47 protein-coding genes (2 of these 47 cut by a window edge) are annotated in these 57,228 nt (G+C 62.9%); 24 read left to right on the top strand and 23 right to left on the bottom strand.

What is annotated here, in order from left to right:
- Both BUA36_RS19310 and BUA36_RS19315 read right to left on the bottom strand, forming a co-directional pair.
- Positions 1-71: the 5' end (the start) of a hypothetical protein gene (locus BUA36_RS19310; protein ID WP_072786950.1), read on the bottom strand. It extends 439 nt beyond the left edge of the window; 71 of the gene's 510 nt are visible here — the first part of the coding sequence; it begins with the start codon at positions 69-71; its stop codon lies beyond the left edge, outside the window.
- Positions 72-157: 86 nt separating this feature from the next.
- On the bottom strand, positions 158-691 hold the full coding sequence (locus BUA36_RS19315) for a CcdC protein domain-containing protein (protein ID WP_072786951.1): 534 nt from the start codon (positions 689-691) through the stop codon (positions 158-160).
- Positions 692-807: 116 nt separating this feature from the next.
- Between BUA36_RS19315 and BUA36_RS19320 the strand changes: the two genes are divergently transcribed.
- Positions 808-3,264, top strand: a complete 2,457-nt coding sequence (locus tag BUA36_RS19320; protein ID WP_072787079.1) for a S9 family peptidase — start codon at positions 808-810, stop codon at positions 3,262-3,264.
- Positions 3,265-3,299: 35 nt separating this feature from the next.
- Positions 3,300-3,431 (top strand): hypothetical protein, encoded by a 132-nt coding sequence (locus BUA36_RS31465; protein WP_255490691.1) that lies wholly within the window; start codon positions 3,300-3,302, stop codon positions 3,429-3,431.
- On the opposite strand, the gene BUA36_RS19325 is transcribed toward BUA36_RS31465, so the two are convergent.
- Both BUA36_RS19325 and BUA36_RS19330 read right to left on the bottom strand, forming a co-directional pair.
- Positions 3,410-7,876 carry a translocation/assembly module TamB domain-containing protein gene (locus tag BUA36_RS19325; protein ID WP_072786952.1) on the bottom strand — a complete coding sequence of 1,489 codons (4,467 nt, stop codon included), beginning with the start codon at positions 7,874-7,876 and terminating at the stop codon, positions 3,410-3,412. The genes BUA36_RS31465 and BUA36_RS19325 overlap by 22 nt on opposite strands.
- Positions 7,876-9,627, bottom strand: a complete 1,752-nt coding sequence (locus BUA36_RS19330; protein WP_229255763.1) for an autotransporter assembly complex protein TamA — start codon at positions 9,625-9,627, stop codon at positions 7,876-7,878. The genes BUA36_RS19325 and BUA36_RS19330 overlap by 1 nt, the downstream gene beginning before the upstream one ends.
- 189 nt (positions 9,628-9,816) lie before the next feature.
- On the opposite strand from BUA36_RS19330, the gene queC reads away from it, so the two are divergent.
- Both queC and BUA36_RS19340 read left to right on the top strand, forming a co-directional pair.
- Positions 9,817-10,524, top strand: a complete 708-nt coding sequence (gene queC / locus BUA36_RS19335; protein WP_072786954.1) for a 7-cyano-7-deazaguanine synthase QueC — start codon at positions 9,817-9,819, stop codon at positions 10,522-10,524.
- Positions 10,525-13,578 (top strand): sensor domain-containing diguanylate cyclase, encoded by a 3,054-nt coding sequence (locus tag BUA36_RS19340; RefSeq protein ID WP_072786955.1) that lies wholly within the window; start codon positions 10,525-10,527, stop codon positions 13,576-13,578.
- A gap of 4 nt (positions 13,579-13,582) precedes the next feature.
- Here BUA36_RS19340 and BUA36_RS19345 read toward each other — a convergent pair whose 3' ends face one another.
- The 4 genes from BUA36_RS19345 to BUA36_RS19360 all read right to left on the bottom strand — a co-directional run bounded on the left by BUA36_RS19345 (position 13,583) and on the right by BUA36_RS19360 (position 16,334).
- A complete protein-coding gene (locus BUA36_RS19345) occupies positions 13,583-13,975 on the bottom strand; it encodes a hypothetical protein (protein ID WP_072786956.1) in 393 nt (130 codons plus the stop codon).
- Between the two features lie 190 nt (positions 13,976-14,165).
- Positions 14,166-14,423 carry a hypothetical protein gene (locus BUA36_RS19350; RefSeq protein ID WP_072786957.1) on the bottom strand — a complete coding sequence of 86 codons (258 nt, stop codon included), beginning with the start codon at positions 14,421-14,423 and terminating at the stop codon, positions 14,166-14,168.
- 75 nt (positions 14,424-14,498) lie between these two features.
- Positions 14,499-15,128 carry an Npun_F0296 family exosortase-dependent surface protein gene (locus BUA36_RS19355; RefSeq protein WP_072786958.1) on the bottom strand — a complete coding sequence of 210 codons (630 nt, stop codon included), beginning with the start codon at positions 15,126-15,128 and terminating at the stop codon, positions 14,499-14,501.
- Between the two features lie 138 nt (positions 15,129-15,266).
- Positions 15,267-16,334 carry a porin gene (locus tag BUA36_RS19360; RefSeq protein WP_072786959.1) on the bottom strand — a complete coding sequence of 356 codons (1,068 nt, stop codon included), beginning with the start codon at positions 16,332-16,334 and terminating at the stop codon, positions 15,267-15,269.
- 80 nt (positions 16,335-16,414) lie between these two features.
- Between BUA36_RS19360 and BUA36_RS19365 the strand changes: the two genes are divergently transcribed.
- From BUA36_RS19365 to BUA36_RS19375, 3 genes are all read left to right on the top strand, one after another.
- Positions 16,415-16,903, top strand: a complete 489-nt coding sequence (locus tag BUA36_RS19365; RefSeq protein WP_072786960.1) for a hypothetical protein — start codon at positions 16,415-16,417, stop codon at positions 16,901-16,903.
- Positions 16,904-17,082: 179 nt separating this feature from the next.
- The gene (locus tag BUA36_RS19370) at positions 17,083-17,628 is read left to right on the top strand and encodes an FxDxF family PEP-CTERM protein (RefSeq protein ID WP_072786961.1); all 546 of its coding nucleotides are present in this window, start codon (positions 17,083-17,085) and stop codon (positions 17,626-17,628) included.
- Positions 17,629-17,735: 107 nt separating this feature from the next.
- Entirely contained in the window at positions 17,736-19,679 is a 1,944-nt protein-coding gene (locus tag BUA36_RS19375; protein WP_072786962.1) for a GAF domain-containing sensor histidine kinase, read from the top strand.
- Here the strand turns inward: BUA36_RS19375 and BUA36_RS19380 are convergent, their stop codons facing one another.
- The 5 genes from BUA36_RS19380 to BUA36_RS19400 all read right to left on the bottom strand — a co-directional run bounded on the left by BUA36_RS19380 (position 19,680) and on the right by BUA36_RS19400 (position 26,985).
- Positions 19,680-20,603, bottom strand: a complete 924-nt coding sequence (locus tag BUA36_RS19380) for an SAM hydrolase/SAM-dependent halogenase family protein (RefSeq protein ID WP_072786963.1) — start codon at positions 20,601-20,603, stop codon at positions 19,680-19,682.
- 13 nt (positions 20,604-20,616) lie between these two features.
- Positions 20,617-23,085, bottom strand: coding sequence for a TonB-dependent receptor plug domain-containing protein (locus BUA36_RS19385; protein ID WP_072786964.1), 2,469 nt, complete (start codon positions 23,083-23,085; stop codon positions 20,617-20,619).
- A gap of 127 nt (positions 23,086-23,212) precedes the next feature.
- A complete protein-coding gene (locus BUA36_RS19390; protein ID WP_072786965.1) occupies positions 23,213-24,718 on the bottom strand; it encodes a response regulator in 1,506 nt (501 codons plus the stop codon).
- A gap of 300 nt (positions 24,719-25,018) precedes the next feature.
- Positions 25,019-25,900, bottom strand: a complete 882-nt coding sequence (locus tag BUA36_RS19395; protein WP_072786966.1) for an alpha/beta fold hydrolase — start codon at positions 25,898-25,900, stop codon at positions 25,019-25,021.
- Between the two features lie 29 nt (positions 25,901-25,929).
- Complete coding sequence (locus BUA36_RS19400; protein ID WP_072786967.1) at positions 25,930-26,985, bottom strand: sugar phosphate isomerase/epimerase family protein; 1,056 nt, start codon at positions 26,983-26,985, stop codon at positions 25,930-25,932.
- A gap of 113 nt (positions 26,986-27,098) precedes the next feature.
- Between BUA36_RS19400 and BUA36_RS19405 the strand changes: the two genes are divergently transcribed.
- From BUA36_RS19405 to BUA36_RS31545, 3 genes are all read left to right on the top strand, one after another.
- The gene (locus BUA36_RS19405; protein WP_072786968.1) at positions 27,099-27,695 is read left to right on the top strand and encodes a TetR/AcrR family transcriptional regulator; all 597 of its coding nucleotides are present in this window, start codon (positions 27,099-27,101) and stop codon (positions 27,693-27,695) included.
- A gap of 201 nt (positions 27,696-27,896) precedes the next feature.
- Positions 27,897-28,637 (top strand): hypothetical protein, encoded by a 741-nt coding sequence (locus tag BUA36_RS19410; protein ID WP_072786969.1) that lies wholly within the window; start codon positions 27,897-27,899, stop codon positions 28,635-28,637.
- Between the two features lie 9 nt (positions 28,638-28,646).
- Entirely contained in the window at positions 28,647-30,302 is a 1,656-nt protein-coding gene (locus BUA36_RS31545; protein ID WP_072786970.1) for a methyl-accepting chemotaxis protein, read from the top strand.
- On the opposite strand, the gene BUA36_RS19420 is transcribed toward BUA36_RS31545, so the two are convergent.
- Positions 30,242-31,162, bottom strand: a complete 921-nt coding sequence (locus tag BUA36_RS19420; RefSeq protein ID WP_072786971.1) for a LysR family transcriptional regulator — start codon at positions 31,160-31,162, stop codon at positions 30,242-30,244. The genes BUA36_RS31545 and BUA36_RS19420 overlap by 61 nt on opposite strands.
- 102 nt (positions 31,163-31,264) lie before the next feature.
- Between BUA36_RS19420 and BUA36_RS19425 the strand changes: the two genes are divergently transcribed.
- Entirely contained in the window at positions 31,265-32,470 is a 1,206-nt protein-coding gene (locus tag BUA36_RS19425; RefSeq protein WP_072786972.1) for an MFS transporter, read from the top strand.
- Here the strand turns inward: BUA36_RS19425 and BUA36_RS31270 are convergent.
- From BUA36_RS31270 to BUA36_RS19435, 3 genes are read right to left on the bottom strand one after another with little or no spacing between them, the layout of a single operon-like run.
- Positions 32,463-33,344: a hybrid sensor histidine kinase/response regulator gene (locus BUA36_RS31270; RefSeq protein WP_229255757.1), complete on the bottom strand. Its 882-nt coding sequence runs from the start codon at positions 33,342-33,344 to the stop codon at positions 32,463-32,465. The genes BUA36_RS19425 and BUA36_RS31270 overlap by 8 nt on opposite strands.
- Positions 33,314-34,225: a histidine kinase dimerization/phospho-acceptor domain-containing protein gene (locus tag BUA36_RS31275; RefSeq protein WP_229255758.1), complete on the bottom strand. Its 912-nt coding sequence runs from the start codon at positions 34,223-34,225 to the stop codon at positions 33,314-33,316. The genes BUA36_RS31270 and BUA36_RS31275 overlap by 31 nt, the downstream gene beginning before the upstream one ends.
- 6 nt (positions 34,226-34,231) lie before the next feature.
- A complete protein-coding gene (locus BUA36_RS19435) occupies positions 34,232-34,840 on the bottom strand; it encodes a response regulator (protein WP_072786973.1) in 609 nt (202 codons plus the stop codon).
- Between the two features lie 135 nt (positions 34,841-34,975).
- On the opposite strand from BUA36_RS19435, the gene BUA36_RS30020 reads away from it, so the two are divergent.
- A complete protein-coding gene (locus tag BUA36_RS30020) occupies positions 34,976-35,494 on the top strand; it encodes an FxDxF family PEP-CTERM protein (RefSeq protein WP_084560244.1) in 519 nt (172 codons plus the stop codon).
- Between the two features lie 79 nt (positions 35,495-35,573).
- Here the strand turns inward: BUA36_RS30020 and BUA36_RS19445 are convergent, their stop codons facing one another.
- Positions 35,574-37,496 (bottom strand): PhoX family protein, encoded by a 1,923-nt coding sequence (locus BUA36_RS19445; RefSeq protein WP_072786974.1) that lies wholly within the window; start codon positions 37,494-37,496, stop codon positions 35,574-35,576.
- Positions 37,497-37,741: 245 nt separating this feature from the next.
- Between BUA36_RS19445 and BUA36_RS19450 the strand changes: the two genes are divergently transcribed.
- The gene (locus BUA36_RS19450) at positions 37,742-38,233 is read left to right on the top strand and encodes a DUF3016 domain-containing protein (protein ID WP_072786975.1); all 492 of its coding nucleotides are present in this window, start codon (positions 37,742-37,744) and stop codon (positions 38,231-38,233) included.
- A 4-nt stretch (positions 38,234-38,237) separates the two neighbouring features.
- Here the strand turns inward: BUA36_RS19450 and BUA36_RS19455 are convergent, their stop codons facing one another.
- Entirely contained in the window at positions 38,238-38,681 is a 444-nt protein-coding gene (locus BUA36_RS19455; RefSeq protein ID WP_072786976.1) for a thioesterase family protein, read from the bottom strand.
- A gap of 117 nt (positions 38,682-38,798) precedes the next feature.
- Here BUA36_RS19455 and BUA36_RS19460 point away from each other — a divergent pair, with 117 nt between their 5' ends.
- Positions 38,799-39,287, top strand: a complete 489-nt coding sequence (locus BUA36_RS19460; RefSeq protein ID WP_072786977.1) for a hypothetical protein — start codon at positions 38,799-38,801, stop codon at positions 39,285-39,287.
- On the opposite strand, the gene BUA36_RS19465 is transcribed toward BUA36_RS19460, so the two are convergent.
- From BUA36_RS19465 to BUA36_RS19475, 3 genes are all read right to left on the bottom strand, one after another.
- Entirely contained in the window at positions 39,284-39,985 is a 702-nt protein-coding gene (locus BUA36_RS19465) for a dienelactone hydrolase family protein (RefSeq protein WP_072786978.1), read from the bottom strand. The genes BUA36_RS19460 and BUA36_RS19465 overlap by 4 nt on opposite strands.
- A gap of 68 nt (positions 39,986-40,053) precedes the next feature.
- Positions 40,054-43,191, bottom strand: a complete 3,138-nt coding sequence (locus BUA36_RS19470) for a DUF6701 domain-containing protein (RefSeq protein WP_072786979.1) — start codon at positions 43,189-43,191, stop codon at positions 40,054-40,056.
- 91 nt (positions 43,192-43,282) lie between these two features.
- Complete coding sequence (locus BUA36_RS19475) at positions 43,283-44,890, bottom strand: M28 family peptidase (RefSeq protein ID WP_072786980.1); 1,608 nt, start codon at positions 44,888-44,890, stop codon at positions 43,283-43,285.
- Positions 44,891-44,955: 65 nt separating this feature from the next.
- Between BUA36_RS19475 and BUA36_RS19480 the strand changes: the two genes are divergently transcribed.
- From BUA36_RS19480 to BUA36_RS19490, 4 genes are all read left to right on the top strand, one after another.
- Complete coding sequence (locus BUA36_RS19480) at positions 44,956-45,759, top strand: SDR family oxidoreductase (protein ID WP_072786981.1); 804 nt, start codon at positions 44,956-44,958, stop codon at positions 45,757-45,759.
- A gap of 42 nt (positions 45,760-45,801) precedes the next feature.
- Positions 45,802-45,966, top strand: a complete 165-nt coding sequence (locus tag BUA36_RS30785) for a hypothetical protein (RefSeq protein ID WP_167544315.1) — start codon at positions 45,802-45,804, stop codon at positions 45,964-45,966.
- 131 nt (positions 45,967-46,097) lie between these two features.
- A complete protein-coding gene (locus BUA36_RS19485; RefSeq protein ID WP_072786982.1) occupies positions 46,098-46,367 on the top strand; it encodes a hypothetical protein in 270 nt (89 codons plus the stop codon).
- A gap of 50 nt (positions 46,368-46,417) precedes the next feature.
- Positions 46,418-46,666, top strand: coding sequence for a hypothetical protein (locus BUA36_RS19490; RefSeq protein WP_072786983.1), 249 nt, complete (start codon positions 46,418-46,420; stop codon positions 46,664-46,666).
- A gap of 111 nt (positions 46,667-46,777) precedes the next feature.
- Here the strand turns inward: BUA36_RS19490 and BUA36_RS19495 are convergent, their stop codons facing one another.
- A complete protein-coding gene (locus BUA36_RS19495) occupies positions 46,778-47,761 on the bottom strand; it encodes an alpha/beta fold hydrolase (protein WP_072786984.1) in 984 nt (327 codons plus the stop codon).
- A gap of 166 nt (positions 47,762-47,927) precedes the next feature.
- Between BUA36_RS19495 and BUA36_RS19500 the strand changes: the two genes are divergently transcribed.
- The 6 genes from BUA36_RS19500 to BUA36_RS19525 all read left to right on the top strand — a co-directional run.
- Entirely contained in the window at positions 47,928-50,135 is a 2,208-nt protein-coding gene (locus BUA36_RS19500) for a DEAD/DEAH box helicase (RefSeq protein WP_072786985.1), read from the top strand.
- 370 nt (positions 50,136-50,505) lie between these two features.
- Positions 50,506-52,260 carry a TnsB C-terminal domain-containing protein gene (locus tag BUA36_RS19505; protein ID WP_084560245.1) on the top strand — a complete coding sequence of 585 codons (1,755 nt, stop codon included), beginning with the start codon at positions 50,506-50,508 and terminating at the stop codon, positions 52,258-52,260.
- Between the two features lie 249 nt (positions 52,261-52,509).
- Entirely contained in the window at positions 52,510-54,117 is a 1,608-nt protein-coding gene (locus BUA36_RS19510) for a flavin monoamine oxidase family protein (RefSeq protein ID WP_072786986.1), read from the top strand.
- Complete coding sequence (locus tag BUA36_RS19515) at positions 54,114-54,509, top strand: c-type cytochrome (protein WP_072786987.1); 396 nt, start codon at positions 54,114-54,116, stop codon at positions 54,507-54,509. The genes BUA36_RS19510 and BUA36_RS19515 overlap by 4 nt, the downstream gene beginning before the upstream one ends.
- Positions 54,510-54,523: 14 nt before the next feature.
- A complete protein-coding gene (locus BUA36_RS19520; protein ID WP_072787080.1) occupies positions 54,524-55,018 on the top strand; it encodes a RidA family protein in 495 nt (164 codons plus the stop codon).
- A 54-nt stretch (positions 55,019-55,072) separates the two neighbouring features.
- A protein-coding gene (locus BUA36_RS19525; protein WP_072786988.1) for a TonB-dependent receptor plug domain-containing protein crosses the window boundary here: on the top strand, positions 55,073-57,228 show its 5' portion. The gene runs 304 nt beyond the window's last position; only the first 2,156 of its 2,460 coding nucleotides appear in the window; it begins with the start codon at positions 55,073-55,075; the stop codon falls past the right edge of the window.

The following is a 57,228-nucleotide window of genomic DNA, read 5'->3' on the forward strand; positions in this document are numbered from 1 at the left end:
GCAAGCTGGTACTTGCGGGTGGCGATTTCTTCCCTGCCTTTGGTGGTCTTGTCGTAGATGGACGTCTTCATAGCAGTGCAATCTTGTTGCCTTGCGGATAGATTCAGCATACCACCAAATCCACCGCACACAGCAGCTTACAAGATAGCACTGTGGCTTATTTGATGTCGAAAATATCAACCGGGCGCGGCACCGGTTTTTGGCTGCGCCGCCACTGCACCAGCAGCCCGGCATACACGCCGTAGAAGCCGCCCAGCAGGCCAAACAGCCAGGACGAAATCGGGTTGCCGAGGAAGTCCGGGTCCAGCGGCAGGCCGTTATGCATATGCAGATACGCTTCGAACAAACGGTAGATCAGGCGGCTGATGAACAGCATGCAGACCAGCAGCGCGAGCTTGCGGTTCTGTGTGTAGAAGAAGCCTTCCGGCCGGTTTTCCAGGCGGCTCAGTTTCATATTGCGCTGGCCCAGCAGGCCACCCACCACGGCGCCGGCCAGCAGCGCCGCCAGCGCGGTCCAGTTACCCAGAACCTGTACCGTCACCGCCAGCAGCATCACCACCATTACCGCCAGCGTGGCGTAGTGGCGCCACAGTTCGGACCTGGTGCGGCCCAGTACGATCTTGAGACGCGAGTAAATACGCCATACCGCCAGCGGCACGAGCAGCAGCAGTACCAGTGTGGTCATTTCCATAATCTGTCCAGTGCGGAATCGTCAAAACCGTGATTGTACGGCACGGATTGACAATCAAGGCTAGCATGAGCAAACTGAACTGCAGCAGCCCCTGCTTCTGGACCGAAAGGACATCCATGAACAAACCATTATCTGTGCTGCCCCTGAATTTAGGCCTGATGGCCGCCTCGCCGCAAGCCGGCGCCCAGCAGGGCGGCTACCGCCTGCCGCCCGCGGCGCTGCAAGACATCGTCGATGCCGCGCGCGCACCGGCGCTGAGTCTGAGCCCGCAACGCAATCTCGTCGCCGTGATTCAAACCCCGCCGCTACCCGGCATCGCCGAAGTGGCGCAGCCGGAGCTGAAACTGGCCGGCTTGCGCATCAACCCGCGCACCTGTTCTTCTTCCCGCTTTTCGTTTGGTACGGACCTGGCCTTGCTGGATGTGGCCACGCGCAAGGAAAGCCGCATACGTGGCCTGCCGCGCAGCTTGCGCCTGTCGGACCTGAGCTGGTCGCCGGACCAGCGCTATCTGGCTTTTTCGCACGTGGCCTTGCAGGGCGAGCACGGCGCGGTCGAGCTGTGGGTGGTCGATATCGAAGAACGCAAGGCGCGCAAGCTGTCGCCGCAGCCTTTGTCTACCGTGCTCACGCGCGGCTTCAACTGGCTGCCGGACAGCAGCGCACTGCTGGTGCACTGGCGGCCCGCCGGGATCGGCAAGCCGCCCGCTTCGAGCGGCGTGCCGTTTGGTCCGATCGAGCAGGACAGCACTTCCGACGGCCATGTGCGCCAGCTGCGCACCTACCAGGATCTGTTGAAGAATGAAGACGACGCGCGTCTGTTCGAGTACTACATCACGGTGCAGATGGCGCTCGTCGATGTGCACGGAAAAACGCGGCTGGTGGGCGCACCGGGACCGTTCTCGCGCACCTCGATCGCGCCGAGCGGGGAATATATTCTGACGCAGAGCATGACCCGGCCGTATTCGTACATCGTGCCGGTATCGAGCTTTGGCGAGCGGCTGGAGGTGCGCGACATGCACGGCGAGGTTGTGCACACCGTCGCCAATCTGCCGCTGGAAGAAGGTCTGCCGCCGGGGAACGATGCCGTGTCCGAAGGCGTGCGCCACGTGGCCTGGCGCGCGGACGCGCCGGCCAGCCTGGCGTGGGCGGAGGCCCAGGATGGCGGCGATCCCGCGCGCGAGGTGATTGATGGCATCCGCGATCTGGTGATGCTGCATGCGGCGCCGTTCCGCGAACCGCCGCTGGTGCTGGCGCGCCTGACCATGCGCTACGCGGGCATTGCCTGGGGCCGTGATGATGTCGCGCTGATTAACGAACGGTGGCACAAGACGCGCGACTACAAGCAGTGGATGATCGCACCAGGCCATTTGTCACGGCCGCCGGAACTGATCCACGCCGGTTCTTACGAGGACCGCTATAACAGCCCCGGCTCGCCGGTGCTGCGCGCTGACCTGAATGGCTTCCCGCGTCTGCTGATCGGCCCAGGCACCACGGTGCTGCTGGATGGCGCGGGCGCCACGCCGGAGGGCGACCGTCCCTTCATCGACCGTCTGAGCCTGACCACCAGGCAGAAAGAGCGGCTGTTCCAGAGCGCCGCGCCGTATTTTGAAAACGTCGCGGCCATCCTCAGCGACGATGGTACGCTGCTGCTTACCACGCGCGAGTCGCCGACCGAGCGGCCCAACTACTATCTGCGCGATCTGAACAAGCCGGAAGGCGAGCAGCTCACGGCGCTGACGCACTATCCGCATCCGACGCCGCAGCTGCGTGATGTGTACAAGGAGCAGATCCGCTATCGGCGCGCGGACGGCGTGGAACTGACAGCGACGCTGATGCTGCCACCCGGTTACGACGCCGCCCGCGATGGTCCGCTGCCGATGCTGATGTGGGCCTATCCGCAGGAATTCAAATCCGTCGGCGCGGCCAGCCAGAACACCGGTTCACCTTACCGCTTCAATGCGGTCAGCTACTGGGGACCGGCGGCGTTCCTGGCGATGGGCTATGCGGTGCTGGACAATCCCTCCTTCCCGATTGTGGGCACTGGCGATGATGAGCCCAATGATACCTATTTGCCGCAGCTGGTGGCATCGGCGGAGGCGGCGGTGGAGGAGGTGGTGCGGCGCGGTGTCGCCGACCGCCACCGCATCGCGATAGGCGGCCATTCGTATGGTGCGTTCATGACCGGCAACCTGCTGGCGCATACGCGCCTGTTCCGCGCCGGGATCGCGCGCAGCGGCGCCTACAACCGCACGCTGACGCCATTTGGCTTCCAGTCCGAAGAGCGGCCGTACTGGCAGGCGCCGGCGGTGTACCAGGCCATGTCGCCGTTTAATAACGCCGACAAGATCAAGGACGCGATGCTGCTGATCCATGGCGCGGAAGACAGCAACTCCGGCACCTTTCCCTTGCAGAGCGAGCGCATGTTCCAGGCCATCAAGGGCCTGGGCGGCACGGCGCGGCTGGTGATGCTGCCGAATGAATCCCATGCCTACCGGGCGCGGGAATCCATCATGCACATGCTGTACGAAACCAATGCCTGGCTGGAGAAGTACGTGCGCCACGCATCGGCGTAAAATGGGGCGCAGTGCAGCCTACTGGAGTGACGACCATGAAATTATTTCACCGCGCCCCCGATCCCGTGCCGGCGGACGATCCCGTACCGCCGAACGTGCCGCATCCCGTACCGCAGGATGATCCGGTCCCCGACCACAACCCCAGTCAGTCAAACGCCCAGGTGTAGAGCACGTCGAGTGCGTTGTTGGTGCCGGTCTGGAACTGCAGCGTGATGCGCGGGTTGAGTTTGTACTTCAGCTTGACCAGACTGGTCGCCGTACTCGCACCCTGTTCAAAGCTCAGGTAAGCGCGCGCCGAAATGCGCTTGCCGACCGTGACCACCGTATTCTGCAAGCCCGTCGCCGCGCCTGCGGACGAGGTGCCCGCCGCCTGGCCTACGCCCAGTTCATCCACGCCCAGCGCATTGGCCAGCTTGCCCTGGCCGCCGCCGAACAGGGCGCCGGCTGCAGTGCTGAGCAAGGCCATATCGTTGCCCTGCGTGTTGTCGATGCCATGGCCCAGCACCAGCCACGCCAGCTTGTCGCTGTCCGACACGGTGGGCGTCGATACCAGCTTGGCTTGCGGCGCCAGCGCGGTGCCGCGGACTTCCACACCGGCTTCCACATTGGTCTCGCTGAGAGCTTCGCCTTCCGGGCGGCGGCGCACGGCCAGGATGTTGAGGCCGGGATTATCGTAGGCGCCGGTGAAGTTGATGACGCCACGGTCGATTGCGAGCTTCTGGCCATATGCCGCATATGTGCCGCTGACCACGCGGATGCTGCCGTTGACGCGCGGCGGACGGCGGTCGGCGACGCGGATGCGCAGCGTGCCGGCCAGCTGGGCATCCAGGCCCTTGCCTTTGAGCGCGAAGTCATTACCGAGATCGGCCTCGACATCGATATTCAGCGGCATGCCCTGCGGCGCTTTGGTGGCAGGTTTGGTTTTGCCGACGATGACCACGTCGTCGCTCAGCGTTGGCGTATCTGCACCCGCCAGTTCGATGTTGGCGCGGTCGGCGCGGAATTTGCCATCGAGCTGGAAGTGCCTGGCGTCGCGCGTCAGCGTGCTTTGGCCGCTCAGCACCAGGATGCGGTCCGGGCGCGACAGCACTTCCAGTTTGTCGGCGCTGAGCTTGAGCTGCATGGTGGCCTCGTTGCCGGCGTAGCGTATCCAGCCATCCGCCTGAGCGCTGCCTTGCGTCCCGTCGAAGGTCAGTTTTTGCAGTTGCAGCTGGTCGCCGGTGACGCGCGCCTGTAACTGGCCGTTACGCAGCTTGATGCCCTGGTCCAGCCAGTTGACGCTGAGTTTGTCGCCGCTGATGTCGCCGTTCAGCTGTGGTGCGGCGATGGTGCCGCTGCCGCTGATGGCGGCTTTCAGCGTGCCGTCGATTTCCAGGCCGGGTTGGCCGGCCAGTGGTGCGAGCCAGGCGAGCGAGCCCATATTGGCGCTGCCGCTGACGGTGAAGGTGCTGTCATCGGCGAGGCGGCCGTCGCGTAGCAGGGCGCTGCCATCGAGCTTGGCCTGGCCGGCGCGGCTGCCATCGACGTTGAGCTGGACGCGCAGCGTGCCGTCGGCGACATCGGCGCGTGCATCCAGGGTGCGCAGGCCGAGAGCTTGCGGCAGGTCGGCGCCGGTGATGGTGAGGTCGCCCTGTTCGCGGAAGACGTGGACGCCGCCCGCCAACGCGCGCGTGGTGGCCTGCAGGTTTAGGTTCCAGTCAGCGCCGATGGTCATGGAGCTGCGCACGTTGTCGCGCCAGGCGTCGGAAAGCTGGGCGAGGTAGTTGACCGGCACACCGGCCGCCTGGCCTTTGCTGCGCCAGGCGGTGCCGGTCTTTTCAAGGTAGTCGATACGCACCGAACCCGCTGGCAGGTTGATGGCGGTGCTGCCCAGCACAAGCTGCTCAGGCTTGAGCAGGCCGGCCACGCCGGTGTCTTCCGGTGCGACCAGTTTCAGCGGCGCTGGCGCGGCCAGCGTGAGGGCGAAGCGGCCGCGGTTTTGCAGCGTGTCGATGGCGCCGGTCCAGGTGTCGTTGGCCCAGCTGCCTTTTACGCGCAAGGCGGCATCGAAGTCCGGATTGCTGGCGCTCAGCTGGATGATGTGGGCCGAGCGCGTGCCGCTGGTCTGCAAGCGGGCCTTGTCGAGCGAGATCGCTGGCGAGACGTAGCGCGTGATCTCGATGTCGCTGACCAGCGGTACGTCAGCCGCAATCTCCGCTGCCGCCGCGTTATTGCGTGTTGCGGTCCGGCGCGCTGTGCTGGTGCTGGCGCTGACGTTGCCGCCGCTGGCCATCGCGATCGTATTGCCCAGCGTGGCGCTGCCGCGAATCGTGCCGATCTCCTGCTGGCCTGGCGTACGCAGATTGCTGCCGTTGAGTGTCAAGGCCAGCGCCGGACGCGCACTGGTGCCGGACAGCGTGCCGTTGGCGCGCAGCGTGCCGCCAAACTGCGGACCCAGCGCGCCCAGTTGCGGTGCGTCGAGCTTCCATTCCAGCTTATCCAGCGCGCTGCCAAAGCTGCCCTTGGCTTGCAGGCTGTTGCTGGCCAGGTGAAGGTCGACGTCCGCATTGCTGACACTGCCCTTGGCAGCGGTCAGCCTGGCGTAGCCGGACAAGGGCGCATTGGCAAATGTCGACGGCTGCAGCATCAGGTTGACGCCGGCCTGCCAGTCGCTGGCCAGTCGTGCGTCGCCAGTGAACGTGGCATTGATCGCGCCTGCCTGCGCCGCGCCGAAGCTGGCGGGGTTCAGGCGTTGGATGCTGCCCGCCACTTTCAGCTGCGGCGTGCCCTTGACCACGGCGACATCGCCGGCCGCGTGGATCACGCTGTCCGCAGCGCGCTTGGCCGAGGCGAAAGCCAGGCCTTTGGCGTCCGCCTCAAAACTGCTGCGCGGCGCGTCCATGCTGCCCGTGACCATGCCGCTGGCCGTGATGGCGCCCAGCAGGTCGCTGCTCACCGCCGACAACTGGCGGGCATCGACCTTCCAGCGCAGTTGCTCGCCGGGGGCGCCGAAATTGCCGCTGACATCGGCCGTATTCTGCGCCAGCGACAAATGGGCATCGACGCCGCTGATATGCCTGGCGTCGGCATTCAGCTTGCCATTGCCTGTCAGCGCCTGGCCCATCAACTTGCTGGCCTTGATCTGGAAGTCCGCCGCCACTTGCCATGCCGGCGTCAACACACCCTTGGCATTGATGTCGGCATTCAGGTCGGCGATGGGATAGGTAGGGCCCAGCGCCGATGGATCAAAGTGATCTGCACGTAGTTTGGCGCTGAATTCCTGTCTGTCTTTGAGGCTGGCCTGGCCGGTGGCGGAGATGCTGCCTTTCTTTGCCTGCAGGCGCACCTGGTGCAGTTGCAGCAGCGCGTCCGCCAGCGTGGCCTGCAGATCGAGGCGCAGGCCCTTGTCAACCAGCGTGGCCGTCAGCGCCTGCTGCTTCGGCGTGCTGGTGAGCGCAATGTCGCCCGCGACAGCGGTCTTGTCGATGCTGCTGTGGATGTTCTTCAGATCCAGGCGGTCGGTGTGCAGCTTGAAATTGGCGGCATCGATGCCGGCGTCCGGCGCGCTGCGCTGAACTTTGCCGCCGCCCGTGAATTTGCCGGCCTGGCCCAGGTCGAGCAGCACGTTATCCAGCACCGAGGCGGTCAGCGTGCCATCCAGGCGGCCGCTGAAGGTCTGCAGCGGCAGGCCGTTCTGGTCCAGTGGCGCTGACTTGCCCTGGTTGGTCAGCGTGAACTGGCCAGAGAGTTTCTGGTCCTTGGCAATGGCGGCGCTGAGTTTCAGGCTGAATTTTGCCTGCGGCCAGCTGGCGTCGAAGCCTGCCGGGTCAAGATCTCGGCCAGTCAGGTCGATGGCGCGCAGTATCACCGGATCGAAAGGCGCCAACGCCAGTGCCGCTTCGCCGCTGGCGCCGTTGGCCGCGCCTTGCACCTTGAGCTTCAGCGCCGCCAGGTCGCCGCTGGCCTGCACATTCACCTTTGCGTTTGCGGCGGGTGCGCTGCCGTATGCCAGCGCCGCTTTGCCTTGCAGCGCAAACGGCTTGCTCCCCGCAATGGTCAGCGCGGCCGTGATGTCGCCAAACGCCGTATGCGCGGAGGCTTCCTGCACCTCCCATCCCTGTTGGCCGCCATCCAGACGGACGTGCAGACGTTCGATGACATCGCTGCCAGCGTCGCTGGTCAGCACCAGTTTGTCGAGGCGGCCATCCGAGACGCTCAGCTTGAAAGGCAGCTTGAGCGACTCCGGCATGGTGGAAGGCTCCGACGGTCCCGTGCTTTGCACGACCACGCTGCGCGCATGCAGTTCGCTGATCGTCAGGCCCTCGGAAAAATACTGCAATGGCGACCAGTTGATGTCGATCTGCTCCGCCGTCACTACCGTGTCCTTGGCGCGGTACACCAGCTTGTCCACGTGCATACGGTGATACAGCGAACCGCTGACGCCCGTCACGCTAATCTGTCCACCGCTGGCATTGGAAATGCGCTGCACCAGCTGCTGCAAGGTTGACTCACGGCCCAGCAGCCAGAAGGCGGCACACACCAGCAGCAAGAGCACGGCCAGGATGATCGCCACGCGGCGCGGCCAGCGGCGGCGTGGCGCCGCGGTTTCCTGAGATTTATCTTGTTCAGTCATCAGAAGGTGAATCCCAGCGAGAAGTGCAAACGATATTTACGAACTGCGTGGCCATACGCGACGTCGACGTTGATCGGTCCGACGGGGCTCTTCCAGCGCGCGCCGACGCCATAGCCCGATTTCGGATGCAGGGCGCTGATCGTATCGCCAGCGTTACCCGCATCGTAGAATACGGCCGCGCCATACTGCGGCTTGAACCAGTACTGATACTCGGCGCTGGCCGTGGCCAGATAGCGGCCGCCGGTGATGGCGCCGTCCTGTGCCACCCCCAGCTCCTGATAGCCATAGCCGCGCACCGACTGGTCGCCGCCGGCGCGGAACAGGTACACCGCCGGCACGCCGTTCTTGTCACGTGACGTCAGCGCGCCCAGTTCGGCGCGGAAGATCGCATTGGTGCTTACACCCAGCGGCAGGTAGGTTACGCCACGTGCATAGCCGCGCACGAAGGCTTCATCGGTCAGGATCGGCAGCAGCGCGCCGCCTACCTGCGCATTCAGCGCATAGCCCTTGGTCGGGAACAGCAGGTTGTCCAGCTTGCGCCAGGTGACGCCATACGTCAGCGGCAAGCTCTTGCTCTGGCTGGACGGGATGCCGCCGATGGTCTTGGTCTCGGTCAGCAGCTCCAGCGTCAGGCTGCGTTCCAGCAGTGGCGTGCCCCAGGCGCGCTTGCCGGCGATGCTCGCCACGCTGGTGACTTCGCCCGAAATATCGCTGCGTTCAAACGATGCACCGACGCTGTCGTTGTAGCCTTCCGGCGTGACCGGGAAGTAGAAATTGCTGGTGGCGGTCTGCTTCTTGGTTTCCAGCGTCAGCGCGCTTTTCATGCGCAGGCCGAACACCGACAGATCGTCATAGGTCAGCGAGGCACGGTTACCCGTGTTGGTCGAATAACCCAGACCGGCGCTGACGTTCTTGCGTTTGTTCTCGACCACGCGCACCAGCAGCGGCAGGGGCGCCATGGGGGCGGCGGCATTCTGCTCCGGCGTCATCGCTGCCGCATCCAGCTGTTCGCTGAGGATGGCGCTCATGTCGGCGCTGACTTCCACGCTGGCGAAATAGCCGGTGTCCTGCAGGCGTGACTGGTAAGACTGCAGCGCCGCTTCGCTGTAATAGTCGCCCGCATGGATTTGATTCAGGTTGCGGACCACGGAAGCGGGGTAGCGTTTCAGGCCTTCGATGCGCAGTTCGCCGAAGCGCATTTCCGGGCCGCTGTCGATCACCACATGCAGGTTGGCCAGATGGGCCTCCGGGTCGACCGTGGCCTGGCTGTCGACCAGCTGCGCGCGTGGATAGCGCGTCTGCACCACGGAGCGCAGCGTGGCGCGCTTGGCGCCTTCCCACGCCTCCTGGCGGAATACCTCGCCCTTTTTGAGCGGCCATGCGGCTTTTAGCGCATTTACGTCGAACTGCTTGTCGGCAGGCAGTTCCGGATTGACGCTAAAGCCTTGCAGTTCAAGCGCGATTTCACCGACGCGGACCGGTTCGCCCGGCTCCACCTTGATGAGCACCTGCGGTGTGGCGGAGTCGCGGTCCACGCGCGCGCTGACCACTGGGGAGTAATAGCCATCCGTTGCCACCAGCGTGCGGATCTGCTCCGGCGCCACGCGCACCAGCCGTTGCAGCTGTTCGCGGTCGATGCGTTCATTGCCGCGAAAACGCAGCAGGTCCAGATTATGTTCCAGCAGTTCGCGCACCTCGCCGGGGGCGTCGATACGGACGTCATACTTCAAACCTTGTGCCTGCGCCGCCATGGCCAACAGGGCCGTAAGAAGTCCGCCGGATACTTTTGTCACAACTTGTGCCAAAATTCGTGATCCTGCCCGTTTTTTTGCTGGCGATGCCGGTAACATGAGACTCCATAAGGTGTACGCTAGTAAGCATGTTACCGGATTGCCCAGAAAGATGGCGTACTAATAATATTGCTTCATCTGGAAAGAATTATGCTGCCTACCGATACCGCCCTGGTCCTGTTTAGCGGAGGCCAGGACTCCACCACCTGCCTGGCCTGGGCGTTAAAACACTATGCACGCGTTGAAACCATCGGTTTCGATTACGGCCAGCGCCACGCTGTGGAACTGACCGTGCGTCCGCAACTGCTGCAAAGCCTGCGCGGCCAGTCGGCCGACTGGAACGCCCGGCTGGGCGAAGATCACATGATCGACCTGTCGCTGATCTCGGCCATCTCGCAAACCGCAATGACCCATGACATCGCGATTGAAACCCAGGCCAATGGCCTGCCGAATACCTTCGTCCCCGGCCGCAACCTGCTGTTCATGACGGTGGCGGCCACGGTCGCCTATCGCCGTGGGCTGACGGTGCTGGTGGGCGGCATGTGCGAGACCGATTTCTCCGGCTATCCGGACTGCCGCGACGACACCATGAAAGCGCTGCAGGTGGCGCTTAACCTTGGCATGGACACCCGCATCAAGCTGGAAACGCCGCTCATGTGGCGCGATAAAAAGCAGACCTGGGAGCTGGCGCAGGAACTCGGCGGCCAGCAGCTGGTGGACCTGATCCGCAGCGGCACCCATACCTGCTATCTGGGCGAGCGCGGCGCGCTGCACGACTGGGGCTATGGCTGCGGCACTTGCCCGGCCTGCGCGTTGCGCGCACGTGGCTACCACCAATTTGTGGGCGCCGAGGTGTAGATGCCTGCCCATACCCAGGCACGGCTGCGCCGTTTGCTGCAGGATCTGCTGTCGCCAGCGATCCTGTCGGCACTGGTGCTGACCTGCTGCCTGGGTGTGACCGCTGCGCTGTGGCATAGCGCCAGTTCCGATGCCGAACAGGACGCCCAGGCCGACTTTGACGGCCGTGTGCGGGAACTGGTGAACAATCTCGATCAGCGCATGCAGACCTATATCCAGGTGCTGTATGGCGTGCAGGGGCTGTTCGCCAGTTCGGAAAGCGTGGGACGGGATGAATTCCGTACCTATATCCTCGGCCAGGAACTGAACCGCCACTTCCCCGGCGTGCACGGCGTGGGCTTCATGAAGCTGATTGGTCCGCACCAGCGCGAAGAGCATGAAGCGATGGTGCGGCGCCAGGGCTTTCCTGCTTATCGCGTGTTCCCGCCGGGCGAACGCGCCTGGTATGCGCCTATCGTCTACCTGGAGCCATTCAGCGACAACAACCGTCTGGCGTTTGGCTTCGACCCCGCATCGGAAGCACGCCGCCGCATTACGCTGGAGCAGGCGCGCGATTCCGGCCAGCCGGCGATGAGCGGCAGCATCCGCCTGGTGCAGGAGAGCGATAAGCTGGTGCAGTCGGGTTTTCTGATCGTGCTGCCGCTGTATAACCACGGCCAGCCAGTTGCCACGCTGGCGCAGCGCCGCGCTGCGATCAACGGCTGGGTGTATGCGCCGTTCCGCGTGGGCGATCTGATGGCGGGTCTGGGTGGCCCGCGTGTCGCCGCGCTGGATGTTGAAATCTACGATGGTGACGCCATCGCACCGTCGGCGCTGATGTATGACAGCGCCGCCAATGCGCAGGGCAAGCAGCGCACCACGCGCCAGCAAATCAGCATTGCCAATCATCGCTGGACGTTGCGTATCTCGATGCTGCCCGGTCCTGCCTCGGCGCGCAGCGACAAGGCACAGCAGATTGGCCTGTTTGGCGTGTCGCTCAGCGTGCTGCTGGCGTGCCTGACCTGGCTGCTGGCCCGTGGCCGCGTGCGCGCGCGCGAAGGGCTGCAGCGTAGCAGCACGCTGACGGAGGAACTCAAGGAAGGCCAGTCGACGCTGATGGTGCTGGCCGATAGCGCCCAGCGCAGCCAGGCCATGTTGCGCAGCATCCTGGATTCGACCATCGACGGCATCCTGGTCGATAACCTCAAGGGCACCGTGCTCAATTCCAACCGCCGCTTCCGCGAGCTGTGGAATGTGCCGGAGCACCTGGACTGGCAGAGCGATGGCGCGGTGCTGATGTCGCACATGAGCGCACAGCTGCGTCATGCGGGCAGCGGCTTGCGGCTGGACGAACCGGCGCAGCTGACGCTGCCTGGCGTGCAACGCGGTACACCGTTCGAGGAAGAGCATGAAGTGCTGCATCTGAAGGACGGCCGCGTGATCGAGAAGCATACGCGCGGCCTGCAACTGGGCAGCGAGCCTGCGCGCATCTGGTCCTTCCGTGATATCACCGAACGCACGCAGATAGAGCAGCGCGAGCAGACGCGCCGCCATGTGCTGGAGCTGCTGGCGACAGGCGCGCCGTTGCAGACCATCCTGGAAAGCGTGGTGCTGGGCGTGGAAGCGGATAACGAGGATATGTTGTGCAGCATCCTGCTGCTCGACGAAAGCGGCGAGCATCTGCTGGTGGGCGCCGCGCCTAGCCTGCCAGCTTTCTACAACGCCGCCGTGCATGGGCTGACGATCGGCAAAGGCATGGGCGCCTGCGGGCAGGCGGTGGTGACGCGTAACCGCGTGATCGTGGAAGACATCCGCAGCGCGCCATCGTGGGCTGAATACCGCGACATCGCGCTGCAGGCGGGGCTGGTGTCGTGCTGGTCCGATCCTATTTTCAGCGCCAGCGGCACGGTGCTGGGCACGTTCGCGATCTACCACCGCGATGCCCGCTTGCCCAGCATGGCGAATATCGCCCTGATCGAGCAGGGCGCTCGCCTGGCCGGCATCGCGATTGAACAGGCGCAGGCGGCGGTGGCGCTGCGGGCCGGCGAGGCGCGCTTCCGCAGCCTGTACGACCATGCGCCGGTGGCGTTGTGGGAGCAGGACTGGTCCGCCGTGCGCGGCGCGCTGGCCGAACTGGAGCTGTCGGGCGTGGAGGACCTGGAGGGGTATTTGCAGGCCAATCCAAGCCAGTTGCGGCGGCTGGCTTCCCTGGTACGCATCATGGATGTCAACGCGGCAGCGCTGGAGCAGGTAGCGGCGCCGCCTGGCCGCAAAGACCTCGGCGCACTGACGCTGGCGCAGAACTTCGACGCCTCGGCGATGCCGAATTTTGCGCGCGCATTGACAGCACTCGCGCGCGGGCAGCACTTCTTTGCCTGCGAAGGCAGCTTTGAACGGCTGGATGGCGTGGCACGCCTCAACGAGCTGACGCTGCTGGTGATGCCGGGCCATACCCACAGCCTGGATTTTGTGATTGTCTCGACGCTGGACATCACCGAACGGCGCCGCATGAACGATGAGTTGCGGGTGCTGGCGACCACCGACTTCCTGACCGGCCTGTCGAACCGGCGTGAATTCATGGGACGCCTGCAGGAAGAGCAAGGACGCCTGCAGCGCGATATCGGCGCCTGTGCGGCCGTGCTGTTGCTGGACATCGATCACTTCAAGCGCATCAACGATGAATACGGCCATGCGGCGGGTGACGCGGTGCTGCGCCAGCTTGCTGACCTGATGCGCGACGGCCAGCGCAAGATCGATATGATGGGCCGCATCGGTGGCGAAGAGTTTGCGATACTGCTGCCGGGCACCGACCTGGATGCGGCGGCGGTGTTTGCCGAGCGTCTGCGTCAGCGCGTGGAGCAGACGCCCATGCAGCTCAACACTGGCGCCGCACTGGGCATCACGGTCAGCATCGGGATTGCTGCTATGGGAGGGAATTATCCGGCCGGGGATTCGGCACTGATCCGCGCCGACCAGGCGTTGTACTGCGCCAAGCGTGGTGGCCGTAATCGGGTGGAACTGATGGATGTGGAGGCGGATCGGCCGGGGCATCAGGTCCCGGCCGCTTCCGGTTGAATCGTTACACTGCCTGTTGCATGGTTGCTTGTGCGCGGTGCTTGCGTGGGCGGGACACGAAGATCCAGTACAGGCCAACCGGGATCAGCAGTGGCAGCAGCAGGGGCGACACCACCGCCACAGCCACCAGTGCTGCCAGGCCCACGCCAGCGACGGCGAGGATGCCGAGACTGGCGAACAGGATGCACAGGAAGACCGCCACACACACCATCACCAGGCCGGCAAACAGCATGCCCGCGCCGCCGAACACCACCGCCAGCACCGCACCCAGCGGGCCGTCGATTTCATCGCCATCGATATTGACGTACATGCCGTCGCCAAAGACCGCCTGCCATAAGGCAATGGCCAGCAGGAAGATCAGCGCGGCAAAGATGAGTTTTTTTGCTTTGGTGTTCATGGCGTACCCCGTTCGTTGATTTCGTTAATGCCGTTTGGCATGGTTGAACTGTACCGGCCACGCACTGCGGCAGCGAACGGATTGCGACAGACCGGCGGATTTGCAGGATGGAACGCATGCCAGCGGCGACGAGCTGGAATAGGCGGGATTAGACCTTGATTTAAAGTTATGGTGGTCTAAACTGATAATCTCACTTGCACATGGAGGGCTTGAACATGGCTTGGCTAGCAATGAGCGAGGGGCAACCGATTCCCTCGGTATGCAAACGAACGAGGCGCCAATGCAGCGCCCGGCGTCTCTCTGGCGGAGGACCGAAAGGCCCGCCATCGGCGCCGCCGACGATACCGCCCATCATCATCACGCCGTTTACATACCAGGTGCCGGAGCCGGCCATCGACCCGCGCATCACACCGCTGAAGCCGCCGATCACGGAGCGGCGGCCTTGCATGACCTGCTGAGGTCTCACAACAGGAAATAAAAAAAGCCCGCATGCGTTGCGGGCTTTTGCATTGGAACGGGAAGCTTATGGTTTGCGGCGGCGCGCGACGGCTGCCACCAGGCCCAGGCCGGCCAGCAGCATGGCATAGGTTTCCGGTTCAGGCACGGCAGCAATATAGGAATGGTTGTCCGACTCGAACGCATCCTGGGTGGACGAGAATGTCACCTTGGTGATGGCGGTGCTGCTGAAGATGTTCATGTAGAAGCCGACGCCCTGGTTGCCGTCCGGCGAGACGGTGGCTGCGGCCGCCATTTGCGCACCGGTGATGGTGGCCAGATGGGTGGCGCCGGCATACAGGTCGACCGAATTGTAATTGTCGGGTGAGCCCATGTAGAAACCAAAGTAGCTTACGCCATAGCCGCCGAACGTGACGCTGGAAGACGATGGCTGGCCATGCGTGGTGCCGACCGAGAAGAAGGCGGTCAGATCGCCTGGCGGCTCGGCAGCGTAGCCGGAGTTGCCGGGATAGGCAATGACTGCTGCAGGGTTGTCGTAGGTGGCAAAGCCGACCGGCAGGCCGCTGTCAAAAGTGACGGTGGCGGTCACGGGCTGGGCCGAAGTCATGCCACCCGTGGCGTTGTAACTCACGCTGGCGTGAGCGCCGAAAACTGCGCTGGCCAGGCTCATGCCCAGCAGGAATTTGCTCATGGTCATCGTGTTCCCCTGTTTATTAGCTACTGGAAATTGCTGATTGCAAATTAATAATACAAATGACTAAGAGGCAATACAAATTACGAATTAGAACGTTTCGTCGGTAAGTGTGTCTTTTAACGTGGATGTGTGACATCGGGTTCAGAAATTGTGCCGTAGGCCCAGCGCTACGCCCTTGAGCGTGGCGCCGGGCTGCACGCCCAGGCTGTTGATGGCGAAATCCACCACGCCGTTGCGCCGATTCGACAGATGGCTGTAATACACAAACAGCGCGCTGCGTCTGGACAGGGTGTAGTCGTAGCCTGCCGTGTAGTGGGTGGCGCCGGTCGCCGCTCCTTTGCGCACAAAGCCGACGGTGACGCCGTCCGCCGCGCTGCCGCTGCCATTGCCCGCATGGCCGATGCCGAGCTTGATGCCGTGGCGGCCCATCTGCTGCGTCAGGGCGGCGTAGACATCGTTGCGCGCCAGCGTGCCGCCTGCCGTTTCGTAGCGCAGCCGTTCGGCGATCATCGCCACCCGCGTTTCGCCATAGCGGTAGGCGGCAGCCAGCTTGGCGCCGCTGTCGTTCAGACCGGGACCCTGGTAGGCGTGATGGCGCTCATAGGCGGCGCTGGCATACCAGGCGCCTTGTTCGTAGATCAGCGCCGCCGAGCTCAGCGATGGGTGGGCGCCGCTGGCCGGGCGCTCTTCGCTGAGGCCGTGGGCGACGCGCAGCTGCACGCCATGCCAGAGTGGCGTCCAGTAATGTACGCTGTTTTGCTGGCGGCGGTCGAAGGACGCGGTGTCGCTGGTGTTGCTGACGGTGGCGCCGGCGCCGTTGCCCATGATGCTCATGTAGCCGGCGGTGGTCGGGTAGTACGGGTCGAGGCTGGCAGTGGCGCCGTTGTAGGGCGTGACCCAGTTACCGGCGAACAGCGTCCCGGCAGCGCCTTCGATGCCGAGCCGGGTGTCGCGCGCGGCCGGGCTGCCGGCGCCCGTATCGGGCGACAGCGTGCCTTCGATCTGGAACAGGATGCGGGTACCGCCGCCCAGATCTTCGCTGCCGCGAAAGCCCAGCACCGAGCGGTAATTGCTGAGCCGCGCCACGGGCGTACCATCGTTTTGCAGGCGTTCCAGGCCGACGTTGAGCCGGCCATACACCTGTACATCGTCCTGGGCGATAGCACTGGCGCTCAGGGTGGCGAGCAGGACGGAAAGAATCTTGTGCATGATTGCCGGGTTCCTATTGTTGTTACGGTGCGAGCCGCTTATTATTTCACCCCCACTTTTCTTTCGACACGACCATAAGTATGAGTATTGAGTACCCCGATGCAGATGACGGCGCCCTGGTGCAGGATGATCGCCTGTGGCAAGGCAATGGCTGGACCGCGCGCGTGATTAAAAACGAAGACGACGATGGCTGGGCCGTCGCCATGATCAAGGATGGTGAACCGGAACCGGCGCTGGTCGGGCCGTGGACCATGGGCCGTGACAAGAAAAATCCCAAACCGCTCGACGTCAACGCCTTCAATACCCTGGTCAAGACCGCCAACGAGGTGATCCGCCGCCACGAGCAGCAACTGCACGCGCAGCTGCACAAGAACGTCACAGTGGGAACGGACGATGGCCCGGTCAAGGTTTGCCTGGACATCACGCCCGACGAAGATGACCCTTACGCGACCCTGAGCGCCTTCGACCAGTACGGCGAAGAGCTTGCAAAAGTACGTGTCGCCCCCACCTTTAAACTCAGCGTAAGCAGCGCGTCCGCATGGATAGATAGCAGCTACAAGAAGCCTTAAAGAAACTATATGCTTGAAAGCTATTGTTATTGAATTACATAAAAATTTCGTTAAATAAACGTGTAAGTGAATGTAACACTCAATCGTGCGTGCCCTGATTTTTGACGCTCGACTGCTACATTGAAACCTCCTCGCGCGGTGTATTTTTTACACCGTTTTTTTTTACCCAAGGAGGTTTCATGAAAACAGCAAAACGCATCGTAAGTGCAGTGGTAATCGCCGGCGCGGCCATGGTGGCCAATGGCGCCATGGCGGCGGATGTCAGCAACCCGGATACCGCGCTGCCATTGGCCGTGGGTGGTGACTACTTCGGTCATACCTTCGCAAACAACAACGCCGGCAACAGCTTCGCCGAGCGTTACACCTTTAACGTTGGCGCCGGCAGCTCGATCTACGCCGATTTGTTCTCCAACGCCAAAGACGCCAACAGCGGCCTGGACATTCTGGGTCTGGCACTGTTCAACGCGGATGGCCTGGTACTCAAGGGTAGCCAGACCTCGACCGGCAAAACCGATGTGTGGGAGCTGACCTCGGGTCCGCTGGCCGCAGGCCACTACTTCCTGCTGGTGAGCGGTACCGTACTGTCGAACTCGGTGGCAAGCTACACCGGTTCCGCAGCGGTAACGGCCGTCCCTGAGCCTGCCACCTATGGCATGCTGCTGGGTGGCCTGGGTCTGGTGGGCGCCTTGGCACGCCGCAAGCAAAAAGCTTCGGATGCTGCATAAGTTGATGTAACCGCGTTTTTTGCGCGCCAGCCAGGTGGCTCGCGCCGCCTGGCTCTGCTAGTATTTCCTATGCGCATGTACCACATGGTCATAACATAGGAAAACCGATGGAAAGTCGTCTCTCCCGGCTCGAAGCCGTTCAAACCGTGCTGCTCGAAATCGGGCAGAAATCCAGCAGTTGCACCGATATCAGCGAATTCCTCCAGGCAGTACATGCGGCATTGGGTCGTATCATGTACGCGGCGAACTTTTTCGTCGCGCTGAGCGATCAGCAAGGCCCGGCCAACAAGGTCCGCTTTGTGTATTTCGTTGACGAGGTGGATGATCCGCCGCCGCGCGACGAGCTGTTTGAACTGGTGGCCGGCGAATCGCCGACCGCTGCCGTGATACTGAGCCGTGAACGCATTGTCATGACGGCGGCTGAGCATCGCTCCAAACGCGAGGACAACGCCGAGTTTGGCATCGGTACGGTTGCCGAGCACTGGATGGGCTGCCCCTTGTTCGACCACAATCACCAGGTGCTGGGCGCCGTGGTCATACAGAGCTACGACAGGGAGCACACCTTCAGCGACGAAGATCAGGCGCTGTTTGCATCGATTGCCAACCACGTCTCCAGCGCGCTGCAGGGCTTGCAGAGCATGGACCGTCTGGAGCGCGCCGTGCAGGAACGGACCGCCCAGCTGCAACACGAAGTGGCCGAGCGCCGCCGCGCCGAAAACATCCAGCGCGCGCTGTATGAGCTGGCCAACCTTTCGGCGACCGCTACCGGCGGCAGCCGCCTGAATATGCGTCTGCACCAGATCATCAGCGAACTGGTGCCCGCCAAGAACTTCCTCATGGCCTTGTATCACCCGGATACGCAGGAAGTCAGCATTCCCTATTTTGTCGACGAAAAGGATGACCACGCGCCGGTCAAACGCTTTGACTATGGCAAGGGCATGTCCTCGTACATTTTGCAGCGCAAGCAGGCCATGCTGCTGGACCGCGCCGGCTTCCAGGCGCTGGTGGACAGCGGCGAGATGGAACACCCGCTGGGTAACGTCGAAATCTCCAGCTGGATGGGCGCGCCGATGCTGCTGGGTGACCAGGCCTACGGCGTGATCATCGTGCAGAGCTATGACGACACGGTGCAATATACGCAGGCCGATCTCGATATCCTGGCCTTCATGGCCAGCCACGTCGCGGTGGCGATTGCGCGCATGCAGGCCGACCGCCAGATCCGCGTGGCCAAGGAAACGCTGGAACAGCAGAATGCCGCACTGGAAAATGCGCTGACCTCGCTTAAGGATGCGCAGGGCGAACTGGTCCGCCAGGAAAAGCTGGCCTCGCTGGGCCGCCTGGTGGCCGGCGTGGCGCACGAGATCAATACGCCGCTGGGGATTTGCGTCACCGCCACCAGTCATCTGGTGGAGGAGCTGAAACTGACGCGCCAGGACCTGGCCGGCGGCACGCTGGATGAAGATGGCCTGAACCAGTTCTTCGACATCATCGACCAGTCTTTGAAAATCATGACCACCAACACCCAGCGGGCTGCGGCGCTGGTGCGTAGCTTCAAACAGGTGGCGGTGGACCAGTCCTCGGACGATATCCGCAGCTTCAACCTGCGCAAATACCTGGACGAGGTGCTGCTGTCGCTGCAGCCCAAGCTCAAGGGCAAGCCGATCGATGTGGAAATCCACTGCGACGACCAGATCAACATGGCCAGCTTCCCGGGCGCCATTTCACAGATCGTCACCAATATGGTGGTCAACTCGCTGGTGCACGGGTTTGAGGAGGGGCAGTCCGGCAAGATCAAAATTACCGGCAAGGTCGATGGTGATGTCGTCGAGTTCGATTACAGCGATGATGGCGTAGGCATGGACAGCGCCACGCTGGCGCAGCTGTTCGATCCCTTCTTCACCACCAAGCGCGGTTCCGGCGGCAGCGGACTGGGCGCGCACATCCTGTACAACCTGGTGACGGGCGCGCTGGGCGGCACCGTCAAGGTGGTCAGCGCGCCGGGCATGGGGTTGCACTACAAGCTGCGCTTCCCCAAAATCAAACGCAAGTGATTACGGCTTCGCCTTGTTGATTTTGCTGATTTCGACTTCCCAGTCGACGCCGGAGTCGATCTTGTATTTGGCGGCGTAGTTGCCCTGGCTGATGGCCACGGCAACGTCAAGCAGGCTGTTCAGGTACACCAGCGGCTGGCCTTTGGCCACGCCGCCAAAGGTGTGCTCGAACGGCGCCACCACTTTGTTGACCTGTTTGCCTTTGTGCAGAATGCGGACCTGCACTTTGTCGTGCACGCCGATCTTCAGTTCTTCAAACAGCGGCTTGGGAATATTGGTCCAGACGTTGCCGTATTTGACGTCCAGCACCGGGATGATGCCGCGGATGGTGTCGCCATTGCGCACCGCTTTCTGATACGCGATCCTGACCACCGAGTCGGCCGGCAGCGCTGGCCCAACCTGTTCATAGCTGATGGCGCCCGAGGCCAGGCGCGCGCCCACATACGCATACACGTCGCGGCCGTGGAAGGTGTAGGACTCGCCGGAGCCGGCCAGGCGGTTGACCGATTCATCGATCTCGCGCAGCTCGGCCACGCCATCGCGTTCGGCGATCAGCGTGAACTGGCCATTGTCGGGGCCGACGAAGTAGCGGCCCGCCTTGGTCTTCAGCACCACCGATTTGCGCGTGGTGCCCACGCCCGGATCGATCACGGAAACAAACACGGTTCCCTGCGGCCAGTAATTCGCGGTCTGGAACAGGCGATAGCCGCCGACCCAGATGTCATAGTCGGGAATATTATGGGTCAGGTCGGCTACCGTCAGGCCCGGATCGACGCCGTAGGCCACGCCACGCATGGCGGAGACGGCGCCGTCGGAGGTGCCGAAGTCGGTTTGCAGCACCAGTGCGTTCTTGGCGGCGAAGGCGGGCGCGGCCAGCGCGGCAAGGGCGGCGCTGAGGCACAGGGCGGTGAAGAGTTTTTTCATGGTGTCCTTGAGGTCAGAAGGTGTAGCGCAGGCGGCCGTAGAAGTATGCGCCATTCACGCCGATCGGGTTGATGAAGTTGTAGGGCAGGGCGCCGCCGTAAGTGGCGTTGTTGGTTTCGCGTACGCGCTGTGGGTAGCGGTCGAGGAGGTTGTCGCCACCGGCCGACAGCGTCAGCTGTTTGCTGATCTTGTATTGCGCCTCCAGGTCCAGCGTCCACACGGCGCCGAAGCGCTGGGCGTGCACGCCGTCGATGACTTCCGCCGTATCGTCATACGAAAAATCCTTGAGCGGGCCAAAGCGCGTGGCGCGTGCCTGCAGACCCCATTGTGCGGATTGCCAGTCGGCGCTGAGCACCAGCTTGTTCCTGGGCGAGGCGTTACGGATGCGGAACAGGCTGGTGTCGGTAAGCACCGTCAGCGTGGGATCGATCCTGGCCAGCGCCGCCGAGCTTTGGTGCACCTGGTCGATGCGCGTGTGGTTCAGATTGAGCGCGGCGTTCAGATCCAGCTTGCCGCCAGCGAATGGCAGGTCGTGATTCAGCACCACATCCAGGCCGCTGGTGGTGGTGTCGAGCAGATTGGCGAGGTAGGCCACCGACTGGATATCGTTGCGGCCGATGCTGGCCAGGTAGGCGGTGGCGGCGTCGCTTTGCAGATCGCTGGTGCGCGTGATGCGGTCCTTGATCTTGATGCGGTAGCCGTCCAGCGTGAAGCTGGTGTTGCGCTGCGGACGCCAGGCCAGACCGAGCGAGATGTTGGTCGACTTCTCCGGCTTCAGCGCCTGTGCGCCAAACGCGCGCGCCAGTGGATCGCTGGCGGGCAGCAGTGACGCCGTTTGCAGGCCGCTGCCATCGCTGTTGAAGTTGAGCGTGGAGAAGCGGAATCCGGTCTGCACCAGTGCCGGTGCGCGGAAGCTGTTCGAGACCGAGCCACGCAGCAGGAACTGCTCGCTGAATTTGTAGCGTGCGGACAGCTTGCCGGTGCTGGCGCTGCCGAAATCGCTGTAGTCCGAATAACGCGCGGCGGCGCCCAGCAGCAGCTGTTTGCTGATGTCGCTTTCAATGTCGGCATACACGGAGCGTACATTGCGGCTGCCGTCGAACGCGTCCTGTGGACGCAGGCCCGGCCCGGCTTGCGCGCCTGGCGGCGCATCGGTGAACGGACCGGCGGCATACGAGGCGGCGTCGCCCGGTGTGCTGGTATAAGTCTCGCGGATGTACTCCGCACCGAGCGCCAGGTTGACCGGCACGCCCAGATCCAGCTCGCGTGTGACATCGGCGTTCAGCGCATTCTGGCGATAGTCGAACGTGGCCAGGTGGAAGCTGGTCGGGCTTTGCGCACCCAGCGAGGCGTTGGCTGAATCGCTGACGCCGTAGTGGAAGATGTTGCTGCCGTGGCGGGCGCTGATGTCCCAGTTCCAGCCAGCGCTGGCCAGGCGCACACCGGCGACGACGCTCACATCGCTCTGATCGCCATGGGTGACGGGGCGGTAGCCCTGCGGGTACAGCGACAGCACATTCGATGGATCGCCCGGATAGCGGAAGTAGGCGCTGCCATCCGACTTGCGCTGGTTGACGGTGGCGAAGGAATAGGCGTCCACGCCGTCAGCCAGCGGCAGCAGGGCGTTGTAGAACGCATAGCCGTTGTGCTGCTGCGCGTCGCCGGACTTGAAGACGACCTTGCCGTCGAGCGCGAGGTCGGCCGGCGTCGCATTCCATGAGGTCCAGCCGGCGTCGCTATAGCCTGCGCGCTGCGTCGGATTGCGGCTGCGGCTCTCGGCGCCAAAACGCAGGAAGCCGGCATCGCCGAGCGGCACGCCGTAGTCGGCGTTGACGATTTTGGTCTGGCCATCCGTCTTCTTCTCGTTGGTCGGTTTGAAGTCCGTGTGATTGGCGCCGTAGCTGACCGAGGCGGTACCGCCAGTACGCTGCTGCTTGAGCACGATGTTGATGACGCCTGCCACCGCGTCGCTGCCGTACTGCGCACCGGCGCCGTCGCGCAGAATCTCGATGTGGTCAATGGCGCCCGGCGGGATCGCGTTGACATCCACCGGCACCGTGCCGGCAAAGCTGCTTTCCGTGTCCAGCACGGCGCTGGCGTGGCGGCGCTTGCCGTTGATGAGTACCAGCACCTGATCCGGCGCCAGGCCGCGCAGTTGCACGCCGCGTACCGAGTCCGACGCGCCGCTGGATTCGATGCGGGGGAAGTTGATGGAGGGCGCCAGCGCCTGCAAGGCCGCACCGACTTCGCCGCTGGACAAAGCGTTCTCCACTTCGCGCGCGCCGAAGCGGTCGATCGGGACGGCGCTGTCAAACACGGTGCGGTTGCGGGCGCGGGAACCGACGATGGTGACCTGGTCGAGGGCGGCAGCGGCGTCGCCGGTGGTAGTTTGCGCTTCGGCGGCGGGCAGTGCGGCCAGCAGCAACGCGCTGGCCAGCACGTTGCGGCGCAACGGCAAATGAGGGAGAACGTGATGGGGCATCGTGATTTCCTTGCGGAGTCTGGAGACAGACTACGATCTTACGAGCAAGGAAATCCCGCGCCTACTAACAATTGCTAATATGCTTATTCGACGCGCCGCTGTCATGCCCGCTTTCGCGGGAACGACGTCAGTCGGGCAGGCGCTCGTTGATGGCCAGCGCCTGATCGATGTTCTTGACCAGCAGATCGACGTACACGGGATCGAGGTGATGGCCGGCCACTTCGCGCAGATGCTCGATGACTTTTTCGATCGGCCAGGCTTCCTTGTAGCAGCGCTTGTGCATCAGCGCGTCAAACACGTCGGCCACCGCCACGATACGCGCGTACAGGTGGATGTCTTCGCCTTTCAGGCCTTGTGGATAGCCGCTGCCGTCGTATTTCTCGTGATGCTGGTGGGCGATCACGGCGGCCGCCTTCAGGATAGGGCGCTGCGAGCCGTCCAGGATGGACAGGCCGACCGCCGGGTGCTGCTTCATGATTTCCCACTCGGCCGCATCCAGCTTGCCGGGCTTGAGCAGTACGGCGTCCGGCGTGGCGATCTTGCCGATATCGTGCATCGGTGCGGCGTGGCGCAGCACTGCCACTTCGTCTTCCGGCAGGCCTGCTTCGCGCGCCAGCAGATGGCACACTTCCGACATGCGGCGCACGTGGTTGCCCGCTTCGTTGGAGCGCGACTCCACCACATCGCCGAGACGCAGGATCAGTTCGGCCTGGGTGTCGGTGATTTCCTGGTTGAGCAGGATGTTGTCGAAAGCGATGGCGACGCCGGAGCAGAATACTTCCAGCAGCTTGGTGTCGATCTCCGAGATTTCTTCCACGCCCTTGAGCACCAGCAGCGAGGCCTTGCCGCTGCTGTTGGGGAAGTAGCCGATGTAGGTGTCACCCTGCACGCGCGAGATCTTGTTGCTCTTGGCGGCGTCCAGCTGGGCCAGTACGTCGGGTGACAGCAGGGTGCCGTCCTCGTCGCCGATCTGGGCCAGGATTTCGTAATCGTTCTCGCCGCTGATGGCGGTGGCGCCGCGCAGACGCAGCAGCATGCTGTGTTCCAGGCGCAGCAGCGCTACGACCTGTTGCAGCAGGCCGTTGGCGAAGTCTTTCAGGTTGCGTTGCTGGAAGATGTGGGAGGAGGCGGCGATCACGCGCTCCAGGCCCTCACGGTAATTCAGTTGCGCGCGGCGCGCTTCCTCCACCTTCATGATGTCGCGGTAGGCGCGCAGGGCAGCGAAGGTGGTGGTGAACAGCTTGGTGCGATCGAGTTCGGTCTTCTCTTTGTAGTCGTTGATGTCGTAGTTGACGATCACGCGTTCTTCCGGCGCCTGTCCGGGCTGGCCGGTGCGCAGCACGATGCGGGTGAACTGGTTGTCCAGGTCTTCGCGCATCCAGCGCGCCACTTCCAGGCCGCTGTCTTCCTTTTCCATCACGACGTCGAGGAACACCAGCGCGATGTCGGTTTCGCGCGCCAGTACCTCCTTGGCTTCGGCGCCGCTGTAGGCATGCACAAAGCTCAGCGCGCGGCCATCGAGGCGGAAGCGGCTCAGGGTCAGTTTTGTGATGTCGTGAATGTCCGGTTCATCGTCGACCAACAGGACTTTCCATGGCGCTAGCTTGGGCGAGGCAGAGGACAAAAAGGACATATGAACAAGTTCCACAAAATGACACTGACAGAGTGAATTTCCCGATTGTAGTCTTACACACAGCCATTAACAACAGGCAATAAAAATTCCTGTCGCTCTGCACAACACGTGGGTTGTTCTTATTGTACGCCGCGCTGGTTGAGAGCGGCGCGGCATACGTCTGCTGTAGCGCTCATGTGCAATCACAACAATACTTCGTTTTTAGCAATATTGCTATCTAAAAACAAAGATTTTTGTAAAAGTGCAGCATGACCGCAGCAGGTGGTTTGCGGCAGGGCGCAGAGATCCTGCGCGCTACCGTCAGTGCTGGTCGAGGAACGGTAGCAGGTGCGCCAGGAAGTCGTCGGGATTTTCTTCCATCACGAAGTGGCCTGAGTCGGCGATCATCACGCCGCGCAGGTTGGTGGCGCGGCCCTGCATGGTCTGCAGTGGCGCGTCTTTGGTCGCGTGTTCGGCGCCGATGGCCAGTACCGGCATGGTCAATGCCGACTCGGCGCGTAGCAGGTTCTGGCGGATCGTCTCGGGAATCGCCCGGTAGTAGGCGAAGCCCGCACGCAGCGCGCCTGGTGTGGCGTAGGCTTCGGTGTAGACCTCGGCGGCAACGCGGTCGCGGCGGTAGGACCATTTGTCCAGCATGAAGCCGATGTACTCGCGCTCCTTGCCGGCCGTCAGCGCCTCGGGCAGGTCGTGCACCTGATTGAACATGAAGTGCCACAGGAAGATGTTGTCCTCCGGCGCGACGAAGATCGGCGGCGCCGGCGCCAGGCCGGGAATCACGGCCTCGGTCAGCGCCAGCCGGCCCACCACGCCCGGATGGTCGCTGGCCAGCGCATAACCTACCCACATGCCGATGTCGTGGCCGACCACGTCGTAGCTGGCGTGGCCCAGCTGCAGCATGGTCTGGTGCAGCGCGCTGGCAATCGCGCCGGTGTCGTAGCCGCCGGCCGGCCGGTCGGAATGGCCGGTGCCGGGCGGGTCGACGGCAATCGCCAGATAGCCGCGTGCGGCCAGCGCGCGCATGATGTGGCGCCAGGTGTACCAGGTTTGCGGCCAGCCGGGTATCAGCAGGACGGGCCGGCCGCTACCGGCGCTGACGCAATGAATGCGCTGGCCGTTGATGCGTACGTAGTCGTGCGTGAAGCCGGTTTCCGGCTGGTCGTTTACTGCGAGTGCTTGTTGCATGGTGTTCCTTGTCAGATCGGTTGGCGGCATCAGGCGATGCCAAGCAGTTGCTGCATCTGCTGCTGGTTGACCGGCGCACCGGCGAAGTCGTCGAAGATCTTGTCGGTGACGGGGATGATGTGGGCGTTGATGAAGTCCACGCCTTCCCTGGCGCCGACTTCCTGGTGCTTCAGGCAGCACTCCCATTCCAGCGTGGCCCAGCCGGCGTAGTCGTACTGGGTCAGCTTGGAGAAGATGGCCTTGAAGTCGACCTGGCCGTCGCCCAGCGAGCGGAAACGTCCGGCGCGGTTTTCCCATGACTGGTAGCCGCCGTAGATGCCTTGCCGTCCGCTCGGATTGAACTCGGCATCCTTCACATGGAACATGCGGATGCGGTCTTTGTAGATGTCGATGAAGTCAAGGTAGTTCAATTGCTGCAGCACGAAGTGGCTAGGGTCGTACAGCATGTTGCAGCGCTCATGCTGGCCGACGCGGTCATAAAACATGTCGAAGCTGACGCCATCATGCAGGTCTTCGCTCGGATGGATTTCGTAGCACAGGTTGACGCCTTGTTCGTCGCAGGCATTCAGCACTGGCAGCCAGCGTTTGGCCAGTTCGTCAAACGCGGTTTCGATCAGGCCGGCCGGACGTTGCGGGAACGGGAACAGGTAAGGCCAGGCAAACGCGCCGGAGAACGTGCCCATTTCAGTCAGGCCGAGACGGCGCGAGGCCTTGGCCGACATCAGCAAACGCTCGATGGCCCAGGCGGTGCGCGCCTGCGGCTTGCCGTGCAGTTCGGCGGGCGCAAAGCTGTCGCACATGGCATCGTAGGCGGGATGCACGGCGACCAGCTGGCCGAAGATGTGGGTGGTCAGTTCGCTCAGCACCAGGCCTTCGTCGGCCAGCATGCCGGTGATGTCGTCGCAGTAGGTCTGGCTTTCGGCCGCGGTGGCAACGTCGAACAGGCGCTGGTCCCAGGCGGGTAGCTGCAAGGCTTTGAAGCCGGTGTCGCTGGCCCAGGCGGCAATCGAGGGCAGGTCGTTGAAGGGCGCTACCACGTCACTGAATTGGGCGAGGTGCAGGCTGGGTCCTTTGATGGTACGCATTTTTATCGGCTCCTATTGTTTGTCGATCGACAAAGAATAGGGTAAATTTTACGGATCGTCAAGCGCGGTGAAGCGGCTATACTTGCGGTCCGGGTATTTTTACTGAGGTAGCGATGGCAGGCAGGCCAAGAGAATTCGACCGCGAACTGGCGCTGGCAAAGGCCAGGGATGCTTTTTGGGAGCGTGGCTACGAGGGTGTCGCCATGTCCGATCTGGTGGCGGCGCTGGGCATTGCGTCGGCGCGCATCTATGCCGCGTTTGGATCGAAAGAAGAGTTGTTCCGCGAAGCGATCACACTGTACGTGGAAGGCGAGGGCGGTTTCGCCACGCGCGCGCTGGCCGAAGAAACCAGCGTGCGCGGCGCCATCGAACGCATGTTGCGCGAGGCGGTGCAGCTGTACACGCGCAGTGGCCGGCCGCAGGGCTGCATGGTGGTGTCGGCGGCCACCAATGGCAGCCTGCAGAATGATGCGGTGGTGGTCTGGCTCAGCGAACATCGCAGCGCCCGCACCAAGTCCATCATCGACCGTTTGCGCGTGGCGTTGAAGGCTGGCGAGTTGAAGGCCGGTACCGATGTGGTGGCGCTGGGCGACCTCTATGCCACGCTGCTGCATGGCTTGTCGGTCCAGGCGCGCGATGGCGTCAGCAAGGCGCGCCTGCTGGCCATGATCGCACCAGCGCTGGCGGCACTGGAGCTGGCACTGCGCTGACGGACGCCCTTTGGCGACCATGCCAGAACGCCAAGCATGGTGGTCATTTCGCCACGCCTGCTGCACCGTTCTGGCGTCTTTTTTACGGCAATTGATTTCCGCATGGAAATTCGTGCTATGATTTTCTAGCTCCTAATCACTACGAGCTTCCATTCCCTCCGGCCCTGTCCCCGCCGTCTGTGTTAGTCAACGAGACGGTTTATGAAAATCCCTACGCTCAAGATCGGACGCCGCCTGCTGCTGGCTTTCGGTATCCAGATCCTGTTTTTGGCAGCCATCGCCGGCTATGCGCTGAACCGCATGCAGGTGCTGGAACGCCATGTGACGGAGATCGCCGCAGTCAATCAACGCGAATTCGCCTCGGCGTCCGAAATGCGGAACGAGGTGTCAGAACGCTTTCTGCTGGTCGAACAAATGGCGACGCAACGCCTGCCGTTGCACGAGCAGGACCAGCCTTCCGCGCTGGATGTGGCTGACCAGCGCTACCTGAACAGCGAAGCGGCGCTCAGGGATTCGTTCAGCCAGTCCGGCAGCACCTCGCCTGAAGAATTGCTGGCATTGAACCAGGCCGCGCAACTGCATGACGATGTCTCGCGCATGACGGCCGTGCTATTGCAGCAGTTGCGCGGCGGTGACGTAGCCAGCGCGCGTACCTTGCAGCAGGAGCAGTTGTTTCCGCTGCTGCGCCGGTGGCGCGATGTGCTGCTGCGGCTGGAACGCATCCAGCTCGATCAAAACGCCGAGGTGGTGGACCACACCTCCCGCCTGGTCGCCCAGGCGCATTGGACCATGCTGGTCGTGGCGGCGTTCGCGCTGCTGGTGAGCGCATCGCTGGCATGGAGCATTACCAGCAGTATCACGCGGCCGTTGAATCACCTGTTGAAGTCCATCGCGGGCCAAGCGTCCGAAATGCCTGCCGCCGTCCAACCTCAATTCGACTAAGGAATAGCTATGAAACTCGGTAACTACAAAATCGGTACGCGTCTGGCGGCTTCCTTTGGCGTGATGCTCTGTATCGTGATCGGCGTGGCGGGCGTTGGCATCAACCGCATGGGCGAGATGGAGCAGCGTATGCAGGACATCATTTCGGTCAATGATGTGGAGTCGTCGCTGGCCACGGAAATGCGGGCCACCGTTGACGACCGCATGATCGCGCTGCGCAACGTCGTGCTGCTGCAAACAGACGAAGAGATGCAGCCCGAAGTGGAACGCGTCAAACGCCAGTCCGGCAAGTATGCGAATTACGACGCCGAACTGCGCGGCATCTTCAGCAAGGTGCAAGCCAGCAGCGAGGAAGCTGCCGCGCTTGAAAAAGCTGATACGGCCGCCAAAGCCTCCGAGCCTATCGTCGCCAAGGTGCTCAAGCTCGGCCTGGCCAACGACAACGATGCGGCCACGCATGTCCTCATCAAGGAACTGCGTCCAGTGCAAAACCAGTGGACGGCGGCCTTGACCGAACTGGTAAACATCGAGGTCAGGCAAAACCGTGAAGCGGTGGCGCAGGCGCATGTCGCTTACACCCATGCGTGGATGGCGCTGCTCGGTATCACCGTGTGCGCTGTCGCCTTTGGCGCCTGGATTGCGTATGCCATCACGCGCGGCATCATCGTGCCGATCCAGTCGGCGGTGAAGGTGGCGCAGAATGTCGCCGCCGGCAATCTGGCCAACCAGGTGCAGATCACGGGCCGTGATGAAACGGCGGAACTGCTGCAGGCGCTGGACGAAATGAACGGACGCCTGCATCGCGTAGTGCATGCGGTGCGCGAAAGCGCGGATTCGGTGGCTACGGCCAGCAGCGAAATCGCGACCGGCAATATGGACCTGTCGCGGCGCACCGAATCCCAGGCTGGCTCGCTGGAAGAAACTGCGTCAGCGATGGAAGAGCTGACGTCAACCGTGCGCCAGAATGCTGAAAATGCCGCGCAGGCGAATACGCTGGCGGGCCAGGCCTCCACCGTGGCCCGTGAAGGCGGCCAGGTGGTAAGCCGCGTGGTATCGACCATGCAGTCCATCAGTGATGCTTCCAAACGCATCAGCGAAATTATTGGTGTGATTGACGGTATCGCCTTCCAGACCAATATCCTGGCCCTGAACGCGGCAGTGGAAGCGGCGCGCGCAGGGGAACAGGGACGCGGCTTTGCCGTGGTGGCGACCGAGGTCCGCAGCCTGGCGCACCGCTCGGCAACGGCGGCCAAGGAAATCAAGGCGCTCATCGATGACTCGGTCGGCCAGGTGCATGTGGGACGCCAGCTGGCAGAGGACGCCGGCACGACCATGCAGCAGGTGGTGGACAGCGTGAACCAGGTCAACCAGATCATTGGCGAAATCGCGCAGGCCAGCCGCGAGCAGAGCTCCGGCATCACGCAGGTCAACGACGCGGTGGTGGGCCTGGATCAGACCACCCAGCAGAACGCCGCGCTGGTGGAGCAAGCTGCCGCCGCCGCCGCCGCGTTACAGGAACAGGCGCAGGCGCTGACGGCGGAAGTCGGGTTCTTCCAGCTGGAGCGTCAGCCGCAGCAGGGCAGGCCAGTGCGCCAGATCGCGCCTCAGCGGGTGGTCAGGCTGGGCCAGACGGTTTCGGGTACGCGCATCGCCTCGGCCAGATAATTCACCATTGAGGCGATCTTGGCCGAGACGGTGGAGTGCTGGTAGTAGACGGCGTGGATGGGTTTGAGTTTTTCCTGCATCAGCTGCGGCAGCACTTCCACCAGCCGGCCGGCGCTGACGTCGAGCGCGCTCATGAAGTCCGAGATGCTGACGATGCCCATGTCCTGCAAGGCCAGCTGGCGCAGGGTTTCGCCGCTGGCGGAAGCCAGTGTAGGCGTGATGCGTACCGGCTTGCCGTCAGGATGCAGCAGCGGCCACTGGTTCAGAATTTCCGGTTCGCTGAAGCCGAGCAGCTCGTGCTGCGCCAGGTCGGCGACCGTGTGCGGCACGCCACGCCGGCGCAGGTAGCCGGGGCTGGCCAGCAGGCGGATGCGGCTGTGGCCCAGCAGGCGGCTGTACAGGGTTGAGTCTTTGAGTTCACCAATGCGGATGGCCAGATCGACGCGCCGTTCCAGCAGATCGATAAAGCCTTCGTTGCTGCTCAGGTTGAGTTCCACCTTGGGATGCAGCGTGCGGTAGCCCGGCATCAGCGGCACCAGCACATGCAGCATGAAGGGCGTCACTGCATCCACGCGCAAGGGACCGGCAAGCTGGCCGCGCCGTTCCATCGCCCGGTCTTCCGCCACGCGTACCGATTCCAGGATGGCGCGCGCGTCCTTGACGAAATCATGGCCTTCGTCGGTCAGGTCGAGCCGCCGCGTGGTACGGCGCAGGAGCGTGGTCTGGAGCTTGTCCTCGAGCCGCGCCAGCAGGCGGCTGATGGTGGACACCGGCTGCCCCAGACGCTCGGCGGCGGCCGTCAGCGAACCGCTGTCCACCACAGCCAGAAATACGGAAAGTTCATCAAGGGCCAGTTTCATTTTTCCAAATTCGGCAAAAGTATTTTGAGGATTATGCACTTTATTTGGGAAAGTCACCCCCGCATAATGCGTTCATCAGAAATCTCTCCCGGTGAACCCACAATGAACACACACGCTTCTTCACAACCTGGCGCTGCGCTGCCGCTGTTGGCGCTGGCCATCGGCGCGTTCGGCATCGGCACCACCGAATTTGGCCCGATGGGCATGCTGTTGACGATTGCACAAGGCGTCAACGTCTCGATTCCCACGGCCGGCTTGCTGGTGTCGGCTTACGCGATCGGCGTCACCATCGGCGCACCGGTCATGACCCTGCTGCTGGCCCGTTGGCCACGCCGCAAAGCGCTGATTGCGCTGATGGCGATTTTCACCCTGGGTAACGTGCTGTCGGCGCTGGCTCCGGGCTACGCCAGCCTGATGGTGGCGCGTGTCATCACCAGCCTGACCCACGGCGCCTTCTTTGGTATCGGCTCGGTGGTGGCGGCCAGCCTGGTGCCGCGCGATAAACAGGCGAGCGCCGTGGCAACCATGTTCCTTGGCCTGACGATTGCCAATATCGGCGGCGTACCCGCTGCGACCTGGCTTAGCGACGTCATGGGCTGGCGCCAGTCTTTCGGTGCGATAGGCGCGCTGGGTCTGCTGGCCATGACGGCACTGATGCTGTTCCTGCATGAAGGCAGCGTGGGCCAGGCGCCGAATGTGCGCAAGGAGCTTAAAGTGCTGCTGCGTCCAGTCGTGCTGCAAGGCTTGCTGACCACGGTGCTGGCATCGGGCGCCATGTTTGCGCTGTACACCTATATCAATCCGACGCTGCAATCCTTCACCCATGCATCGCCAGGGTTCATCACGGCGATGCTGGCACTGATCGGCATTGGCTTCACGATTGGTAACTCGCTGGGCGGCAAACTGGCCGACCGTTCGATCGACAAGACGCTGATCGGCTTCCTGCTGCTGGAAGCGGCCACCATGATTGCCTTCCCGTGGCTGGCGCAGACGCAGCTGGGCGCGGCAGCGGGCCTGCTGATGTGGGGGATCGCTTCCTTTGCGCTGGTGCCGCCGGTGCAGATGCGCGTGATGCGTGCTGCGACTGAAGCGCCGGGCCTGGCATCGTCGGTCAACATCGGCGCCTTCAACCTGGGCAATGCGATTGGTGCGGCGCTGGGCGCGGCGGTATTGAATGCCAACCTGGGCTATGCTGCGGTGATGTTTGCCGGTGCCGCGCTGACCGTGGCGGCGCTGCTGCTGGTGGGCTGGGCCATCGCGCAAAAAGGCCAGTCTGACGCTGCAACGCTGGCGGGCGGCGTCAACTAGGCATTATCAGGCCGGCCTGGATGTGGTCCAGTGCGCTGTACAGTTGGTCCGGCGCCACGGGCTTGTGCAGCAATGGCACGCCGCTGGCGCGTGCTTCACGTAAACGGGCTGGTGCGGTATCGCCTGTCACCAGCAGGGCTGGCAGGTCGCGGCCCGCTTGCTGACGCAAAGCGGCAATCGCTTGCGCGCCGGTACTGTTGCTGCGCAGACGGTAGTCACTGATCAACATGTCGGGTGGCTGTATGGCAGCCAGGACCAGTGCTTCGCTGACGCTGCCGGCCACCAGACAGGTGCAACCCCAGTCGCTCAGCAAACGCTGCATGCTGGCACAGACCACGGGATCGTCATCGATGACCAGTACCTTCATCGGCAAGGCGCGGCGGCGTTGCAGGCGGTTTGCCGGGGGGCGCTGCACTGCCGCCTGGGGGGCAAGCGGGATGGCCAGGCGAAACAGGCTACCGCGTCCAGATTCGGAACACAGCGTGAGTTCCAGTCTCAGCAGCATGGCCAGGCCACGCGCAATCGACAGGCCCAGCCCGAGTCCCTTCTGACGGTCGCGCTCAGGATTGCCCAACTGGTGGAATTCCTGGAACACCGATTCCTGCTGTTCCGCAGCAATGCCGATGCCGGTGTCCCAGACTTCCAGCAGCGCCACGCCGTTGCGGCGCCGGCACGCGACCAGCACGCCGCCGTGCTCGGTGTAGCGGACAGCGTTGGATACCAGGTTGCGCAAGATAAGTTCGACCAGCGCCGGATCCGAATAGAGCGTGGCCGTGCTGTCGCGGGTGCGGTAGAACAGACCTTTGGTGTTGGCTTGCGGCGCCAATTCGCTTTCGATTTTGATCAGCAGCGGCTGCAGCAGGAAGGCTCGCACTGTGGTTCGACCACGCCTGCCTCGATGCGTGAAAAATCCAGCAAGGTATGTAGCATGGCAGCCGACGCGTCCGATGCCGAGCGCGCGCTGTCCAGCAGCTCGCGCTGTAGCTCCGACAGCGGAGAGCGCGCCAGTACTTCCAGAAATAGACCTTGCGCGTGTACCGGCTGGCGCAAGTCATGGCTGGCGGCGGCAAGAAAGCGCGACTTGGCGTCGTTGGCTTGCTGCGCCTGCGCCAGTGCGGCGTTTACGCGCTCGCCTTCGACCCGCAGCTGTTCGATCAGGCCTATATTGTCGAAGCGCAGTTCGATCGCCGCGCGTGCTGCCTTGGCACTGTTACGGCCTTGCGACAGCAAGCTGGCCAGGTAGACCAGTACGGCGAGGCTCAGGGTTTGATAAGCAAGCGCTTGCAGTGACCACGCCTTGAGCGCCAGCATGCCCAGCTCGAACACGCAGAAAATGGCAAACACCGGCAGCACCGGTGACAGCAGCGACATGGAGTTGCCCACGATGCCGGACAGTACGGCGATCACCAAAATGCAGCTGGCCGAGGACGACGGGTCCAGGCCGACCCACGCCAGTGCGCCCCAGGCCGCCCCGTCGATCGCATTGAGCAGCATCAGCCAGCGCACCAGCCGGGGCACGCGCTGGGGGGCGATCGGCATGGCCAGGATGCGCTGCGCGTCCCAGGTCGCAAATACTTTCGAGACGATGACCGCAGCACACCATAGCCACAACCAGCGGGCATCGCCTCCTTGTAACTGGTCTAGCGTATAGCCCAGCAGCAGCGCGACAATGATGGCCGGCAGCAGCGAGCTGCGCATATTGCTCAGCAACAGGCGCAGTTGCTCCGTTTGTATCAAGACCCCGGCGCGTTGCATCGGATCTTAGCCCACCAGGCCACGGCTGCGTGCCACGAATGCCGCCTCAGCGCGGCTGCTGACCTGCAGCGTTGCCAGCAAGGCCTGGACATGGCCGCGTACCGTGTTTTCCGACAGATGCAACTGCCTGCCGATGAGTTTGTTGGACAGGCCCTGGCACACCAGGTCCAGCACTTCGCACTGACGCGCTGTCAGGCGCGGCGCATGGTCGCCATTGACCCTGGCGGGCGTCGCCATGACTGCCGGCGCGCGGAGCACTGAAAGAATCGCCTCGAGGATCGCGCCCGCTGGTGCCGCCTTGGATAGCACTTGTACCGCGCCGCGCTGCAATGCCATGCGTTGCGTGTCCGTGCTGGCATCGGCCGATAGCACCACCACCGGACAGGTTGGCCATTGGCGCTGCAGCAGCGTCATGCCGTCGAGGCCATTGATGCCGGGCAGTTGCACGTCCAGCAGGATCAGCTGGGGCGGCATTGCGTGGCGAGCGCCCTGCATTGCTTCCGCGAGAGAGGCCACTTCGCGCAACTGTATTTCGCTGATCGCGCTGGTCAGCATCATCCGCAGGCCAGCGCGAAATAGCGAATGGTCGTCGATCAAAAGAATGTGGGTCGTCATATTGTCAATTACACGCCATCGCCATGGCCGGCGCAAGCAGGTGAAATCAAAATGGTCCAAATGGACTATGTCCATAAGAATAATATAAAAATATCATCACCCATTCCACCAATTTAACTCTTGAAAGGGTATTTCATGAAGAAGTTAGTCCTGACTACGTTGTTTGCGCTGGCCAGCGTTGCCGCAAAAGCTGACACCTTCGTCGTCGATCTGGTGCACTCGCAAAGCAATCCAGCCAAATGGACCGCCAAGTTTGGCAACAGCTTTGCCATCGCCGACCGCGAACCATTCTTTGAAGACTATTACACCTTTGCACCGGCGTTGGGCGGGCAGTTGCGTGTCAATGGCGGTTTGCTCAATATCTTCAGCGACAACGCGGAAAACATCACGTTCAAGGAAGTGACGCTGAACGGCTACAAGTTCGACTTATCCAAAGGCACGACGTTCAACCTGGCCACGCTGCCGACCACGGTCCTGACGGGACCGCTGAAGCTGCATGTGTTCGGAAAATATGGAGAGGCGTCGAGCTATTCAGGCACCATCAACATCACCACGGCGGTACCCGAGCCGGAAACCTACGCCATGCTGCTGGGCGGTCTGGCCCTGGTGGGCGCCGTCGTCCGCCGCCGCAAAGCCGCTAAGCCGTCGGCCTAAGCCATCCGCGCAGCGTTATAAAAAAAGCCCGCCAGGAGCGTCAGCTCTGGCGGGCAGAATCAACCAGGAAAGGACTGGCTTAGAAGCTCAGTGCCGGGAAGCCGGTGATGTAGCCGACTGCCGCGCCGTAACGGTCGCGGTAGTTGGCGCGGATCAGCGGATCCAGCGTGGCCTGCACTTTGCTGTGCACCGACTCCCAGTCGCCAGGGTGCTGGAAGTTGCTCATGATGTAGGCGAAGCCGTTGATGTCGTCGACCGCGTGCAGGCCGGTCGATTCAGCGCCCGACGGCGTCGACATGATGCGGGTCAGCGCCTTGGTGTCGACGTTGTAGGCCCACAGGAAGTTGTTGACGTGGGTGCTGCTGTCTTCGCCGATGAACAGGGTGCGCAGTTTTTCGGAGAACTTGATGTTGTCCGGGTTGGCGACCTTGTCCGCGTTGGCCTTGTTGCCCAGTGCATCAGGCGTGGCCAGGTCTTCGCTGAGCAGGGCCGGTACGGCGCCCATGTCGACCGGGACCCATTCGCTGCTGATGGCCGTGCCCTTGGTGTCGCTCTGGCCGCCCTTCATGTTCAGCGCGTAGACGGCGCCAGCGGCCGGGCCTTTGATGGCGATGCCGCCCGAACCGTTGGTCATGGCCGAGCCAATCGCGGCGATGGCCGAGTAGGCGATCTTGTCCTTGGCGTTGACGGTGGTGCCTTCCATTTTGGTGAAGCCCATGCTGCCGCCCATCAGCGCTGCGTAGCGGTGGGTTTCCAGGAAGGCTGCGGCCTTCTCCATGCCTGGCTTGATCTTGATCCAGTTGTAGGTGCCGCTGAACGGGATCTTGGTGAAGCTGGCGTCCGACGGATCGCTGGTCTTCACTTCCATGATGTCGGCTGCCTTGAGCTTGTCGGCCAGGGCCTTGATTTCAGCACTGGTGGCGCTGCCCAGCTTGATCCAGGTCAGCGTCGCCGAGCCGCCGTTGTCGGTGGTCTTCTGGTTCCATTTGGCGACGTACAGGGTGCCGCTCGACAGGTCCTGCGCCTTGTCGGCGATGAACATGAACAGGCCGCCGTTGGTGGCGTCATCGCCCATCAGCGTGGTGCGTTCGTCCGGCATCACTTGCACCAGCTCGTGCGAGATGCGGCCCAGGCAGTAGTGCTTCTTGCACGAACCGGTGCCGTCGGCGTTGACGGTGATTTCCGGCAGGTGGCCGTAATGGTAAGGGTTGGCCTTGGTGGCGTCGCCGTACAGGTTGGTGCTGAAATTGGCGAACTGGGTGTTCTTCTCGATGGTGGTCGCGTCCGGCTCGTACTCTTCGCTCGACAGGTGGGTGTTCCATGGCGAACGGCTGGCGCCGCAGGTGATCCACAGGCCGTTGGCCGGGCTGGTATCGACGTTGTGGTATTTCACCAGCGACAGTGCGCCGGTGGTTTTGTCCTGGTCCAGCGTCAGGATGGCGATAGGCGACGGCAGCATGCCGTACATGGAATCGCCCTTGACGTTGCGGGTGGCGTATTCAAACTGCACCACGGCGAACACGGCGTTGCCCTTGATGCCGCTGACGGTAGTCGACGCCAGCTTCAGCAGCGAGGTGCCGTCCGGGCAGTCGGAGAAGAACTGGCGCGAGTTGGCGTCGGTCTTGTCAACGATCGGCTTGTTGTTGATGTCGTAGTAGCCGCCGGCCAGTATCGTGCCGCCGCTGCCGTTCGGCACTTGCGCGCCGGTGATGAAGAAGGTCTGGTAAGCCAGGTTGTACGGGACCGTCTTGCCGTCCGAGTACAGGGCCTGCATGGCCGAAGCCACGGCGGTGGTCGCCATTTTTGGCGCGTCGGCCAGGGTCGGCGCCGCCATGCCCGAGAAGCTGACGGACATCAGTTGGGCGGTAGGGGCGGCCGTGTCGCCGCCGCCGCATGCGGACAGCAGGGCCGCGGTGGCGCTGCCGCCAGCCAGTGGCAACAAGGGGGCGCTGGACAAGAATTTCAGAAGGCTACGGCGGGAGGAATCGAGTTGCTCGGTCATGGTAGAAGGAATCCTGTTGTAGTTGTGGCCGTTCCATGTGCCTGGCAGAGGGCATCATGCGAAGCAGTGGCTGGGCTTCGACGGCGGCAATATTAGCTATTTGGTATGACAGGACTGTGACATTGCGATACAAAGCGATACAGAACGACACCAAACCGTTGATTGGTAACAAATCGCTTCAACCCGGGCGTGGGGTGGGGAAAAGGGCTATATTGTTTGCATAGACTTCAAGAAGGAGCCGCATCATGCGCCTGAATCCCCGTACCGTGCTGGTGGCCGCTGTGGCGCTGCTGGCCTCGAGCGCCGCGCTGGCGCAAGTAACCGTCACCTACGTCAAGGCCGACGACTACACCGATATGCCGCGCAACGCGATTGACCGCGAGCGCACGCTCAAGGACTTTAGCGATTACTTCAAGACGCTGGACAAGAAGCTGCCGGCCGGGCAGTCGCTGAAGATCGAAGTGCTGGACATCGACCTGGCCGGCCGCCTGTATCCGCGCCGCGCCGGCGACGATATCCGCATCATGAATGGCGGCGCCGACTGGCCGCATATGCACCTGAAGTACACGCTGGAGCAGGATGGCCAGGTGCTGCGCAGCGGCGACGAACAGCTGTCGAACATGAACTATCAGGGCCGCCTGGGCGGCTACTTCGACAGCGACCCGCTGCGCTACGAGAAGCAGATGCTGGACGACTGGTTCAACAAATCCATCGTGCCCAAGGTCGCCAAGCGCTGATTGCCTAGTCCAGGCGGTTAGCCTTGGGGAACTTGGCCAGGAACTCCGGCGGCATCGGGGTGACCTGGCTGGTCTTGTAATTGAAGAAGACAAAACCATACTTGGCCATGGCCACCAGCTTGCCGTCGCCCGGACGCGTGATGCGGAAGATGATGTCGCCGCCGTACTGGTTGAAGTCCATCACGCCGACCTCGAACACCAGCTGGTCGCGCGCATGCGCCTCGGCGCGGTAGGTGGTGGCCAGGTCGGTGATGATGATGCCAGTGCCATCCTGCCCCGTCTCCTGCACGCCATACTCGAACAGGAAGCGCGCCCGCGCTTCCGAGATCATGGAAACCATCGAGTCATTGCCCAGATGGTTGGCGCCGTTGATGTCGGTGACGCGCACCGTGAGCTGCGTGGAAAAAATAAACAACTCATCCGGGAAGTCCAGTTTCAGGCGGGCCATGCGCATTCCTTGTGTGTGATGCCGCCATTTTAACGCAGTCGGCAATAGCTCTTTAGTGGTAAGACCGCGGCAGCAATAGTGTGTACGATCGGCCTACACACACTGAAAGGAGCTGCCATGATTTATGGCCTGACTTACCTGGGCGTCATGCATACGCTGATCAGCCTGGTTGCGGTCGGCGCGGCGCTGGCCAGCTTCGTACGCGACCAGCGCATTGATCCCGCCAGCGCGCTGGGCAAAGTCTATGTCTGGACCACGGTGCTGACCTGCGTGACCGGCTTCGGCATCTACCAGCACGGCGGTTTTGGCAAGCCGCATATGCTGGGCATCATCACCTTGCTGGTGCTCGGGCTGGCCTGGTTGGCGGACCGGGGACGGTTTGGCCGCCGTTCGGTGCAGATATCGACCATCAGTTATTCGCTGACGTTTTTCTTCCACCTGGTGCCGGCCGTGACGGAAACCAGCACGCGTTTGCCATTGGGCGCGCCATGGTTGCCGAACGCCGAGGCGCCGGCGCTGCAAGCGATCACCGGCGTCATGTTCCTGCTGTTGCTGGTAGGCGTGACCTTGCAGCTGCGCCGCCTGAAGGCGCAGCCGCAGGCTTAGAGCTGTTCGCTCAGGAAGACCAGCGTGTTGCCGTGGGCTTCGGCTGCAGCGCGCTGGTTGTAGGACGAACGGTGGTTGCAGTTGAAGCCGTGCTCGGCGCCGTCGTAGACATGGATTTCGACCTGCTCGTTGTCTTCAAAACGCTCGGCGATGCTCTTTACGGCGTCCATTGGAATATGGCTGTCGGCCGCACCGAAATGCATCAGCACCGGCACCTTGATTTCCGGCGCGCGGTCCAGCGCGTTCTGGATGCCGCCGCCGTAGTAGGCCACGGCCGTATCCACCAGGCCATTGGCGGCCGTGTGGTAGGACAGGCGGCCGCCGAAGCAGAAGCCGAGCGAGGCCACCCTGGCGCTGCCCACGGCGTCCAGTCCGCGCAGCACCTTGATGGTGGCGGCGATGTCTTGCTGGGCGGTGGCGAAGTCGGTGGCATTCATGAGTTCCACCGCGCGCTTCCAGCCGGCGTCGTCATAACCCAGCTCGATGCGGGCGCCGTGGCGCCAGAACATGTCCGGCGCCAGCACTACGTAACCGTCGGCCGCATACTGGTCGGCCACATTGCGGATGTGCTGGTTGACGCCGAAGATTTCCTGGATCAGCACGATGCCCGGGCCTTTGCCGCCGCGCGGCAGCGACAGGTAGGCGCCGAACTTGCCGTCGCTGGTTTCAACATCGATCCACTGTGCGTTGGTTTCCATGGTGCTCCTTGGTGGGTAGGTCAGAAAGCGGCCATCGTACTCCGTTTTGCGCTGGTTTGCAGCGCCGCTCAGTTATACACCTCGCGCGTGTAGACCACCGGTCCGGAGCGGTAAATGCCAAAGGTTTCGCGGCCCGTGCTGCTGGGCAGATAAGGGATCAGTTCGACCGTATTGCCATTGACGACCGTATTCAGGCGCACATCGACCGAGCCATTGCGCGTCAGCGTAGGCGACGGCGCCGCCAGGCGGAACGTGGCCCGGCCGCCATTCAGCAACAGCGCGGCGTTGTTGTCGGCCAGCGTCAGCGTGGATGGACAGGTGTGGCTGTTGTTGCTGCTGGTATCGAGGCCGTTCTGGCAGTTGGTAAAGGTGATCGCGTTACTGATATTGCCATTGCCGCTGGTGGTGACCTGCGGATTGAACACATAGCCGCCGGGCATGAAGTACTGGGCGGTGGCGCTGACCGGCAGCGGTGCGGTGGGCGAACCGTAAGCGTTTGACACCAGCAGGCGGCCGCTGACCACGGACAGCGGCGCTTCCACCGAGTTGGCGGGCGTGGTGCGCTGCGAGCTGGCGTTGTCGGTATCGGCTGCGCGCAGGTAGATGGTGGCGGGCGGCACGTCCTTGGCCGGGTAGGCGTAAGTGAAGGTAAAGGACGGCAGGTTGGGGCTGCCAGGGCCGGGACTGGCCAGATTGCCGACGCCGTTGCTGAAGTTGAAGCGGGTCGCGCTGTTGCCGGCGCTCCAGCCGACGGCGCCGTCGGCGGCCACCGTGCCGCCATTGCTGCTCCAGGCGCTGATGGTCACCGGACTGGCCAGTGCGCCCGTGTAGTTGAGCGTGGGTGTCGGCGGCGAGTCGCCGTTATAGGCCGTCACTTTCATGAAGAAGAACTGCTTCGAGTTGATGAAGCTGGTGGCGCCGCCGCTGCAGGGATTGACGCCGGCCGGCAAGGACTGGTTGTTATAGATGCAGCTCATGGTGAGGCCGATCTGCGGATTTTGCACCAGAGTGTTGATCTCGGTGGTGGTCAGCAGAGCCGTATCGAAATGGTCCGGAATGAAGCGGCTGACGTATTGCTGGCCGGTGGTCTGGAAGCTGGCCAGTGGCGTGCTGAGATAGTAATTGTTCGTGCTGTTGTTGGCGGCACTGCCCAGGCTGGGCACCAGCTGGAGATAGCCGACGTCATTGAAGCTGGCGCTGGCGGTGCTGCGGCCCTGGCTGAAGGCGGGGAAGGTTGCCTTGAGCACGCCCTGGGTATAGCTTTTGGTGCTGGCCGGATTTGCGCTGGTCTGATTGATGACCGGATTGATGACAACCAGCGACGGGGTATTTTCCTTGCCGAAGTTGGTGGTGGGGTTGTCGAGACTGTTCACTGCAGTGACAGTGAGCGAGAACGGTTCGCTGGCCCGGGCGAAAATGCCTGTCAGCGGCGCTGCCAGCGGCTGCGGTCCGATGGTCACCGTGTTGGCCGCGTTGACGGCGGTCAGCAGCAGCCTGGCTGGCGCGGCAATGAAGTCGCCATTGCCGGTCGCGCTCAGCGCGCTGGTCGCATAGCTGGCCGTCAGCGTCACCCGGCCCACCTCCGCATATTGCAGCGTGTTGGTGGCCAGGCCATTGGCATCAAACGTGAACGGGATGCTGGCGGTGCTGTTATTGCTGCAACTGAGGCTGGTATTGCCGATCCTGACCGGCACCGCTGCCGCCTTGCTGGCCACCGGATCGCTGTAGCTGCAGGACATGGTGATATTGGTGGCCTGGTTGGCGACCAGCGGCACGCAGCTTTGCGGATTGCTCGGCGATGCGGTCAGGGCCTGGATTGTCACTTGCGCGCCGGAAGCCATGGACACGTGATTGCTGCCGCTGACCACCAGCCCGGTGCCGCTGAACACCATATCGCAGGCGGCGCCGCTGCCGCTGTTGACGCACGTGGTGGCATTGGTGACGCCGCTCGCCGCGGCCGACAGCGTGAATGTGCCAGCAGTGGCGCTCTGCACGGTGGCTGCGCTGTTGACGCCGCCGCTGACGGTGAAGGTCTTGCCGCCCGGTTGCAGGGTGACGTTGACGTTGCTGGTGTAGTTGGGCGCGGTGCAGGCCGCATTGGCGCAGGCGGTCACCGTCACGGTCTGCGGCTGGCAGGTCAGGGCCGAACCGCTGTGGTTGATCTGGAAGTGGTGCGGCGCGCCGGCCGGCGCGGCGCCGCAGGTCGGCTGATAGTTGGGATCGGCCTTGGTGACGCAACTGCACTGCGCCGCGCCGGGGCCGGTGCAGGTGATGGTTTTGGTGACGCCGCTATTCCAGTCGATGTAGATGGAGTTGACCGCCGCATTGCCCTTGATGAAGGCATTGCTGGAGTGGGTGTTGACGTTGCGCGCCACCACGTCGCCATTGATGGTGCCGCCCGAGCCGATGTCGATGTCGCCGGTCATGGTGACGCCGCCGTTGATGGTGACATTGGCCGAGGCCATGGTCAGCTGGCCGCCCTTGACCGTGCCGTTGACCGTGTTGCCGCTGCCGATGGTCAGCGAGTTGTTGGCCGTGATGTTGCCGGTGACGGTGATGGACGATGGATCGAGCGTGGCGGTGGCGGCGGTCAGGTTGCCTTTCAGCGTGCTGCCGGACGCCAGCTGGAACGAGCTGGTGGCGGTGACATCGCCGGTCAGCGATACCGGTGAATTGCTGGTCACGGCAGAGGCGGAAATCGGGCCGACGATGGTGGCGTGCGAGCCCAGGTCGATCTGGCCGCTGGCGGTCAGCGTGCCGGTGATTTTGGTGGCGGAACCGCTGCCGATGGTCATGGTGGCGGCGTTGACGTTGGCGATGATGGTCTGCGCCTGGTTGCCGATCTTGAAATTGCCGCCGGCGGTGAAGGTGCCGCCGCTGACCGCCAGATTGGACGGGTTCATGTCGGCGATGTTGAGGTTGCCGCTGCCGGTGGTTTGCAGCGTGGCGGTGCCGCTCATCTGCAGGCTCTGGTTGTAGCTGAATGAGACCGCCGAACTCACCTGCACCGTGTAGCCGCCGGCGATGATGATGACGTCGGTGTCGTTGGCGTTGGGCAGCGCGGCGCAGTTGTAGGTGGTGCCCGTCAGTGGACAGGTCGGCACTACATTGCTGCCGTTGAAGTTGAAGGTGCTTGCCTGCGCCGCGCCGGCCAGCAGCAGACTGGTTGCAATGGCAGCCGCAATGCCGCAACCGCGCCGCAACATGGTTAAAACATTAAGCCACACGGAGAGACCTCTAGGAAGGTGAACTGCCTGAATTATAGGCGGTTACGCTCCGTTTCCGTGTGGCAGTTTTTTAACGTTTTACTTTGCTGAAGGCGTCGCCGGCCTTCCAGGTTTGCATTTTCGGCGCGTTGGCCACTTCATAGCCCAGGTTCAGCGTGAACTGCGCCTGCTGCACCATGCCCGCCAGGTCCCAGTCGGCGTGGTATTCATCGCTGGGCTGGTGGTAGTCTTGTTTGAACGCCATGAGGCGTGCGCGCGACTTGTCCTGGTCCTTGACGAAGTCAAAGTAGCCATCGCCCGAGAACACGGCCGAGCCGACATTAAACGCCGGCACGCCCGCCTTGGCAAAGCTGAAGTGGTCGGCGCGGAAGTAGGCGCCCGACAGGTCGGGAATCGCCGGCGCCAGTTTCAGGCCCATCTTTTTGGCCACCACGGCGGCCGCATCGTACAGGCTGCTGCGCTCGGCGCCGGCCACGCCGATGTCGCGGGTTGTGCCGACGAAGTTCATGCTGTCCAGGTTGAGGTCGGCCGTGGTCTTGTCCAATGGCCAGGCCGGGTTGCGGATGTAGGCGATGCTGCCGAGGAAGCCGGTTTCCTCGCCGGCTGGCCACAGGAACACCTGGCTGCGCCTGGCCGGATGTTTGACGGCTTCCTGCGCCATGGCCAGCAGCGCGGCGACGCCGGAGGCATTGTCGATGGCGCCGTTCCAGATATTGTCGCCCTGTTTGTTCTCGTCGATGCCCAGGTGGTCCCAGTGGGCCGAGTAGACCACGGCTTCGGCTTTCAGTCTGGCGTCCGTGCCGGGCACGATGCCGACCACGTTGTACTGCTCGATCTGGCGGATCTTGCTGTTGACTTCCGCGTGCATGGTCAGCTTGAGGTCGACCGGACGGAAGTCGCGGCGCTCGGCGGCGGCGCGCAGCTGGTCAAGATCAAAGCCACTGGCGGCAAACAGGGCGCGCGCCGTGTCTTCCTGCAGCCAGCCTTCCAGCGGATTGCCGCTGCCGGCCAGGTGGAAGCGCTCGTGCGCAAAGCTGGTGGCGGGCACGCTCCAGTCATACGAGGCCGATGGCGTGGTGTGGATCAGCAGCACGCCGGCCGCGCCCTGGCGTACCGCCTCTTCATACTTGTACATCCAGCGGCCATAGTAGGTGTAGGCCTTGCCGGCAAAGCGGTTGGGTTCTTCGGCGGTGGGCTGCGGATCGTTGACCATCATGACCAGCACCTTGCCCTTCAGGTCCATGCCCTTGTAGTCGTCCCATTTTTCTTCCGGGGCGACCGCGCCGTAGCCGACAAACACCACCGGCGCGTCGATGTTGACGTGCTCCTTGCCGCCCATGGTGCCGATCAGGATGTCGTTGCCGGTGGCGGGCGACAGCGTCTTGCCGCCCGCTGTGGTGAAGCGCGCGAAGCTGCCCGGCAGCAGCTTGCTGCCTTCAGCCTTGACCAGCTGGCGGTAGCTGCCATCAGCCAGCGGTTTCAGGCCCAGCACGGCCGCTTGCGTTTCCAGGTAGCGCACGGTGAGGTCGCCGCCGCGCTGGCCCGTGCCGCGGCCTTCGAACAAATCATCGGCCAGCAGCGACAGGTGCGCGCGTAATGGTGCTTCGGCGACAACAGGTTGCTGGGCGTGAGCTTGCAGGGCGAGGCCGGCAGCCAGGGCGATAACTGGAAGACGCATGTTTACTCCATAGTGTGGTGCAGAAGGCGGTAATCTTACTGTAAATCACAAACTAAAGGAGACCTATGCAGACCATCATTCTCACCGGCGCTTCGGATGGCATTGGCGCAGAAATCGCGCGTCAGCTGGCGCGCCAGCATGGCAATGGCGTGGCGCTGGTGCTGGCGGCGCGCAACGCGGCAATGCTGGAGCAGGTGGCGGCGCAGTGTGCCGCATCCGGTGCGCAGACGCTGGTGGTGCCGACCGATGTGTCGGTGCAGGCGCAGTGCGTGGCGCTGATCGACGCTTGCGTGGCGCGCTTTGGCCGCATCGATGGACTGATAAACAACGCCGGCCGTTCGGCACATGCGCTGTTCTCGGAGGTGGAGAACCTTGCATGGTACGAGGAGCTGATGCGGATTAATCTGTGGGGCAGCGTCTGGTGCACGCATGCGGCGCTGCCTTACCTGAAGCAGTCGCGCGGCAGCATTGTGGCGGTGTCGTCGCTGGCGGGCCTGGTGGGCGTGCCAGGGCGCACCGCCTACAGCGCCACCAAGTTTGCCATGGGTGGTTTCTTTGAAGCGCTGCGGATTGAGATGAAGCCATACGGTGTCAGCGTGACCACGGCCTATCCAGGCGTGGTGGCAACGCAGATACGCCATCGCGGCTTCAATGCGGCCGGTGCCCAGTTGGGCAGCAGCAGCCTCAAAGAAGACAAGGCGATGCCCGTGGAGCAGTGTGCCGCACTCATTGTCGAGGGCATGGCGTCGCGCCGCCGCGAGGTGGTGATGTCGGCCAAAGGCAAGCTGGGTCGCTGGATGAAACTCATCGCCCCGGGGCTGGTGGAGAAGATGGCGCTGGCAGCGCTCAAGGACGAGGTAAAACCTTGATTGTCTTATTGACAAAGCCAGGTCCAGCGCCATATGCCAGCCATGTGGAAATTCAAACTCAACTGGCGACGACCTTTATTCTACCTGCTGCTGCCGGTATTTCTGGTCATGGTACTGCTGGGGATCCCGCTGCCAGTGGCGCCGCCACCGGCCACCAGGCCGGCACAGGAGCAGTCCGATACGGTGCGTAAAAAGAAGGAAGACTAAGACCTTGTGCCCTGATCGGTAGTGATTGTAAGAAATTGTAATGGCCGTCAACTGGGTGATCGGCCATCGCGTTTTTTGCTCATGCGACACAGGAATTGTCCTGATGCCGAAACTCCGAAAAGGAATTAATCATGTCCAAAGTAATCGCTACTCTGATCGCCGGCCTGTTCGCAACCGCAGCATTCGCTCAAGCGCCTGCCACCCCTGCAGCCGCACCTGAAGCCAAACCGGCCGTAGCGGAAAAAACCGCAGCGAAACCAGCCGCCAAACACAAAGCCCATCACAACAAGGCTAAAGAATCCAAGACTGCGGAAGCCAAACCAGCCACCGCAGCAGCACCAGCACCAGCACCAGCACCAGCCGCCAATCCAGCGGTAGCCGCAGCACCAGCAGTCAAGTAATTAACGATATAAACCGTATAAACTAAATTTGCCAAATCGAGGATTGAATCATGAAAAAAGTTATCGCTACCCTGATCGCCGGCCTGTTCGCTTCCGCTGCTTTCGCTCAAGCTCCAGCCGCTTCGGCATCCGCATCCGCCGCCGCTTCGGTGCCAGCAGCATCGGCTCCGGCAGCATCGGCACCAGCTGCCAAGAAAGCCAGCAAGCATCACAAGAAAGAGAAAGCCGCCAGCGCCTCGGCATCGGCAACTGCTTCGACCCCAGCGCCAGCCGCTTCAGCACCAGCTGCCAGCAAGTAATTTAAGCTAGTGCCGGACGTACCGCCCCGGACCCTTCGGGCCTGGGCGGTGCAAGAGAGAAGACGGATTCCACCTCCGTCTTCTCTGCGTTACGTTAACCGATTCAACGATTCAATTCCTCTGCAGTTCCTCCAGAAGGGTGCGATGGAAGACCACCGGGTCTTCCATCTGTGGCGTATGTCCCAAGCCCTTGAACTCCACAAGCCGCGCCTGCGGTATCCTGTTCGCCGTCTCCTTGCCCAGCACATCGTAATGGCCCAGCTTCGCCTTGACGTCCGGCGGCGCAACATCCTTGCCGATGGCGGTGGTGTCGGCGGTGCCGATCAGCAGCGTAGTGGGCACCTTGAGCAGCGCGAATTCGTAGACCACCGGCTGTGTGAAGATCATGTCGTAGATCAGCGCGGAATTCCACGCCACCAGTTTGTGGCCCGGACCGGCGTTCAGGCCGGCCAGCATGTCCACCCATTTTTCGTACTCGGGCTTCCAGTTGCCGCTGTAGTAGGTAGCGCGTTCGTAGGCGCGCACGCTGTCGGCCGACAGTTTCAGTTCGCGCGCATACCATTGATCGACGCTGGGAGCGGGCACGCCCAGCGCTTTCCAGTCTTCCAGTCCGATCGGATTGACCAGCACCAGGCGCGAAACGGCCTCCGGGTACATCAGCGCATAGCGTGTGCCCAGCATGCCGCCGGTGGAATGGCCGATCACGATGGCTTGTTTGATGCCGAGGTTTTTCAGCAGTCCGTCCGTATTGGCTGCCAGCTGCTGGAAGCTGTACTGGTAGTGCTCCGGCTTGGACGAAGCGCAGAACCCGATCTGGTCCGGCGCCACGACGCGGTAGCCGGCCCTGGTCAAGTCGGTGATGGTTTGTTCCCACGTCGCGCCGCAGAAGTTCTTGCCGTGCAGGAGAAGCGCAGTCTTGCCATTGGCCGCTCCGGTCGGCGCGATGTCCATGTAGGCCATCTGCAGGTTCAGGCCCTGCGAGGCGAAACTGTACTTGTGGACTGGATGCGGATAGGTGAAACCTTCCAGCTGTGGGCCATATGTGGCGGCGGACGCGGTGCCGGCGAAGAGGGCGGCGGCGAGGAGGATACGCATGGGATGTGCTCCGGAAACGACAAAGTCTTCACTATAGGCTGCCCGCAAAAAGCCTGCATTTCAGCGTGAAATCATGTAAAAAACCGCCTGTTCGGCCCAGACAGAGTAAACTACGCGACAATTTCTTTCGCAATTAGGCGATTCGAACAATTTTGTGAGTGACGCCATGTCTGCATCCCCAGTATCCCCAATTGCCCTTTTTTCCGACCTCGATCTTGGCGCGCCGCTGCTTAAAGCGCTCAATGACGTCGGCTACGAGTCGCCATCGCCTATCCAGGCCGCGACCATCCCCCTGCTGCTGAATAACCAGGACGTGCTGGGCCAGGCCCAGACCGGTACCGGTAAAACCGCTGCCTTTGCGCTGCCGATCCTGGCGCGCATCGATATCAAACAGACCACGCCGCAGGCGCTGGTGCTGGCGCCGACGCGCGAACTGGCGATCCAGGTCGCCGAGGCGTTCCAGACCTACGCCGCCCATATCCCTGGCTTTCACGTGCTGCCGATCTACGGTGGCCAGAGCTACGGCCCGCAGCTGTCGGCGCTGCGCCGCGGCGTGCATGTCGTGGTCGGCACCCCAGGCCGCGTGATCGACCACCTGGACAAGGGTTCGCTGGACCTGTCCAAGCTGAAGACGCTGGTGCTGGACGAAGCCGACGAAATGCTGCGCATGGGCTTTATCGACGACGTCGAACGCATCCTGCAAGAGACGCCGGAGTCGCGCCAGACCACGCTGTTCTCGGCCACCATGCCATCGGCGATCCGCCGCATTGCCAATACCTATCTGCGCAATCCGAAGGAAATCACGGTGGCGGCCAAGACCGGCACCAATGAAAACATCCGCCAGCGCTACTGGCTGGTGTCCGGCATGCACAAGCTCGACGCGCTGACCCGCATCCTGGAAGCCGAGAACTTCGACGGCATGATCGTTTTCTCGCGCACCAAGCTGGGTACCGAGGAACTCGCGCAGAAGCTGCAGGCGCGTGGCTTCTCGGCCGCCGCCATCAACGGCGACATCCAGCAGGCGCAGCGCGAGCGCACCGTGCAGATGCTCAAGGACGGCAAAATCGACATCCTGGTGGCGACCGACGTTGCCGCCCGTGGCCTGGACGTGGAGCGCATCTCGCACGTGGTCAACTACGACGTGCCGCACGATCCGGAAAGCTACACCCACCGTATCGGCCGTACCGGCCGCGCCGGCCGTAGCGGCGAGGCGATCCTGTTCATCACGCCACGTGAAAAAGGCCTGCTGAAGATGATCGAACGCGCTACGCGCCAGCCGATCGGCCAGCTGGAACTGCCGACTATCCAGGCGGTCAACGATGTGCGTATCGCCAAGTTCAAGCAGCAGATTACCGACACGCTGGCAGAAGGCGGCCTGGAACAGTTCCAGTCGCTGATCGAGGCCTTCGAGCAGGAACACAATGTGCCTGCGCTGGAAATCGCCGCCGCGCTGGCCAAGCTGGCGCGTGGCGACGTGCCGCTGCTGCTGGATAAAAAACAGCAGACCCAGTGGGAAGAGCGTCCGGCGCGCGCCAGCGCATCGTTCGACCGTCCGGAACGCGGCGACCGCTTTGACCGCGGCGACCGTGGTGACCGTCCTGACCGCAGCGAGCGTTTCGGCAAGAAGGAACGCATCCCGCGCGAGTCCGAGCCAGGCATGCGCACCTACCGCATCGAAGTGGGCTACCAGCATGGCGTCAAGCCGGGCAACATCGTTGGTGCGATTGCCAACGAAGGTGGCATCGACTCCAAGAACATTGGCCGCATCGAGATCTTTGACGACTTCACCGTGCTGGATATGCCGGACACGCTGAGCCGCGAAGCGCTGGAGCTGATGGGCGGTATCCGTGTCGCCGGCCAGGCACTGCGCATCAGCGTGGATGGCGAAGGTGCGCCGGCGCCGGCGCCAGCCTCCGCGCCAGCCCGCGCTGCCAAGCCAGTGCCGGCCCGCCCCGCCAAGCCAGCCGGTTCGCCGCTGGACAAGACGGTGCGCGCCGCTGCGGAAGATGTGGAAGAAGCGCCGGCCAAGAAGAAAAAAGACAAGCCAAACAAAGTCTCCGTGCCGATGACGGCTTTCCGCGTTGAAGTGGGCCGTGCCAACGAAATCACGCCAGCCAACATCGTCGGCGCCATCGCCAACGAAACCGGCCTGGAAGCCAAGTACATCGGCCGCATCGAGATCTTCGATAACCACACCATGCTGGAACTGCCGGACGGTATGCCGGAAGACATGTTCCGCAACCTGGGCAAGGTCTGGGTCGGCGGTGCGCAGCTGAAGATCAGCCAGGCTGACCGCATGCCGCCGGAATCGGGCAAGCACACGCCGCCGAAGAAACCGGCGCCGGGCGCCAAGCCGAAGTCGAAGAAGTACTAAACACCACGGGGCCGCAAGGCCCCGTTTTCATTCCTGCCTCTGCACACGTGCGGTGCTGCATTGCACCAAAACAAAGCTTAACGTGTCTGAAATACTGACCTCCCAGCACTGTTGTCATAGTAGAAGGTAGCTGGCCCGCTTATTGCATCGGTGTCAGTACATTGTGATAAACGGCGGCGGCATGAGCGCCTCGACCTGGAGACGTTAAGCGTGGGAGCAGGGCAATGACTTCATTCAGGAAGCTGTGGACGGCCTTTGTTGATGCGCTCAAGCCGCAGATGCTGCGCGAGAGACATCCTGTTGCGCTGCATTCGATTTATGTTGATACGCGACCATTCAAGGTCGCTACGCTCTCATCCCGGGAGCGCTAATGCTGTTGCGGAACGACCTGCTGCACTACACGCATCCGTCGCCGCGCACCGTTCGCGTCCTGTGGATCGCTCCCGGGCAGGGCCACGCCTATGTGTTTGACGTGGCGGCGGTATCGGCGGAGGTGGAGCTGGTGCCGCTGCCGGTGCTGCTGGCCGATATCCAGGCCGGCCACGCCAGCGTGCTGGCGGCCGATCCTTATCTGATGGTGGTGAGCCAGGAGCTGCTGCCGCCCAAGCATCTGCAGTTGCGCGCCCGCGCGTGGCAGATCATCGCGCCGCTGGTGGCGCAGGAACCGCAGATCTTCGAAGCGCGCCAGCGCGGCCAGATGGTGTCGCTGGCGACGGCGGCGCATGGCGTCTCGCATCCCACCATTTACCGCTATCTGCGCCGCTACTGGCAGCGCGGGCAGACGCCCAATGCGCTGCTGCCGGACTACGGCAACTCCGGTGGACGCGGCAAGGTGCGCCAGTCGTCGGCCGACGTCAAGCGCGGCCGGCCGCGCAAGAACGCCGCAGAGGAAGGCGCCGGCCTGAATGCGGACGAGGAGATACGCCGCACCTTTCGCGTCGCCACGGCCTGCTATGCGGCTGCCAATGCCAGGTTTTCGCGGTTGGGCGCTTACCAGCAGATGCTGGCCGACTTCTTTGTCGAGCGCCGCATCGATGCGGAGACGGGGCGCGTGCTGACGTCCGGCCCGGTCAGCGCGATTCCTACCTTCGGCCAGTTCAACTACTGGCTCGATCACGACGACGACCGGCCGCCGGAAGTGGCGCGCCGTCCGGCCGGAATGACAGCGTCGCCAGCACCGCTGCCGCAGGTGCAGTTGCCGCCGCTGGACGCGTGCCGGTTGCCGGCGGGACGGCCCGGCGCCGGCTTTTATCTGGACGTGGTGCGCGCCGACGTGCAGCTGGTGTCGCGTGCGGACCGCCAGCAGCTTGCGGGACGTCCTTTGCTGTATGTGGTCACGGATATCTTCAGCCGGCTGGTGTGCGGCCTGTATGTGGGCTTTGGCGCGGCGCAGTGGCCGCAGGCCATGCTGGCGCTGGCCAACTGCGGCGCTGACAAGCAGCGCTACAGCCAGCAGTATGGCCGCCACATCGAGGCGGAGCAGTGGCCGTGCCGCCATCTGCCGGACACGCTGCATGTCAGGCCGGCGCTGACATCGGGCTGGAACGGCGATCCGCTGCTGAACAATTTCAATCTGCGCTGCGTGGCATCCGACGACGGGCCCGATGACTGGCGCCCGGTGCTTGAAAAGCGTTTCCGTCTGCTGGCGCCGGACGCACAAGGCGCGCCATGCCGGCTTGATGGCGTCATGCATGTGGAGCAGTTCACGCGCATCATCATCGACTGCATCCTGTACTACAACAACCGTCAGCCGCTGGCGCATGCGGGCAAGGCGACGCCGCGCCAGTTGTGGGACTGGGGCCGCGAACACCGCGCGGGCGGATTAAAGATCTATCCTGAGCATCTGATCCGCTGTAGCCTGATGCCGGTGGCGCAGGCCAGCGTGACCAGCGATGGCATTGCGCTGTTCAACCGGCAGTACACGTGCGCGCGCGCCATCAGCGAGCGCTGGTTCGAACGTGCGCGCCTGCGCGGCGCCTGGCATATCAAGCTCGCTTACGATCCCGAAGATATGGAGACGGTCTATTTTCTCGACCCGTCTTCTCCCATGCAGTTCCACGCCTGCCATCCGATGGCGGCGCCATTGCGTACTACTACGCAGGGCGTCGCCAGCTTCGTCAACTGAATCCTTTCCAACGCTGTGCATCACGCTGCGCGCTGCATCGTTAAGGTGCGGCGCGTTGCCGTGCCTTGTCACGTGCCTGCGAATAAAGTCTGTTCGCTTATCCAACCTTGTTTGCGGTCTGGCCGCACGCAGCGCGCTGCGGCGAAACAGGTTTATTTTTTGACCATGCTGTGGCACGCCGTTTGCTAAAGAGGAGCTATGGGTTAGCAAGTCGCCCAAGGATCTTTCAGCAGAATGGTGAGGAAGCAGATGGATAGTAAAACAGTAAAACCGTTTAAATCGTTTAGCGCATTAACGAGGAGGGATTTTCTGTACCGGGCCGCCGCCGTGGGCGGCACCGGCTTGCTGTTGAATACCATGAATGCCTGGGGCATGGGTATCGCCTCGACGGCGTCGGCGCCACCGGCGCTGAGCGGCAGCGGCAAAGGCAAGAAGGTGCTGATATTGGGTGCTGGCCTGGCCGGCATGACGGCGGCCTATGAGCTGGAAAAGCTGGGCTACAAGGTGCAGATACTGGAAGCGCGTGCGTTTGCCGGTGGCCGCTGCCAGACCGCGCGCAAGGGTTTCAGCCTGACGGAGCTGGGTGGCGAAAAACAGACCTGCGCGTTTGACGAGGGCCACTACATCAATCATGGTCCATGGCGTATCCCGCTGCACCATCAATCGACGCTGCACTACACCAAGCTGTTTGAAGTGCCGCTGGAAGTCATGGTCAACGATAACGACCATGCGTACGTCTACTCGGAAAACGCGGGACCGTTTGCCGGCAAGCGCCTGCGCGTGAAAGAGGTCAAGGCCGATATGCGCGGCCATGTGTCGGAGCTGCTGGCCAAGTCGGTCAAGAACCATCAGCTGGACCAGGCGCTGACGGAAGATGACCAGCGCCTGCTGCTGGACTATCTGGCGCATGAAGGCGCGCTGACACCGGGCGAGCTGCAATACAAGGGCCGCAGTGGCCGTGGCTACGCGGTGAATCCAGGTGCGGGCCTGTCGCCGGGAGCGGGCACGCCATCCGATCCGCTTGGCTTCAAGGATTTGCTGGCGTCGAAGCTGGGCCACGTCTACAGCGCGGTGCAGGACTTCCCGATGCAGAACACCATGTTCCAGCCCGTGGGCGGCATGGACGCGATTGCCAAGGCATTTGAAAAACGCGTAGGCAAGAACATCCGCTACAAGGCGGAGGTACAGACCATACGCCAGAACGACAAGGGCGTGACGGTGACTTACAAGGATACCGGCAGCAACAAGGTCAGCGCCATCAGCGCCGACTACTGCCTGTGCGCGATGCCGCTGTCGGTGCTGCGCCAGATCGATACCGATTTCTCGGACAAATTCAAGCAGGCGGTCGCCTCGGTGGCGTATGCGCCAGTGGGCAAAATCGGCCTGCAGATGAAGCGCCGCTTCTGGGAAGAGGATGACCATATCTACGGTGGCCACATCATGACCGACCTGAAAGGCATCAACACCATCTCGGTGCCTTCATATGGCTTCCAGAAAAACAAGGGCGTGCTGCTTGGTTACTACCAGTACCAGACGGCGGCCATCGAGACCAGTGCGCTATCGCTGAAAGAGCGTGCCGAGTTTGCGCTGGCGGCGGGACAGAAGATCTTCCCGCAGTACACCGAGAACTTTGAGACGGCGTTCTCGGTGGCCTGGCACCGCGTGCAGTACAACCTGGGCGGCTGGGCCGAATGGACCGACAAGACGCGCGCTGCGGCATATCCGGTGCTGCTGGAAGGCGAGGGCCGCATCCTGCTGGCCGGCGAGCATCTGAGCTATCTGACCGGCTGGCAGGCCGGGGCGATTGAATCGGCGTGGCAGCAGATCGCCAGGATCCATGAAAGGGCCGGCGCATGAAACTCGTATCGATGATGGCCATGGCGGCGGCGATGCTGCTGTCGTCGGCACAGGCGCAGGAGGTGGATGGCAAGGCGCTGTTCCTCAAGAACTGCGCGGCCTGCCACCAGTCAAGCGGCAAGGGCATACCGGGCGCCTTCCCGGCACTGGCGGGCAGCAAATTCGTGCAAGGGAAAAGCACCGACGTCGCGGCCGTGCTGCTGAAAGGCCGTGGCGGCATGCCGGACTTCAGCGATTCGCTGAGCGACCGCGATATCGCCACCGTGCTGACCTTTGTGCGCTCCAACTGGGGCAACAAGGCGGACGGCCTCACGGAGTCGGATGTCGGCTCGCTGCGCACCACGCTGGGCGTGGACCCGTTCGGCAATTCCCTGATGTCCAACAAACACTGAAAGAGATGAACTCCATGAAAAAAGTATTTGCCACCGTGTTGATGTGCGCTGCTGTGGGTAGTGCGGCGGCCGCGCCGAAAGCGGACATCGTGCGCCACAAGATTCCCAATTCCGATTTTCCGATTGCGCTGGCGGTGACGGTGCCGTCGACTGCCACGATCCACTTCATCAGCGGCCAGGTGCCGGCGGTGGTGGATGCGGCAGCGGCGCCGGATTCGCTGGCGGCGTTTGGCGACACCAAAACGCAGTCGGAGTCGGTGCTGAAGAAGATCAAGGAAATCCTGCAGGGCATGAAGCTGGAGATGTCGGACGTGGTGAAGATGCAGGTGTTCCTGGTCGGCGATCCGGCCAAGGGCGGCAAGGCTGACACCAAGGGCTTTATGGAGGCCTACACCCAGTACTTCGGCGGCAGCCAGCCCAATCTGCCGGCGCGCGCGGTGGTGCAGGTGGCGGGCCTGAGCAATCCGGGCTGGCTGGTGGAGATCGAGGTCGTCGCAGCGAAAAAATAGAACAGGCCACAGGCATTCAGCAGTTTTCTTTTTCATTCAAACGGGGATTTAACTATGCATAAGGCCATACTCAAGACCGGCGTTGCAGCCGTGCTGTCCACCCTGGCGTTCGGCGTCGCGCATGCGGCCGATCCGGCCGCCGATGATGTCGCCGCCTCGGCCGACGTTGGCGCCGCACCGAACGTGGGCGCGGTGATCGTCACCGGAACGCGTTCCAGCGGCATCAAGGTGGAGAACAGCGCGTCGCCGATTCAGGTGCTCGATTCGGCCTCGCTGCAGCGCACCGGCCAGCCGGACCTGATCCAGGCGCTGGCACAGAATCTGCCGTCGTTCACGGCGCAGGCGTTTGGCGGCGACACCGCCAACCTGACGCTGTCGGCGCGCTTGCGCGGCCTGAGTCCGAACAATACGCTGGTGCTCATCAACGGCAAGCGCCGCCATGGCACCGCCAACCTGGCGGTGCTGGGTGGCCCGTACCAGGGCGGCGCGGCGGCTGACCTGAACTATATTCCCGTGTCGGCGATTGACCATATCGAGGTGCTGCAGGATGGTGCGGCCGCGCAGTATGGTTCGGACGCGATTGCGGGGGTGGTCAACATCATCCTGAAGTCGAACAACCATGGCGGCACGGCGACCGTCAACGGCGGCGGCTATGTCGATGGCGGCGGCCGCACGCTGGATGGCTCGGCCAATATCGGTGTCGAGCCGTTTGCCGACGCCTATCTGAGCCTGACGGCGGAATCGAAGTATCACGGCTATAGCGACCGTGGCGGCATCGATCCGCGCGTGGTCGATCCGGCCAATATGGCGGCCTATCCGACCATGTTCCAGCATCCGGGCTATCCGCATGTGAACCACATCGCGGGCGACGCGCAGTACCACCTGAATGTGTTTGCCGCCAACTTCGGCTGGGACTTCGCGCCGGACAGCCAGCTGTATGCGATTGCCACCGCCGGCCGCAAGGAAGCGCGCGCGTTCGAGAACTACCGCCTGCCGAGCCGTCTGCCGAAGATCTATCCGAACGGCTTCTCGCCGAAGGAAACCATGAAGGAGGAGGATTTCGCTTTCACGGCGGGCGTCAAGGGCAAGCTGGCGGGCTGGAATACGGACCTGAGCTCGACCTATGGCCGCGACAAGGCGCGCATCGGCGTGGCCGATTCGGGCAATGTCTCGCTGTTCAACGACACGGGGTCGACGCCGACCAACTTCAGCGCGGGCACCTTCATTGCGAGCCAGCTCACCACCACGCTGGAGGCCAACAAGGAGTTTGAGATCGGCTGGGCCAAGCCGTTGAACATCGCTGCCGGTGTCGAGCACCGCATCGACAAGTATGAGATCGAGGCGGGCGATCCGGCCTCGCGCTACAAGGAAGGCTCGCAGTCCTATCCGGGCTTCTCGCTCACGGATGCGGGTAGCCACCGCCGCACCAATCAGGCGGCGTATGTGGACTTTGCCGGCAATCCGGTGACTGACCTGACGGTGGACCTGGCGGCGCGCTATGAGCACTTCAGCGATTTCGGCAACGCCAAGGTGGGCAAGATCACCAGCCGCTATGACTTCTCGCCAGCGGCGGCGGTGCGCGGCACCTTCTCGAACGGGTTCCGTGCGCCGACGCTGGCGGAGGAATACTATTCGGCCACCAACGTTGGCCCGACCACGGCCTTTGTGCAGCTGGCGCCAAATTCGGCCGGCGCCAGGCTGGTGGGCGTGGATGGCCTGAAGCCTGAACGTTCGACCAACCTGTCGCTGGGGATCGTGCTGAACCCGGCCAGCAATGTGGCGATCACGCTGGACGTCTACCAGATCAAGATACGCGACCGTATCGTCGGTTCCGGCGCGCTGTATGGTTCGGGCGGTTCGGTGAATTCGCCGGCGGTGACGGCGGCCATCAAGGCCAATGGCAATGTACTCGACAGCACGGTGAGCCAGACCGGTATCAACATCTTCTCCAATGGCGTGGACACGCGCAGCCGCGGCCTGGAGTTTGTGACGACGATTAACTCCAACTACGGCACCGCCGGCAAGGTGGACTGGTCGATTGCCGCCAACTACAACAAGGTGGAAGTCACCAAGATCAACCAGGCGCCGGCGCAGCTGCTGCCGCAAACGCTGCTCGACAAGACGGCGATTTCGGACCTGGAGACGGCGTCGCCGCGCATGCGCATGAATCTGGGTGCGCTGTGGAAGATCGGTAACTGGACCGTCAACCT

It is taken from the genome of Duganella sacchari, assembly GCF_900143065.1.
Taxonomy (GTDB): domain Bacteria; phylum Pseudomonadota; class Gammaproteobacteria; order Burkholderiales; family Burkholderiaceae_D; genus Rugamonas; species Rugamonas sacchari.

Excerpts from the sequence above, each read along its gene's own strand:
- BUA36_RS19315 (WP_072786951.1), bottom strand. The coding sequence starts at position 691 with ATGGAAATGACCACACTGGTACTGCTGCTGCTCGTGCCGCTGGCGGTA.
- BUA36_RS19320 (WP_072787079.1), top strand. The coding sequence starts at position 808 with ATGAACAAACCATTATCTGTGCTGCCCCTGAATTTAGGCCTGATGGCC.
- BUA36_RS31465 (WP_255490691.1), top strand. The coding sequence starts at position 3,300 with ATGAAATTATTTCACCGCGCCCCCGATCCCGTGCCGGCGGACGATCCC.
- BUA36_RS19325 (WP_072786952.1), bottom strand. The coding sequence starts at position 7,876 with ATGACTGAACAAGATAAATCTCAGGAAACCGCGGCGCCACGCCGCCGC.
- BUA36_RS19330 (WP_229255763.1), bottom strand. The coding sequence starts at position 9,627 with ATGGCGGCGCAGGCACAAGGTTTGAAGTATGACGTCCGTATCGACGCC.
- queC (WP_072786954.1), top strand. The coding sequence starts at position 9,817 with ATGCTGCCTACCGATACCGCCCTGGTCCTGTTTAGCGGAGGCCAGGAC.
- BUA36_RS19340 (WP_072786955.1), top strand. The coding sequence starts at position 10,525 with ATGCCTGCCCATACCCAGGCACGGCTGCGCCGTTTGCTGCAGGATCTG.
- BUA36_RS19345 (WP_072786956.1), bottom strand. The coding sequence starts at position 13,975 with ATGAACACCAAAGCAAAAAAACTCATCTTTGCCGCGCTGATCTTCCTG.
- BUA36_RS19350 (WP_072786957.1), bottom strand. The coding sequence starts at position 14,423 with ATGCAAGGCCGCCGCTCCGTGATCGGCGGCTTCAGCGGTGTGATGCGC.
- BUA36_RS19355 (WP_072786958.1), bottom strand. The coding sequence starts at position 15,128 with ATGACCATGAGCAAATTCCTGCTGGGCATGAGCCTGGCCAGCGCAGTT.
- BUA36_RS19360 (WP_072786959.1), bottom strand. The coding sequence starts at position 16,334 with ATGCACAAGATTCTTTCCGTCCTGCTCGCCACCCTGAGCGCCAGTGCT.
- BUA36_RS19365 (WP_072786960.1), top strand. The coding sequence starts at position 16,415 with ATGAGTATTGAGTACCCCGATGCAGATGACGGCGCCCTGGTGCAGGAT.
- BUA36_RS19370 (WP_072786961.1), top strand. The coding sequence starts at position 17,083 with ATGAAAACAGCAAAACGCATCGTAAGTGCAGTGGTAATCGCCGGCGCG.
- BUA36_RS19375 (WP_072786962.1), top strand. The coding sequence starts at position 17,736 with ATGGAAAGTCGTCTCTCCCGGCTCGAAGCCGTTCAAACCGTGCTGCTC.
- BUA36_RS19380 (WP_072786963.1), bottom strand. The coding sequence starts at position 20,603 with ATGAAAAAACTCTTCACCGCCCTGTGCCTCAGCGCCGCCCTTGCCGCG.
- BUA36_RS19385 (WP_072786964.1), bottom strand. The coding sequence starts at position 23,085 with ATGCCCCATCACGTTCTCCCTCATTTGCCGTTGCGCCGCAACGTGCTG.
- BUA36_RS19390 (WP_072786965.1), bottom strand. The coding sequence starts at position 24,718 with ATGTCCTTTTTGTCCTCTGCCTCGCCCAAGCTAGCGCCATGGAAAGTC.
- BUA36_RS19395 (WP_072786966.1), bottom strand. The coding sequence starts at position 25,900 with ATGCAACAAGCACTCGCAGTAAACGACCAGCCGGAAACCGGCTTCACG.
- BUA36_RS19400 (WP_072786967.1), bottom strand. The coding sequence starts at position 26,985 with ATGCGTACCATCAAAGGACCCAGCCTGCACCTCGCCCAATTCAGTGAC.
- BUA36_RS19405 (WP_072786968.1), top strand. The coding sequence starts at position 27,099 with ATGGCAGGCAGGCCAAGAGAATTCGACCGCGAACTGGCGCTGGCAAAG.
- BUA36_RS19410 (WP_072786969.1), top strand. The coding sequence starts at position 27,897 with ATGAAAATCCCTACGCTCAAGATCGGACGCCGCCTGCTGCTGGCTTTC.
- BUA36_RS31545 (WP_072786970.1), top strand. The coding sequence starts at position 28,647 with ATGAAACTCGGTAACTACAAAATCGGTACGCGTCTGGCGGCTTCCTTT.
- BUA36_RS19420 (WP_072786971.1), bottom strand. The coding sequence starts at position 31,162 with ATGAAACTGGCCCTTGATGAACTTTCCGTATTTCTGGCTGTGGTGGAC.
- BUA36_RS19425 (WP_072786972.1), top strand. The coding sequence starts at position 31,265 with ATGAACACACACGCTTCTTCACAACCTGGCGCTGCGCTGCCGCTGTTG.
- BUA36_RS31275 (WP_229255758.1), bottom strand. The coding sequence starts at position 34,225 with ATGCAACGCGCCGGGGTCTTGATACAAACGGAGCAACTGCGCCTGTTG.
- BUA36_RS19435 (WP_072786973.1), bottom strand. The coding sequence starts at position 34,840 with ATGACGACCCACATTCTTTTGATCGACGACCATTCGCTATTTCGCGCT.
- BUA36_RS30020 (WP_084560244.1), top strand. The coding sequence starts at position 34,976 with ATGAAGAAGTTAGTCCTGACTACGTTGTTTGCGCTGGCCAGCGTTGCC.
- BUA36_RS19445 (WP_072786974.1), bottom strand. The coding sequence starts at position 37,496 with ATGACCGAGCAACTCGATTCCTCCCGCCGTAGCCTTCTGAAATTCTTG.
- BUA36_RS19450 (WP_072786975.1), top strand. The coding sequence starts at position 37,742 with ATGCGCCTGAATCCCCGTACCGTGCTGGTGGCCGCTGTGGCGCTGCTG.
- BUA36_RS19455 (WP_072786976.1), bottom strand. The coding sequence starts at position 38,681 with ATGGCCCGCCTGAAACTGGACTTCCCGGATGAGTTGTTTATTTTTTCC.
- BUA36_RS19460 (WP_072786977.1), top strand. The coding sequence starts at position 38,799 with ATGATTTATGGCCTGACTTACCTGGGCGTCATGCATACGCTGATCAGC.
- BUA36_RS19465 (WP_072786978.1), bottom strand. The coding sequence starts at position 39,985 with ATGGAAACCAACGCACAGTGGATCGATGTTGAAACCAGCGACGGCAAG.
- BUA36_RS19470 (WP_072786979.1), bottom strand. The coding sequence starts at position 43,191 with ATGTTGCGGCGCGGTTGCGGCATTGCGGCTGCCATTGCAACCAGTCTG.
- BUA36_RS19475 (WP_072786980.1), bottom strand. The coding sequence starts at position 44,890 with ATGCGTCTTCCAGTTATCGCCCTGGCTGCCGGCCTCGCCCTGCAAGCT.
- BUA36_RS19480 (WP_072786981.1), top strand. The coding sequence starts at position 44,956 with ATGCAGACCATCATTCTCACCGGCGCTTCGGATGGCATTGGCGCAGAA.
- BUA36_RS30785 (WP_167544315.1), top strand. The coding sequence starts at position 45,802 with ATGTGGAAATTCAAACTCAACTGGCGACGACCTTTATTCTACCTGCTG.
- BUA36_RS19485 (WP_072786982.1), top strand. The coding sequence starts at position 46,098 with ATGTCCAAAGTAATCGCTACTCTGATCGCCGGCCTGTTCGCAACCGCA.
- BUA36_RS19490 (WP_072786983.1), top strand. The coding sequence starts at position 46,418 with ATGAAAAAAGTTATCGCTACCCTGATCGCCGGCCTGTTCGCTTCCGCT.
- BUA36_RS19495 (WP_072786984.1), bottom strand. The coding sequence starts at position 47,761 with ATGCGTATCCTCCTCGCCGCCGCCCTCTTCGCCGGCACCGCGTCCGCC.
- BUA36_RS19500 (WP_072786985.1), top strand. The coding sequence starts at position 47,928 with ATGTCTGCATCCCCAGTATCCCCAATTGCCCTTTTTTCCGACCTCGAT.
- BUA36_RS19505 (WP_084560245.1), top strand. The coding sequence starts at position 50,506 with ATGCTGTTGCGGAACGACCTGCTGCACTACACGCATCCGTCGCCGCGC.
- BUA36_RS19510 (WP_072786986.1), top strand. The coding sequence starts at position 52,510 with ATGGATAGTAAAACAGTAAAACCGTTTAAATCGTTTAGCGCATTAACG.
- BUA36_RS19515 (WP_072786987.1), top strand. The coding sequence starts at position 54,114 with ATGAAACTCGTATCGATGATGGCCATGGCGGCGGCGATGCTGCTGTCG.
- BUA36_RS19520 (WP_072787080.1), top strand. The coding sequence starts at position 54,524 with ATGAAAAAAGTATTTGCCACCGTGTTGATGTGCGCTGCTGTGGGTAGT.